A 57,671-nucleotide genomic window follows, 5' to 3' on the forward strand; every position below is an offset into this window, starting at 1 on the left:
GCACACGGATCCAGGTACAGATCGACGGCCCGGCCGGCGGCACCTGGACCGCCAACGCCACCGAGGAACGCTGGTCCCTGACCGGGACCACGGCCGCGGACCCTGCCGCGACCATTTGCCTGGATGCGGAAACCGCTTGGCAGCTGTGCACCCGCGGCATCCAGCCGGACACCGCACTGGCCCGCGCTCGTATCGACGGTGACCGTGACCTGGCCGAAGCCGCCTGCCAGATCGTGTCAATCGTCTACTGACGCCGATGAATTTACGTGCCGAAGTGGACACGCCGACCAGCCCAGCGGCAGTCACACGCGGCGACATCGGCGGCCAGTTGTCTCCCCAGTAACTGGCCGCCATTGGGGAATCTGAACTGGTCATTAACAGTCCTCCCCCTGCGCCCGCACAGCCACAACGCCAGCATGGACGTTCCGGGAACGGCAATCGACCATGTGCCAGGGGAGGCGGACAGGGCATCCAAGATCATTGTGTGACGAACGAGAGCTTGGACGCCTTGTTGACGGCGCTGTATGTGAAGATCGATGACACGTTGGAAGTGGATCGATGGATGGGCAGACCGCCGCGGTTGACCGACTCCGAACTGGTCTGTCTGGCGGTCGCACAGGCCCTTCTCGGCTTCGGCTCGGAGGCGCGCTGGCTGCGGTACGCGAACGCGAACCTGGCCTCGATGTTCCCGTACCTGCCCCAGCAGTCCGGGTACAACAAGCGACTGCGGGCCGCATTGCCGCTGGTCAAGAAGGCCATACGGATGCTCGCAGTCGACACGGACTTCTGGTTCGACAACCACTGGATCGTCGACTCGACGCCGGTGCCGTGCGGGACGTCGCGGCCGACGGTGAAACGCTCGGAGATGGCCGGCTGGGCCGGATACGGGTACTGCGCCTCCCACTCCCGCTTCTTCTGGGGCCTGCGTCTGTACCTGGTGTGCACTCCGACCGGCATGCCGATCCTGTGGACGCTCGCAAACCCGAAGATGGACGAACGCCAGGTCCTGCAGGCCATGCTCGACGTCGAGGCGGGACTGGTGGCCGAGCGGCCCGGCCTACTTCTGATCGCCGACAAGGGCTTCGCCTCCAAGGAGTTCGAGAACAATCTGGCCTTACAGGGAATCGAGCTGTTGCGCCCCTCGTTCAAGCGGGAGAAGAAACGCAAGGACGAGGGCCTGCTCAAGCCTGTGCGGCAGCTGATCGAGTCCGTCAACGGCACCCTCAAGGGCCAGTTGGACCTCGAACAGCACGGCGGTCGCACCCATGAGGGCGTCGCCGTCCACGTCGCCCAGCGTGTCCTCGCCATGGCCGCGGCCACCTGGCGCAACCACAAAACCGGAGCGCCCACCATGCGCTCCCTCATCGCATTCGATCACTGAACACATCAGACTCATTCGTCTAGAGGATCAGTGCAGGGCAGCCGGCAAGTACGCCGCAAGGCCGACCACGCTGTCGTCTGTCAGTCCCCACACCATCGCACGCGTCCGCGTCAGCTCCGACTTCACCGCGCCAGGGTCTGTAACCACCTCGCCGCTGCACCCGGCCGGGGTCGGCGTCAGCGTGCACCCCACGCGGATTACAGCAAGCATGGGAGTGGTGCGCGACGGACCGGCGCTGCTGGCCGGGGTGATCGCGCACTGCTACGGTTTCAGCCGCCAGGGGCTCTGTTCGAGCCAGTTGTGCAGAATCGTGGCTCCTGGACTGCCCGCCGGGACCATTCTGTTGGTGCCGCCCCGAGTGGCAGCCCGGCCATGGGAGATGACGCGCCAGGTCGAGATGCTGCTTGGAGGGTTCGCGCAGGCGGAGGGGGCAGCTATGCGGCGGGGAGCTCATGAGCTCGTGCTGAGGCGCCAGCGGGAGCTGGCGCGGCACGGCAGGGAATCCGGGTGCCGCGTGGGCGACTGGAGAGAGAGCCGGCCGACGATCCACCAGGACGCAGACTCGAAGTCCTGACGGTATCCGGCCCGACGAGTACGGATCCGGCGGCCACCTCCAGCCTCTGATGCCTTGCGCCTGCGCCGGCTCCGGTGAGCCGCGACGACTGGCGAACGAGCCATACCGACTCGCAGGCGACGTATGTCTGCCCCTGAGCCGGCTTCCCGCCTGAACCTGTCACCGCACCGACCCGGCACCCGCCAACCCTGAGCCCCCATTGCGCGTCTTCTGCCCGCATCGTGTGAAACGCCGAGGTAGGGAGTCCTCACCGTGCCGTCTCTGCTGAACTACGCCGTCATCACAGATCCGACCTCGCTTCAGGCATCGCAGCCCGGAGCACCGTCCGTAGGAACGGTGTACGTGATCGTCTCCAACACTCACCAGTCCAACGTGAGGTGGGAGTTCATCGATGTGGAGATACCGGTCGGCAGCGGCCCCAATGATCTGACGGGGAACCCCACGGCGATCAGCGCGCGCATCGACATGAACTACACGGTGGTAGGGCAAAATCCAGTCTTCGGCTGGGACAGTACTCTCGGCCGCTTCAGGGCGCATGACCCCTCAGGGGGCAGGCTGACCCTGCCTGCCGAGGAGTCGTTGGTCCTGGTACTGGAAGACATACCCGTTTCCAGTGCAGAGGGGTTGGTCTGCCTGCAGATACGCGAGAGGTCCGGCGGCGGCGACAGTAACATACCCATTCGGAAGGCTGATTTCATCACTACCCTTGGGTTGGTGAAGCAAGCTCCGAAAGTCCCGTGCAACTTCCGTCCGGAAAAGAATTCATTGGTGGACGTGGACGCGGGCGGGAACGTCGTTCTGAGGTGGGAGGGGCCCGACAATCTCGACTACTGGATACGTGATCCGGAGGGGAACGAGGTGCTTGCCCAGTCGGCGGCTCAGGGGCCTCGGGTAGTTCGGCAGTCCTATACCTGGTCTCCCGCCTCCGCCCCGAAGCGAGGTGCCACTTACACCCTTATTGCGGGGACGGTCGGCGCCGGGCAACAGCAGCAGGGATACTTCCTCACCACCACGGTCCACGCACGCGTTCCCGAGTTCGACAGCGGGACGCGCACTCCGTGGGTCGAGGGGACGCCGAACAAGAGCCGTGTCACCTTCACCGCGGCAGGGGTGGAGATCCGCAACGGGACCGGCGGATGGGGGACCGTAGCAGCCGACGCGGTCGATGTGGACCGTGTGAACACCGGGTCGGTGCATGGCCGCAATTCCGACGACGGATGGATCGACTTCCCGAAGGCCGGGGTGCAGGTCCGAGACGGACAGAACGACTTGGGCATCCTCACGGCTGGAAAAGCTGACGTGGACGACCTGCTCGCCGGCCAGGGGCAGGTGAAGGGCCACCTTGTCGTTGACGGAGGGATGAAGGTCAGCGACGGAGGTGAGCGAACACTGGAAGCCAGTGACAATGGGGTACTGGTTCACAATGGGCTATCGGTTTCCGGGGGTGGCGACATCAAGGGCGTGCTGGAGCTCCACAATGGCATTTACGTCCATATCGATGAACTGAACTACGTCTCGGCGGGCACAGGTATGGGCGGGATGGCAATCAAGGGCAATCTCGCCGTTACAGGAACAATCCTGGCAGAGACTGACACGGAGGGAAGGAAAGTCTAAGGCCTGTCCGGCGGGTCATGTGACGGACTTTCGTTCGGGTCGTTCTGGTCGGTGTGGGACGGGGTGATCTCTCTGACGAGGAGTGGGCACGACTGGAACCGCATCTGCCCAAAAGCACAGGCCGGGGCGGGCGTTGGAAGAACCATCGCATAGTGATCAATGGAATCTTGTTCCGATTGCGCACGGGCATCCCGTGGCGGGATCTTCCCGGGTGGTTCGGGAAGTGGAAGACGGTTCACGACAGGCACCGCCGATGGTCAGCGGACGGTACGTGGGAGAAGATCCTTCGGGCCGTCCAGGCCGGCGCGGATCTGGAAGGCCGGATCGACTGGAGCATGGCCAGTGTGGACTCGACGGTGTGCCGGGCGCCTGACTGTTTCTGAGCTGCGTGAACTCGAACCGCACACTCGTGGCGCCCTGGAGAAACGCGGGCGACTGGACTACGACGGTCTCCACTGCGTCACCCTCACCAGCCAACGATCCGTGTCAGCCGGCCCCCCGCTCACCCCAGCAGGTGACCTCTACGCGGCACTCCTCACATGCACACGCCGAGTGGCCGCGGTAGTCACTCCTGAAGCAGCCCGAAGCGTCAGCGCCTGGCTCCCCTCACCACTCGCCGCCCAGACAGCCGATGCGCTCACCAGCGGAACCGTAGTCCGCCAGGAAGCGCTACTACTGCTCACCGCACTGCGGGAATTCCTCACGCCAGCCCATGGGGCCTTGCGGCAACAGCTCACGGCTGTACCTGCCAACGCCGACCCTGCACAGACGACCTGCTCGCGACACGGCATGCGCGTCTGCAACAGACACCGCGCCTAGACCATAGGGCTCATTTACCACGAGAACCCCGGTTAACGAAACCGGGGATCCGCGACACCATGGGAAATCCACCGCCAGTCCCTGACCGCCACGTCGAGAGGCAGTATCAAGGCCGAGCCCACAACTCCATACGCCGCCGGTGCACCTCGCCTGGGCGTCTTATGCCTACGCTGCGGCATAGCTGCTGCGGAACGGATCCTGGGCACGCTCCAGGTCTCGGTCCGTGCGCAGCTGTACCTCCATGTTGCCGGTTCCATGGTGGCCGAGCCCTGTCACGTCCCGGGTGAATCCGGGGACAAGGTCGACCTCATTGGGGCTGGCCTTGAGGTAGACGAGCAGTTTGTTCTTCTGCGGCGGGCAGACGCAGGCGAAGTTCCGCAACCGCTGGTACGCACGGTAGGTCTTGCGCTGGACCCTTGTGATGTCGTCACCGAGACTGAGCAGGACCTGATCGACCCCCGCGTACAGCTACTCCATCGCCCCCACGGCCTCACGAGCACCGGGCGCTCTGGTCTCACTCACGCAGCGAGCGCGCGGGACCAGCGTCTGGGCGGCGACGGATGCGACGGATTCCAGGCCGAAGTGGTCCTCGCCGAAGAAGCGATAGCGGACCAGGTCGATGCTGCGCCGGTGCTCGCGGATGGCGTGCACGTCGTAGCGGGTGAAGTTTCCGGCAACGCAGATCAGCCTGGGCGCGCTCCAGAGCACCTGGGCCGCGGCCGAAGCCCCGAGCCGGTCGCGGACCAAGTGTCCGAACTCCGCCTTGTGGTCCACGAGCCACGACAGATAGAAGAGCCCCTGGTTGATCACGCCGGCATCCGTCGCGCGCTTGAACTCGATGACCACCGGGGCGCCGTTCTCGTCGATCCCCAGGGTGTCGATCCGGCCGCCGTGCACGGGCCCCGTGCTGTACTCGCTCGCCAGGAACCGCACACCGAGCATCGCCTCGAGATTGGCCTCGACCAGGCCCTGCACATCCGCCTCGACCTCGGCAAGGCGCGACGCGACCTCCGTCGCACAGCCCTTCGTGCGGGGCAGCTATTTCGAGGTGCCGCCAAACGTACGCCCCGCCCTGTCGTCGTCCCGCCTGGCAACAAGCACAGCTTCACGACGCCACAGCTGACCTGCCAACCGACTCGCGACGTTGGCCACCCTCCATCGAACACGCGGCAGCAGCCCGAGGAGCCGGACGAACGGGACCAAGATCCGGACCATTTCCGGAGCAGCCCCCTCCCAGAGGCCGCGCACACCAGCATTTCCCCTGGTCAGCGCAGTGCGACTCCTGTACCACCAGCAGACGAAGAATCTGCTGGGCGACCTCGCATACGGCTGACCGAGACCCTATGGGGCCAGGAAGTCTTCGCCGTCTTTGCCTCATCGAGCCAGCTACCGGGGCACTTGACCAATGATGCAGCACGGCTGACTGTCCTGTCTCAACGAACTCAGTCGGCGAAACCGTGCTGACCTGCATGAACTGGATTGGATGAGACGAGTGTCCGCAGCATCTTCGTCCCGGACGCCGGGCACGGCATCCCGGTGTCCGTGTTGAACAGTGAGGTGCCCGCGCTCGTCCGCACGGCGAAGGTGGAAGGCAGGCTGTGGCGTCGGCGCAGGTGCCGGGTTGGCCCGGAATCAATGAGAGAGGTTTTCTAAAAACAGTCTCCACAACGAGCGTTCAGCCGACCCATACTCAGCCCACGAAGCGGTCCCGGGTCCGACCGGACGTCCGGGTCTTCCCTTGCCTCCGGCATGCGTCGACACGAGGCGGCTCACAGATTCACGCCCAGGCCGATGAGCAGTCCGTACCCGTAGAGGAGACCCAGTGGCAAGGAACATACGCAGACGGAGACTGGCGGCCGCGGTCGGTGCGGTGTTCGCGGCGGTGCTGGTGCCGGCGGCCCCGGCGCAGGCCCGGCCGGCCGCCGACGGCCACGCGGCCACACAGTCCGCGCTGAACGCCTTCCAGGTGGAAACCGGCCTCGGCGCAGGGGTCTACGCCGGGGGCGGCACCGGTTCGTGGAACCTCACCACCGGCACGGGCCTGGCCAACGCCAACCGGCCCGTCCAGCCCACCGACCACTTCCGCGCCGGCAGTCAGACCAAGACCTTCACCGCGGCCGTGGTCATGCAGCTCGTCGACGAGGGGAAGGTCTCCCTCGACGCCCCGATCGAGCGGTACCTGCCCGGTGTGGTCGGCGGCAACGGCTACGACGGCAACGTCATCACCGTGCGACACCTCCTGCAGCACACCAGCGGCATCCCGGAAAGTCTGGTCAACGTGCCCCAGCAGTCCACGTACACGCTCGCCGAGCTGGTACGCCAGGGGCTGGCCCACCCCCCGGCCGCCGCGCCGGGAACCACCGTCATCTACTCCAACGCGAACTACCAGATCCTCGGCATGCTCATCGAGCGCATCACGAGGGTCCAGGTCGGCGAGGCGATCACGATCCGGATCATCGGGCCGCTCGGCCTGAACCGGACCTACTTCCCCGTGGCGGGAGCCCGCGCCCTCCCCGACCCGTACGTGCACGGCTACAGGGTCCTCCGCCTCGGCCCGACCGTCTTCTGGACTGACGTCACGTCGGATTTCGAACCGTCCCTCTTGAGTAGTGCGGGGGCGGTGGTCTCGACCGAGCAGGACCTCACCACGTTCTATCAGGCGCTCGTCGGCGGGAAGGTCGTGTCGCAGGCGAGCCTGGCCGAAATGAGCAAGATGTGGGAGGTCGGCCAGGGACCGGGCACCGGCGTGGGCCTCGGCCTGCAAGCCGGCCCCCTGCCCTGCGGCGGCCTGGCCCTGGGGCACAACGGCATAGTCAACGGCTACATGTCACTGACCGTGGTGACCGCCGACGGCCGCCACGCGTCGGTCATGACCAACTCAGGGGCCTTCAACTCGCAAGCCTCCGCCATCAAGAAGATGTACAAGGTGGCCGACGCGGCGCTGTGCGAGACCTCGTAGGGCGGAGAGCGGGCGGGCAAGGGCCGGCCGCGGCGGGTACAGGCCCCGGCGAAGGGGCGTACGGGCGGTTCCGCGCGTTCACCGGCGGCTCGCTTCCGGGTGCACCCACGCGGGCCGCCGAACGACTGGGTGCGCTGAGAATCGCCTCGATTGGATGAGAGCGGTCACTGACGCCCCATTAAATCGAGCGTCGAAGTGAGCGTCATGAGCGTTATCTCAGTATCGAGGTATCACTCGTAAGACCAGCCCATACCGCACATAACGCGCACGAGCGAATGCACAGCCAGAGGGGCAGGCTGATCCGACAGTCGGGCGTGTCGAGGAACGCATCCGGGGGCGCACTCGAGTGGGAGCGACAGCCTGGCGGCGACCCCAACCGGCTGGGTCGCCAACTCAAGAATCACCGTCCTCAGCCCACGGCTCCGATACCTGCAGCGCCGTACTGGCGCTGGCCTCGGGCAACCGCGACCCCATGCGGTTCTCCGATCCCGACAGGTTCGACCCCACTCGTCCGGACAACCAGCACCTCGGCTTCGGCAGCGGCATCCACCTGTGCTACGGCGCCCCCCTCGTCCGCATCGAGGCCCAGGCCGCACTCGGCACGCTGATCCCCCACCTCGGCACGGCCCGCCTGGTCCAGGACCCGCCCCCCCTACCGGCAGAACGCCATGCTCCGCGGCCCCCGCCACCTGCCCGTCCAACTGTGAGGCCACGACAACCACCACGGCGGCGACGACTGACACTCGGCGGGCACCCCCGGAACCCCGCTGTCCACCGCCCAGGTCGCCGCGCTGGACGCCTTCGACGAGGTCCTGGCGGATCCGCGGATGGCCCTGCGCGTGCGGCTCCGCCGCGGTGACCTCCTGCTGGTCGACAACATGACCATCCTGCACGGCAGGACGGCGTTCGCCGACCCGCCCCCACCGCACGCCGGTCGCTGCCTGGCGCGGGTGTGGGCCGACCGATCTGTTTCTGCTTGCCTCTACGAGCCGCCCGGCCCCTGGTGGCCCTCGAAGCCCCTGGCCCCCGGGACGGGCTCGGGTGCGCCCTCGGGCGGCAGCAAGTGGTCGAGGCCCTGCGCGGTGCGTGCGGCCAGGTCCGCCGCGCGCGGCAGCATGACCTCCTCGTACGCCCGGACCGCCGCGTCGAGGTGCGGGTGGGCGACGAGCGCCAGGGCGAGTTCGGCGCCGTCGAGGAGGGCGAGGTTGGCGCCGACGCCGAGCGGAGGCATCAGGTGGGCAGCGTCGCCGACCAGCGTCAGGCCGGGCACGTGGTCCCAGGCCGGGGGTACCGGCAGGGCGTACAGGGGCCGGTTGACGAATTCCCTGTCGCCGGCCCGCAGCAGGTACAGCAGGTCGTCGTGCCAGCCGTCGTACTTGGCCAGCAGGTGGGAGCGTACGGCGGCGGTGTCGGCGAAGTCGAGCCCGGCGGTGACGTGCCAGTCCTCCTGGGCGCGGAACATGGCGACGGCGTCGAGGTACCCGCCGCTGTTGCGCTGGGCCGTCAGCGCCCTGCTGCCGGAGCGGGCCGACATGGTGCCGTCGCCGACCAGCCGGGCGAACGCCGGATGACGGGTGTCGGAGTCGTCGAACCCGGTTCCGGCGAAGGTGACGCCCGTGTAGTGGGGCACGGCGTCGGTCAGTGCCGGGCGGACGCGCGACCAGGCGCCGTCGGCGCCGACGACCAGGTCGAAGTCCTGCGACGTGCCGTCCTCGAACAGCAGCCGGTGCGTACCGTCGCCGAGCGGGAGGACACGGCTGACCGGGCACCCCCAGCGGACGGTGCCGGGGGCGAGGGAGTCGAGCAGCAGGCCGCGCAGCTGCCCGCGGTCGATCTCCGGCCGGCCGGCCTGACCGTCGGCGGGCTTGTCGACCACCAGGACCTCGGCCGTGAACGGGTCGATCTGGCGCCACACCTCCCCCTCGGGCCGTGCCAGCTCGTGGAACTTCTCCAGCAAGCCGGCTTCGCGCAGCGCCTGTTGGCCGGTGGTGGCATGGATGTCGAGCGTGCCGCCCTGCGTCCGCGCGGAAGGGGACGCCTCGCGCTCGAAGACGGTGACGGACCAGCCGTGCACCTGCAGGATGCGGGCGCATATCAGCCCGCCGGGGCCGGCACCGACGACGGCGATACAGGCGGAATGGGCGTTCACCAATGGCTCCTTCGACGATGGGGGGTGCGGAATGCGTGCCGGATGCGGCACTCCCACAAAAGCACACCCACTACGTAAGTGCAATGACTTAACTTTTTGCTTCACTCAACCGCGGGGCCGCCCCCGGGGTATGGTGGGCCGGTGAACGCACCGACCGGACGCCGCGAGCGCAAGAAGGCCCAGACCCGCAAGGCCCTGGCCGACGCCGCCCTGGAGCTCTTCCTCGACCGCGGCTACGACCAGGTCGGCGTGAAGGAGGTGGCGGACGCCGCCGATGTGTCGGTGACCACGCTTTTCAAGCACTTCCCCTGCAAGGAGGCCCTGGTCTTCGACCTCGACCAGGACATCGAGGCGGCCCTCGTCGCCGCCGTGCGCGACCGCGCGCCCGGCGTCTCCGTCCCGCAGGCCCTGCGCGAGCACCTGGTCACGGCCGTGGGCCCCCACAGCCTGATCCCCCAGCCGCCGGGCGGGTATGCCGCAGGGCCGCAGCCGGCGGAGTTCGCCCGCATGGTGGAGGAGACCCCGGCCCTGCGCGAGTACGCCCACCGGATGTGGATGCGCCACGAAACGGCCCTGGCCCGCGCCATCGCCGAGGAGACGGGTGCTCCCGAGGACGACGCCGCCTGCGCCGCCCTGGCCCGGTTCGCCCTGGACGCCCCCCTCGTCGCCCACCGCCACCCCGACCCGCAGCGCGCCGCGGACGAGATCTTCGCCCTGCTGGAGCGGGGCTGGGGCGGGGGGAGTGGCCGCTAAAAGTGGTTGCCGGCGTCCTGCTCCCCCACGGCACGACGACGCTGTTTCTGGTCTGTGGCGGCGCCGTCCTCACGTGCGCCGGCCTGGTCGCCGCGAGCCCGGCGATCCGCTCCCTGCGCTGACCGTGCCGATCGCCGGTCATCCGCCGACTACCGGGCCCGGCAAAGGACCGGACGATCCGTAAACATCCCCTTCGCCCTGAATTCACGGCCTTTTTGTCGTACCTCGCCGGGGCCGTGCCCTAGGCCCGGTACGCCGCGGAGATCTGGCCGACCAGGACGGCGAACGGCATGTCGAGGACGGCGTAGAGGGCGCCGGCCTCGGGAGCGGCGTTGTCGGCCAGGGCCTCCACCATGAGGGTGGCGTAGTCGCTGACGATGACGCCCGCCTGCTGCATGCGCAGCAGTCCGGCCTCCCGTTTGGTCTGACTGAAGGTGCCGGAGGCGTCCACGGCGACGTACGCGTCGAACCCGGCGGCCGTCGCGGAGAGCGCGGGCAGTGCGGCGCACACCTCGAGCGACGCCCCTGCGAAGATCACCTTCTGCCGTCCGGTGGTCTCGATGGCCTCGCGGACCCGGTCGTCGTGCCAGGCGTTGACCGTGCCGCGGTCGATGACCTTCTGTCCGGCCGGCAACGCCTCGACCAGCTCGGGGGTGGTCGGCCCCCACATGCTGTCGGCCGCGGTGGTGGTGACGACCAGCGGGATGCCGAGGACAGTCGCCGCCCGCGCCAGCGCCACTACGTTGTGCTTGAGTTCTCCGACGGGGATGTCCGGGACACCGGACAGAAGGCCCACTTGATGGTCGACCAGCACCACAGCGGCGTTCTCTCACCAAGCCCGGCACGATGCCGGAGGCGGGACGGATTGATGCGGAGCAGCGCGACCAGCCCACGCCGGTCCTCGTCCATGACCTTCTTCGCCCTCACCCTGGAACGCCTCGGACCAGCCGTCAGGTCCCGCACGCACGGCGGGTCCTGACGGCCGGCCGAACCGGTCAGCCGAAGAAGACAGAGGAGACGTCGTTGTCGAAGCCGATGGTCGCGAGGTCGGCCACGTCACCGTTGACAATCTTGGATTTTCCCGTGCAGTTTCGCTCGGACCAGATCTTCAGACTGCCCTGGGCCTGGAGGGAGGAGGCGACGTTGTCGCGGGCCACGTTCTGGCAGCCCTTGCCGGCCAGGCCCTGGGAGGGGTCGCCGAAGTTCCGGTCGTCGAAGAGGACAACGCTGGTGGCAGGCTTGGGCCGCGGGCTGCCACTGCCGGTGTCGCCGTCGGCACCGCCCGCCTTCTTGCCGTCGGGGGTGACACCGAACCAGGTGCCCCCGACTCCCTGGCCCTTGGTCTCGCCGGGCTTGGTGTCCTTGCTGAAGCGGTAGACGGGCCAGCCCCCGACCGTGACCTGGAGGCTGCCGTCGTCCCGCTTGACGGTGCCGACCTTCGACCTGTCGACGCCGTCGAGGAAGATCTTGCCGTCCGGTGCGACGACGACCGGTGGCCAAGTGGACGCGCAGTCGCCGTCGCAGGTGGACTTCGACGGGTTCGCGGTGTCCTTGTCGAACCTGTAGAGGGTGAAGCCCGCGCCGTTGACCACTACCGGGTTCAGCGCCCCGGCCTTCGAGGCGGACAGCTGCACCCATCGCCGCGCCTCCGGCTTCATCACCGGCTTCCCGGGCTCAACCGCCCAGTCACCCGTCCTGGGCGGGGCGTTGTTCATCTTCGCGGTGCCGCCGAGGAAGCTCGGGCCCTGCCCGGCCGAGAGGCTGGACCCGGCTGCCTTGCCCTGACCCGCCGCGGGAGCGGAGGCCGAAGAGGTGCCTGCGGAGCTGTCCTTGTCCTCCGCGCCACAGGCGGAGAGCAGAAGCACTCCGCTCGTGGCGACGGAGACGATCACTGCGGTGCGCTTACGGATCACGGTTACTCCCCCATGGTCAAACGCTCCGGTCTGCCCGAAGCCGTCAGCAGCACGTACGGGCCGGGCTCCGGGGCAGCCTCACCCGGTTACCTGCCCGATACACCTCCGATACGAAGTAACAACCCCGGGTGGGGGCTACGAGCCGCCGTTCGCGCGGCGCACGCCGGGGAGAGGGTGAGGCGTCGACGCGCCACCCAGCTGCACATGGTCATCTGCTGCATCGGCCCCAACAACCACCAGCCGCACCCCAACCGCTCTTCCGACGGCGGCAGCAACCAGTCGGGCTGGGCCCACAGTTACGGCGGCCCCTCCCCCTGCGGCGCCGCGGCCGAGATCCACGGCCTCCCCGGCCGCGAGTTCGGAACCGGGCACCTTCCGTTACCCGTGCCGCGACTTCGCCACCACCCCTCACCGGCGCCACAGCACCCGCAAGGGACCATGCGCGTGTAGGGACGGGACTGGCAATAGCTGGGGTTGCAGCCCTGGCCTGGGGCGAGTGGTTGAACTGGCGCTGGTCTCGAGCGCTCATGGGGAGTAGCGGGGGCGCCTCCGCGGCCGTGGTGGTGTTGGGGTACCGGAATCCCCAAGTGACGGCGAACTTGATCAACCGATGGCGAGTGCGTGCTGGAATCCGCTCCATCGCCGCTGACCGTGCGCATGGGGCCTGCGTGATCTTCAGCGGCGGTGCGACCAGCAACGGCCCCACGGAGGCCCAGTTGATGGCTGACTATGCGAAGTCGGTGCTTGAATTCGGCGGCACGGTGATCCTCGAAGACCAAAGCGCGACAACGTGAGAGAACATTACGAACGTGATCCCACTACTTGAAGACGTGGATCGCATCAAGATCGCCTCCCAGCCGGCTCATGCGCTCAAGGCCCGTGCGTACTTGCGGCGGCAGCGCCCCGATCTTGCAGAGAGGCTGGTGCGCGCGGGTGACTACCGCTCTGGCGAATGGATGGTAGTCAAACCGTTGTTAGCTCTGTACGGACTTTGGACACTCCGCGGCCTCAAGGCTGACGAGCGGAAGGCCTCGCTGTGGACAGCCCCCTGTCGCTTGGCCTTGATGGCGATACTTGAATCTTCCTCACCCTGTGCTGAGCAGGGCCTCGGAGTTGCTCACCTCGATTCCTCAGGTGTGCACGTACTGATCCCGAAATGGAGGGCTGGCCAGGTGGCTGGGTACGGCGGTCTGGAACGGCGGTCCGGAACGAACGGGCTTCTTGCATGAGGCGCAACGGGTGGCGCCGGCAGGGTCTCAGGGTTCGATGACGAGGCGTTCGATGAGGCCGTCGCGGAGTGTGAACCGGTAACGCAGATCGATGGTCCCGCCGGGGAAGTCGCCCTCGAGGTGGTGGGTGGCGATGTAGTGGGTTGCGTCGGTCTGCTGGGCGCCGGTGAGGTGGATGGTGTAGGTGAATTCGGTGGCCGATCGGTTGAGCCACCCCCTGATCGCCTCGGTGCCCTCGTAGGTGTTGCCGTCGTCGATCACTGTGGCTTCGCGGGTGAACGCCGTGATTGCGCTGGCGGTGTCGTGGGCGCGGTGCGCTGTCAGGTAGCGGGTGATCACCTCGGGCAGGGTGTTCGGGGTGCTCGTTCGGGGCTGCTTGTCGTGCATGACGCTCCTTGGGGTGGTGGCGGGTTCAGACGGTGGGGGTGGTGCCGCCGTCGATGACGTGTTCGGCGCCGACGATGGCCGAGGCGCGGTCGGAGACGAGGAAGGCGACGAGCTCGGCGACTTCCTCGGGCCGGTTGGGACGGCCCAGCGGGATGCCGCCCAGGGAGTCCATGAGCCGGCCCAGCGCCGCTTCCCGCGTGATGTCTGCCTCGTGGGCGATCCGGGCGACGAGGTTGTTGGCGGCCGAAGTCTGCACGAAACCGGGCGAGACGGTGTTGACGCGGACGCCGTGCGGAGCGACCTCGTTGGCCAGACCCTTGCTGTAGGTGGTCAGGGCGGCCTTGGCGGCGGCGTAGGCCAGGGTTCCGTTCCACAGCGGCATGCGGCGCTGGATCGAGGTGACATGCACAATCGCACCCTTACCTGTGGCGATCATGTGCGGCAGGAGTGCGCGGTCCAGGCGGACGGCGGCCAGTAGGTTCGTGTTCAGTTCCCTGGCCCAGTCGTCCTCGCCGAGCGCGGCAAACCCTCCGGCCGGCGCCTCGGACCCACCGAGGGTGTTGACCAGAATATCGACGCCTCCCACGCGGGCGTCCACCTCGGCGGCCACGTGAGAGGCGCCCTGGGCGCTGGACAGGTCGGCGGCGATGAACGCGTTCTCCTCGACGTCGTCAGGGCGGCTGCGGGCCGTGACCAGCACGGTCGCGCCGGCCTGGGCGAGACGTCGGGCGATGGCGGCTCCGGTGCCCTTGGTGCCGCCGGTGACCAGAGCGCGGCGGCCTTCGAGGGATTCGCTGATGGATGTGGTCACGGTGTGCTCCGCTCCCGGGTGCGGGCGCAGAAGGCACCGCTCCCACCCTTACTGCTAAAGTAGAAGTCACTAACTTCGACTTTAGCAGCAGTGGAGGGGGCGGCCCCTGTGGCAAGCCGGATCAGGCTGGAGGACCGGGAGTGCCCACTGTCCACGACGGTGGAACACGTAGGCGAGTGGTGGACGCTGCTGATCCTCCACGACGCTTTCGACGGCTACACGCGCTTCGACCAGTTCCAGGAGAGCCTGGGAATCTCCTCCAGCATGCTCTCCACCCGGCTGAAAACCCTCGTCGCCGACGGACTGCTGGAGCGCCGGCCCTACCAGGCCAACCCCGTACGCCACGAGTACGTCCTCACCGAACTCGGGCACTCCCTCCGACCGGTGATCGTCGCCCTGGCCGCGTGGGGTAACTCCCGCCTCACGCCGGCCGAACGCAGCATGATCCTCATCGACGCGCACAGCGGCGAGGAAGTCGAACCCGTCGTCGTCGACGCCAAGACCGGCCGCCGGCTCGACGACAGCGACACCTACGTCTTCACCGCAGGTCCCGCAGCCAGCGACGCCATGCGCCACCGATACGCGACACGACCGACACCCCCCGCAGAGGCGTAAGGCTGCCCCGAACCAGCACCGAACAGCCCTCCCTGGTCGGTTGCGAATTGATCACTCCTATCGCGGCAACGCCGCCTGGCGGGCGTTCCAGGCGTTGACCGCCGTGCGCCCCATGGCCGATCGAGGGCCTCGCCCCATCTCATGGTCAGCAACGTCAACGAATGAGTAGATCCCACCGGGGCGGTAGGCCGTCTTGTCTACCCCGGCGCCGTACGATCGGAGGGTGATCCGGCTGTCGGGCTTGTCGAGGAACGCATCCGGGGGCACACCCGAGTGGGCGCGAAAGCCCGGCGGCGACCCACCCGGCTGGGGCGCCAACTCAAGAATCACCGTTTCTCAGCCACACGGCGCCGGTCCACCCGCAGCGTCACGGCCAGACCAGGTCCTCCATTACCCTCCGTCACTCATGCCGCGACATCACCGCCACCCTTCACTGACGCCACGTCGCCCGCCAGGTACCGCGCCGCACATCTGACTAGGTGTCAGCAAAGTCAGCATTAAGTCAGCATCGGACCCGGCGGAACCCGCCGTGGACCGCCCCCAAGCGCCGCCATCGCGCAACCGCCAGGCGGTCCCTCCGCCCGGCCCAGCCGACGCCGAAGCCCGGATAGATGGACCACACGCCTCGCTTCGTCTTTGTTCAGGTCACACAAAAGGTCCACAGGCACGGAGGCTCGCGCAGGCGAGCGAGGTGACTGGCCCATGACCGTCTCCAGCGCGCGCCCAGTCACCCTCGAGCGCCCCGTGCGATGGTGGCCGGGCTGTTGCCCGGTCACCCGCACGGCCGATCCCGGGAAGATCTCCGGGCCCTGCCGTGTTGACGCCCGCACCAGCCTTCGACTGCACAGCGACAGGAGTGGACCACCGCAATGCCCAGCACCCTCGCCACCACGGCAACCGCACAGATCGGCGTCACCGGGCTCGCCGTCATGGGCAGCAACCTCGCCCGCAACTTCGCACGCCACGGCCACACCGTCGCCGTCCACAACCGCACCTATGCCAAGACCGAGGCACTGGTCAAGGAGCACGGTCACGAGGGTGACTTCGTTCCCTCCGAGACCGCCGAGGAATTCGTCGCCTCCCTCGTCAAGCCCCGCCGCATCATCATCATGGTCAAGGCAGGCGAGGCCACCGACGCCGTCATCGACGAGTTCGCGCCCCTCCTCGACGAGGGCGACGTCATCATCGACGGCGGCAACGCCCACTTCGCCGACACCCGCCGCCGCGAGAAGGACCTCCGCGACAAGGGCATCCACTTCGTCGGCGCCGGCATCTCCGGCGGCGAGGAAGGCGCCCTCAACGGCCCCTCCATCATGCCCGGCGGCTCGGCGGAATCCTACAAATCGCTCGGTCCCCTCCTGGAGTCCATCGCCGCCAAGGCCGAGGACGGCACCCCCTGCGCCGTGCACGTCGGCCCCGACGGCGCCGGCCACTTCGTCAAGATGGTGCACAACGGCATCGAGTACGCCGACATGCAGCTGATCGCCGAGGCGTACGACCTGCTGCGCTCGGTCGGCGGGTTCGCGCCGGAGCGGATCGCGGAGATCTTCCGGAACTGGAACGCCGGGCGGCTGGACTCGTACCTCATCGAGATCACCGCCGAGGTGCTCGCCCACAAGGACGCCGCCACCGGCCGCCCGTTCGTGGACGTCGTGGCGGACGAGGCCGAGCAGAAGGGCACCGGCCGGTGGACGGTGCAGACGGCGCTGGACCTCGGGGTGCCGGTGTCCGGGATCGCCGAGGCCGTGTTCGCGCGTTCCGTCTCCGGGCACAAGGAGCTGCGCGAGGCGGCGAACGGTCTGCCCGGTCCGTCGGCCGAGCCCCTCTCCGCCACCGAGGCCGAGGAGTTCGCCGCGCGCGTGGAGGAGGCGCTCTACGCGTCGAAGGTCGTGTCCTACGCCCAGGGCTGGAACATGATCGCCAAGGCGAGCGAGGAGTACGGCTGGGACATCGACCTGGGCGCGATGGCCGCCATCTGGCGCGGCGGCTGCATCATCCGGGCGGCCTTCCTCGACCGCATCCGCGCCGCGTTCGCGACCGACCCCCAGCTGCCCACCCTGCTGGCGGACCGTCAGTTCGCCGAGGAGGTCGGCCGGGCCCAGGACGCGTGGCGCGAGGTCGTCGCCACCGCCGTGCGCCGCGGGGTGCCGACGCCGGGCTTCTCCGCCGCCCTGGCCTACTACGACGCGCTGCGCGCCGAGCGGCTGCCGGCCGCCCTCACCCAGGGGCAGCGGGACTTCTTCGGCGCCCACACCTACCGGCGCACCGACCGCGAGGGCTCCTTCCACACCCTCTGGAGCGGTGACCGCAGCGAGGAGCAGACCGCCTGACGGATCCCGTGGGCGATGGTGCCCCGCGGCGTTCCGGCGCCGCGGGGCACCGCTATGGTCGGGCCATGCCGGACGTGCCGCAGCACCCCAATGTCGAGACGGCCCTGCGCTATCACGAGGCCGTCGCCCGCTTTGCCACGGGCGAGGAACTCGCCCGGTTCTTCCACGAGGACGCCGTCCACCACGAGCTGCCCAACGCCCTCTTCCCCGAGGGCGTCGTGCGCGATCTGCCCGCGATCCTGGCCGCGGCGGAGCGGGGCCGTGGCCTCCTCGCCGAGCAGCGCTTCGAGGTGACGGGCGCGGTCGCGGCCGGGGACCGGGTGGCCCTGGAGGTCGTCTGGTCGGGCACGCTGGGCGTGCCCCTGGGGGAGCTGCCCACCGGGCATGTGCTGCGCGCGCACATCGCGACGTTCCTGGAATTCCGGGACGGGAGGATCGTCTCGCAGCGCAACTACGACTGCTACGAGAGGCCTTGAGACTCGGTCGGCTCGGTCGGCTTATTCGGGGACTGTGCGGCGCGCGTGACAGCGCACATCATGAGCGGCGTCGTTCGACGCGGGAGATTTCCGCGTACGGAATCCGGGAGGTCCGATGCAGCACCCCTCACCGTCCCGCCGCACCGCCCTCAGATCCGCCCTCGGCACGGCCCTCGCCCTGGGCTGCAGCTGCACCGGCCTCGGCACGGGCGCCGCAGCCGCCGTCACAGCAGGACGGTCCGCCGGAGGGGGCGGCGGGGTCTTCCGGGACGTACGCGCCTTCCACGGCACCTGGGAAGGGGTGTACGACGGCCGGCGGGCGCGGCTGAGGATCGTCGTCGTGCGGCAGTCCCCCGGCACCCGGCACACCCTCTATCTCACCCTCACCGACCTCGACCGGGACGAGACCTTCACCGGCAGCCTTGAAGACGTCCCGGCGACCTCGCATCTGGCCGGTGGCATCGCGCTGCGCGGGTCCGCCGCCCTCGCCCTGCGCGCCCTGATGCTCCACACCCAGGACACCGACCGGCTCTCGGGGACGGGCGTGCGGGACGGCCGCGGCTTCCCCCTGTCCTTCCGCCGCTCCGGCACGGGCCCCGGCTACGTACAGAACCGGCCGTTCCGCGACTACCGCGACTGGTACGCCGGGGACGGCGGCTACGCCGGCGACCTCGACGGCCGTCCCGCCGAGCTGACCGTACGCCGCGAGGTCACCCTGGAAGGGGCCTTCATCGGCTTCCGGCTGGCGGATCTCGACCGGGGCATGTCCTGGGGCACCGCCCTGCGCGAGTCCGAGGTCCGGCGATGGTCCTACGACCGGCAGCGCGACCCGCTCGGGGGCGTGGCGCTGACGCCCGCGCGGTTCCTGGACGAGCCCCTCCAGGTCGACTCCCTGTACTGGCACGGCGCGAACACCGCCTATGTCTCGGGCGCGAGCGCCGGGCCGGGCGGCCTGTACGGGATGTCGTTCGTCCGGCGGGCCGCCCCGCCCGCGTAAGGCCCCGCGCAGGGACCCGCGCAGGGCTGTCCGTCAGTCGTCGACGGCGCCGCCCGTCGCCGTGCCCTCCTTGATGTCGGAGATCGCCTTGGTGGCGAGGTCCGACTGCACACTGAGGTAGGTGTACGTCGGCTTCTTCTCGTCGCCCCAGGTCAGCCGGACCTTCGTCCAGGTGTGCCCGGCACCGCTGTTGTCGTAGGTGACCTGCCAGGCGCGCGGGGTGTTCTGCGCGCGGAGCACGCCGTCCGTGGCGTTCTTCCGCTCCCAGGTCTCCAGGCGGGCGCGGAACTCCTTGGTGAGGTAGTGCGCGCGCAGGGCGCTGGACAGGGTGGCGTCGGGCGTGCCCGTACGGGCGTCGACGTAGGCGCCGTAGAAGGACGCCACCCGGTCGACGACCGAGGACGTGCCGCCCTCGAGCGTCTGCGGGGCGTCGTCCGCCGCCGTGGCGGCGGGCTTGGTGAAGGCCCCGGCGGAGGCCGCGAAGGCGACGGCCGGGACGGTGAGCGCGGCCAGCAGGGCGAATGCCACCCCGGAGCGCCGGGTGGATCGGGTCGTACGCATGGCTCCCCCTCGGTCGCCGGGTGGCCCTTTACGGCACCCGGTCATCGGATTCACCTTGTACAGCGGGCGAGTTGACGGAACAGTTCCCTCCCGGAACCGATGCCCCGTCAGGGGCCCGGAACAGAAAGGTATCCGCGCGTGCGCGTCCCGCGAAGACCCCTCATGGCCCTCCTCCTGTCCCTCTCGGCCCCTGTCCTCCCGCTCGTCGTGGCACCGCCCCGGGCCGCCGCCGGCCACGCCCCGCCGGATCCGGTGATCTTCGTGCACGGCCGGAACGCGGGGCCGGGCGTCTGGGGCGGGATGCGCGCGGACTTCTCCCGGAACGGCTACCCCGAGGACCGGCTTTATGCGTGGTCGTACGACACGGGTCAGTCGTCGAACGAGATACGGCCGGCCGGTTCGCGGCCTATGTCGACGAGGTGCCGGCCCGGACCGGGGCCGCGCGCGTGGACGTCGTGGCGCACAGCCTGGGCAGTCTGCCGACCCGCTGGTACCTCGCCTTCGGCGGCGGGGCGGCGGCCGGCCGGGTCGGTCACTGGACGTCACCGGCCGGGCCCAACCACGGGACGTCCCTGGCCTGGGCGTGCGCGTCTGTGGGACCAGGGGTGCCGCGACATGACGCCCGGCTCGTACGTGCTACGGAACCTCAACTCCGTTGACGAGACGCCCGGTTCCGTCCGGTACGCCACCTGGTGGTCGTCGTGCGACGAGCAGATCGCCCCGGTGGAGAGCACGGCGCTGGCCGGCGCCGTCAACACCCGTACGGCCAACTGCCTGAAGCACAACGACCTGCTGTCCGACGGTGAGGTGGCGCGGCAGGTCCGCGCGTTCCTCGCCGACGGTGTGAAGTGACGGTCATCCTGTCGGGACCGGGGCGGCCGGCAGGGAGACGACCATCGTCAGCCCGCCCCCCGGGGTGTCCTCGGGGGTGAGCGTGCCGCCCATGGCCTCGGTCAGGCCCCGGGACAGCGCGAGGCCCAGGCCGAGCCCGGTGGTGTTGTCGGTGTCCCCGAGCCGCTGGAAGGGCGCGAAGGCGCGCTCGCGGTCGGCGGGCCGGAGGCCGGGGCCCCGGTCGACGACCCGCAGCTCCACCCGGGAGGCGAGCACGCTGGCCGCGACGGTGACCGGGCGGCCCGGCGGGGAGTGCCGGGCGGCGTTGGCCACCAGGTTGGCCAGGACGCGCTCCAGCAGGGGCGGGTCGGCGAGGACGTCGGGAACCCGCTCCAGGTCCTGGGCGGCCACCCGGCACTCCGGCGCCTCCGGCAGGCTGTCCAGGGCCAGGGGCAGGACCTCGACGAGCGCGGTGGGGCGCAGGCTCAGGGTCAGGGCGCCCGCCTGGAGGCGGCTCATGTCGAGGAGGTTGTCGACGAGCCGGTTGAGCTTGGCCATCGACTCGTCGGCGGTGGCCAGCAGTTCCTCGCGGTCCTCGGGCGAGAAGTCGACCTCCCGGCTGCGCAGGGAGCTGACGGCGGCCCAGCCGCTGGCGAGCGGGGTGCGCAGGTCGTGGCTGACGGCGGCCAGGAGGGCGGTGCGCATCCGGTCGGCGGCCCGCACCGGCTCGATCTCGGCAGCCGCCTCGGCCAGCCGGGCGCGCTCCACGGCGGCCGTCAGATGGGCGGCGAAGGCGGCGAGCACCCGGCGATCGGAGGCGGGCAGCGCCCGGCCGCGCAGGACGAGTTCGGCGTCCTCCCCTATCGGCGTCCTGATCTCCTCGGCCGAGGCGCGCCCTGAGCCGTCGCGGGCCGCGGCGGGGGCGGCCTCGCGGTCGCGGGCCCGGGGGCGCAGCTCGGCCGACTCCATGCCGAAGGTCCGGCGGGTGCGCTCCAGCAGGTCGGGTACCTCCTGTTCGCCCCGGAGGATGCCGCCGGCCAGCGAGGACAGGGTCTCGGCCGCGGCGGTGGCGCTCGCGGCGCGCCGGCTCAGGCGCAGCGAGCGGTCCACGACGGCGGCGACGGTGGCGGCGACGAGGGCGAAGACGACGAGCGCGAGGATGTTGTTGGCGCCGTGGATGGTGAAGCGGCCCGCCGGGGGGATGAAGTAGTAGTTGAGCAGGAGCGAGGCCGTCAGGGAGGCCAGCAGCGCGGAGACCACCCCGCCGATGCAGGCCACTCCGACGACGGCGACGAGGAAGAGCAGGGCCTCGCTGGTCAGGTTGAGGCCGAGGGCCTCGGCGGCCGCGCCCGCGCGCAGGCCCGCGGTCAGCAGGAAGGGCAGGAGCAGCCCGGCCACGGGCCCGCAGATCCGGCGGACGCGGGAGAGGCCGCTGCCCGGGACGGGCGGGCCGGACCCCCGGCCGGCGCGCTCGTGGGTGACGATGTGGACGTCGATGTCGCCGGACATCTCGACGACGCTGTCGCCCACGCCGCGCGCGGCCAGAACGCGCGCCGGCCGGCCGCGGCGGCTGACGCCGACGACGAGCTGGGTGGCGTTCTCGGCGCGGGCGAAGTCCATGAGCGCGGTGGGCACTTGGTCGCCGACGACCGTGTGGTAGGTGCCGCCGAGGCTCTCGACGAGCCGGCGCTGCCCGGCCAGCGCGGCGGGCGAGGCGCCGGCGAGCCCGTCGCTGCGGGTGACGTGCACGGCCAGCAGGTCGCCGCCGGAGGAGCGGGCGGCGATCCGGGCGGCCCGGCGGATGAGGGTGTCGCCCTCGGGGCCGCCGGTGAGCGCGACGACGACGCGTTCCCGGGTCTCCCAGACGCCGCCGATGCCGTGCTCGGCGCGGTAGCGCTGAAGGGTCTCGTCGACGCGTTCGGCGAGCCACAGCAGGGCCAGCTCGCGGAGGGCGGTGAGGTTGCCGACGCGGAAGTAGTGCGAGAGCGCCGCGTCGATCTTCTCGGGGGCGTAGATGTTGCCGTGGGCCATGCGGCGGCGCAGTGCCTCGGGGGCCATGTCGACGAGCTCGATCTGGTGGGCGCGGCGGACGACGTCGTCCGGCACGGTCTCCCGCTGCGGCACCCCGGTGATCTTCTCGACGACGTCGCTGAGGGATTCCAGGTGCTGGATGTTGACGGTGGTCATCACGTCGATTCCCGCGGCGAGCAGTTCCTCGACGTCCTGCCAGCGCTTGGTGTTGCCGGTGCCGGGCACGTTGGTGTGGGCGAGTTCGTCGATGAGGACCACGGCGGGACGGCGGGCGAGCACGGCGGCGAGGTCGAGTTCGGTGAACTCCATGCCCCGGTGGTCGCGGTGGAGACGCGGCAGCACCTCCAGTCCCGCGAGCATCTCCTCGGTGTGCGGGCGGTGGTGGCACTCGGCGTAGGCCACCACGACATCGGTGCCGCGCAGGGCGCGGCGCCATCCTTCGTCCAGCATGCGGTACGTCTTGCCGACTCCGGGGGCAGCGCCGAGAAAGACCTTCAGTCTGCCGGGGCGAGGGCCCGGAGTTTCAGGCGGAGCGCCGGCCTGGGCCATGGGTGTTCCTTCTGTCGGGGGCGGGTCGAAATCGCCCGGTGCGGAGGGGTACATGGCCATCGTCGGCCGATCCGGGCCGTGGGCGGAGGTGCGGGGACGGACGTTGACGCGTTCCTGACTTCGGCAGGTCACAAGCGGGGTGAGGGCGGGGCGGGGGGCGGGCGCAAGCCGGTGGATTTCTTCCGGGAGTGCCGGGAAGCCTGGTCGGCGGCAGTGCGGCGCGAGCCGCTCCACCGTGTCGACGGGAAACCTCACGTGACCGCTCTGACCGCTGTTCTCCTCCTTGTCTCCTTCGCCACGCTCATCGCCACGGGCGCCCGGCACTGGCGGGTTCCCGCGCCGTCGCTGCTGGTCGTGGGCGGGGTGCTGATCGGGGCGTTGCCCTGGGTGCCCGCGATCCGGGTCGCCCCGGAGACGATCAGCGTCGTGGTGCTGCCGCCTCTGTTGTTCGCCTCGGCCGAGGAAATATCGTGGCGCGAACTGCGGCCGGTGTGGCGGCCGGTGACCGTGCTGGCCTTCGGGCTGGTGCTGGCCACCGCGGCGGCCGTGGGCGTGGTCGCCGCCGCCGTCACCCCGCTCCGCGGCACCACGGCGTTCGTTCTCGGCGCGGTGCTGGCCAGTACGGACCCGGTGGCGGTCACGGCGCTGGGGCGCCGGCTGTCGCTGCCGCCGCGCGTGCAGGTGCTGGTGCAGGCGGAGAGCCTGTTCAACGACGCCACGTCGCTGGTGCTGTTCAAAGTCGCCGTCGCCACGGCCGTGACGGCGGGCGCGGTCTCCCCGGCGGCGTCGGGCGGCGCGTTCCTGTTCCTGGGCGGTGGCGGGGTGCTGATCGGCGGCGCGGTGGCGGGGGTCGCGGCGCTGATCCGGCGGCGCACGGCCGATCCCGTGCTGGAGACGGTCGTCGCGCTGGTGACGCCTTACGCGGCGTATGTTCTCGCCGAGGACCTGGGGGCGTCCGGGGTCACCGCGGTGGTGGTGGCGGGCGTGGTGCTGGGAAGCACGGGCCACCGGCTGACGAACGCGGCCCTCCGGCTCCAGGTGCACGCCGTCTACGGCACGGTGGTCTTCCTGCTGGAGAGTGTGGTCTTCGCCGTCATAGGGCTGGAGCTGCCGGCGCTCGTCCACGAACTCGGCTCCGCCGGGGACGACTGGCCGCTGGGGGTGCTGGCGATGGCCGGCACGGTCCTGACGACACGGCTGCTCGGGGTCCTGCCGCTGTCCCTGCTGACGCAGCGTCGGCGGGGCGACGGGCGGGTGTCCTGGCGCGTCCCGGCGGTGGTGTCGTGGGCGGGGACGCGGGGGGTGATGCCGCTGGCCGCCGCGCTGTCGATCCCGCTCACGGTCGAGGGGGGCGGGCCGCTGCCGCACCGTCCGCTGCTCCTGGTGCTCACGGCGGGCGTCGTCGTCCTCACGCTCGTCCTCCAGGGTTTCACCCTGGCCCCGGTGGTCCGCTGGTCCGGCATCGCGCTCGAGCCCGAGCACACCGCCCACGAGGAGGCCCGCTGCCGGGCGGCGCTCGCCAAGGCGGGGCTGGACTGCCTGGACGAGCTGGAGTCCTTGGAGGCGGCCTCCACGACCGTCGTCGACCAGCTGCGGCGGGGGTTGCTGGCGCAGCTGGATCAGGCGGACGCGGATCGTGGTGACGACGGATTCTCGGCGACCGATTACCGCGAGCTGCGGCGGGCGGTGATAGCGGCGGAGAGCGCGGAGCTGCGGCGGTTGTACGAGGGGAATCGCATCAGCGATATGACACGGAGGAGGGTGCAGCGGTCGTTGGACCTGGAAGAGGCGGGATTGGGCGAGTGAGGGGGGTGTTGCCCCTGTCCCACCCTTTCACCGTTTCCGAGGGGGCTCCGCCCCCTCGCACCCCCGGGTGGGGGTTCGGGGGCGAAGCCCCTGAAAGAAACGGGAAGGGGCGGGACAGGGGTGAGCGCCGCAGGCCCCTCGCCTACTGTCGGCGGTCGACCACCGACCGGAGCTTCCCGGTCGTCGCCGTGCGGGCGAAGTCCGCGGTCGCGACCGTCTCGATCTCGACGTCGAGCAGCCGCTCCTCCACCGCCGAGCGGAGCTCCGGGTAGCCGGCCAGCAAGGCCGTGCGCAGGGCGGCCGGGTCGGCCGAGTGCTCCACCCGTACCGTGAGGCGCTCGCGGGCCGTGCCGTTCTCGACGAGCACCTGGAGTTCCCCGGCGTAGCCGAGGTCCTCCTCGGCGATGGTCACGAACCGCCGGTGGTTGAGGAAGTACGTCGCGACGCGCATCACGTCACCGAGCCTGCCGAGCAGTTCGAAGCGCGGGGCGTGGTTGCCGCAGGGGCAGCGGCCGGGGACGGCGCGGCCGAGGTCGCCGATGACGTAGCGGTCGAGGCGCTGGCCGCGCCGGGCGTGGGTGGTGAAGACGAGGCGGCCGGTCTCCCCCGGTGCCACGGGCCGGTCGGCGTCGACGTCGAGGATTTCGAGCGTGTGGAGGTCGGCGTGGAGGTGGTGGACTCCGCCCGCGCTTTCCACGCACTGGTAGCCGAGCGGGCCGAGGTCCGTGCTGCCGTAGGTGATGGAGCGGATGGTCTCGATGCCGAAGTTCTCGGCGAGGACGCGGCGCTGCTCGGCCGTGAAGTGCTCCCCGCCGTAGAAGATCTTGCGGATGCCGCCGTAGGAGCGCAGCAGGTCGCTCTGGTCGTGCAGGAGCTGCCAGAGGTAGGAGGGCATGCCGAAGAGGGTGTCCGCCTCGTGGGCGACCAGGGCCTCGGCGGTGGCGCGGTGGTCGGGGCCGGCCGCGATGGGCATCTGGGTGCCGCCCAGCCGCTCCAGGATGGAGAAGAAGCTGATGAAGCCGCCGTACATGCCGCCGCAGTAGAAGAGGTTGGCGGTGCGGTCGTGCTTGGGGTCGTACCCGGCGGCGAGCAGGCCGCGGGCGGCGGCGCTCATCTGGGTGTCGTAGTCGTCGTAGGTGAACAGGGACAGGGCGGGGGTGCCGGTGCTGCCGCCGCTGCGGAAGTACAGCTCGGCGTCGCGCCGGTCGACGGAGCGGTTGAGCTCCTGGACGGCGGCCTTGTCGAGCAGCGGCCCGCTCGGCTCGGGGAGGGCGGCCGGGCGGACCAGGTCGTCGAGGCAGGCGACGGTGGCGAAGCGCTCGTCGGCCTGGACGGCGACGCGGCGGCTGTAGCGCTGGAGCGCGTAGACGCCGTCGTGGGGCTCGCCCGCGTAGCTGGCCAGCATCCCGCCGACGGGCGTGACGCGGGTGGCGCCGGCGGCCAGGGCGAGGCGGGAGAGCTCCGCGACGTCGGTGCGGGTGCCGGCGATGCCGACGGTCTGGAGGTAGCGGCGCATGGGGCGCAGCGTGGCGAGCATCCGCTGCCGGGGCAGGGGCTTGACCCAGACGCTGCGGTGCAGCGGGGAGGCGGTGAGCGCGGGGCGGGTGTCGGCCATGACGCGCCAGGAGCCGTCGGGGGCCACATGGACGCGGGTGAGGCCGAGATGCTCCTCAAGGCGGGCCATGAGCTCGGTGGTGGTGAGCTCGGCCTGTTCGGCGGTGCCCAGTTCGTCGGTGGACGGGCCGGGGGGCATGGTGGCGAGGGCGCCTGCGAGGCGTTCGGCGAAGGCGAGGACCTCCTTGTCGTCGTCGGTGTCGAGGTAGACGACCTGGGGGCTGGAGCAGGCCTGCTGTTCCAGCAGGCAGACGTCGGCGGCGAGGGCGGCCAGGGTCGCCTCGTCCTGCCAGGCGTCGCGGGCGAGGTAGGCGAAGGAGATCTTGTGGCCCCACTCCACCAGGCGGCAGCCGGGCGGCACATGGGCGGCCACGCCCTCGACGGCGGCCTCGCCGCCCCAGACGGCGACGGCGTCGGCGGGCGCGCACATCAGGCGCAGCCACTCCTGCCGGGAGGAGGGGAAGCGCAGCACGATGACGCGCCGGGCGATGGCTCCGCTCTCGTCCAGCGCGGCCAGTTCGGCGAGGAGGTGCTGGGCGAGGAGGGTGTCGGCGCCGGAGGTCTTGAGGATGTTGACGTTGCCGGCCAGCAGTCCTTCGACGAGGCTCAGGGGCGCGACGGAGGCGGCGTTGCCGGGGGCGATGTGGGCGACGAGGCCGATGGGCGCCCAGGCCTCGTAGACGGTGTCCTTGGCGTCGGGGCGGTTGAGCCGCTGGGGTGCGGCGCCGCCGAGTTCGCTGCGGAGCTTGCGGGTGAGTTCCGGTCGGCCGAGGAACGCGCCGAGTTCGGCGAGGAGGGTGCCGTCCTCGCCCTCGGGCAGGTGGGCGGCGAGCCGGGCGTACGTGGGGTGGGCGGGGTCGAGGAGCGCGGTGGACAGTGCGTCGCAGGCGGCGAGGACGGTCTCGGTGTCCAGGGGCTCGGCGAGGGTGTCCTCGACGGCGGTGGGCAGCGTGGCGAGGCGCCGGCCGGCTTCCTCGTCGTCGATGAAGGCGCCCTGCCAGTAGTGCGGATTGGTCTCGGTTGTCACGACATGCCCTTCATCAGTTCGGCGGCGGCCACGGCGCAGCTCTTGTTGCGGCTCACTCCGGCGCGGCCGTGGATGGTGAACCAGTCGGTGTCCAGGTCGCAGCCGCAGTCGCTGCCGGGGTGGAGGGAGGCGAGGTCGCCCATGACGACGCTCTGCGCGGGGACGGAGGTGATGTAGGGGGAGACCAGGTGGAGGTAGCCCCGCTCGCCGTATCCGAGCGGCTCCAGCGTGCGGGTGGAGCGGATGAACACACGGGACCAGACGGGCGCGTGGAGGTTGTGGTGCGAGCACTCGATGTAGGGAATGCAGTGCTCGACGGAGCCGAAGGTGTCGCGGATCCGCTCGGAGGGGACGCCGAGCTGTTCGGTGACGCGGGCGTACAGCTCGTGCTTGCCGATCTGCTGGTCGGTGTGGCCCTTCCAGCCGCCGCCGAGGACGATCAGGGAGCCCTCGGGGAGGTTCAGGGGCGGCAGGCCCATGGCCCGCATCCGCTCCAGGGTGAACCAGAGGAAGGCGGGGAAGCCCAGGATGCGGACGGGTACGTCCTCCTCGGCGTAGCGGAGCAGCGCGGCGACGTAGCCGAAGGGGTCGAACTCGTGGCCGCCGCCGGTGTGGCGGAGGGCGTACTCGACCCGGCGGGCGGGGGCGAAGTCGCAGAGGTAGTTGTCGGTGAAGGAGGTGCCGAGCTTGAGGTCGGGGGCGGGCTCGTAGCTGTAGAGGAGGTAGTTGACGGGCTGGTCGGGGGTGATCCAGCCGTTGCGCTCGAAGATCCGGGCGACCATGCGCTGGGCGGAGCGGATGGTCCACTCGTCGAAGAACATCTGCGACTTCTGCCCGGTGGTGCCGGACGAGGTGAGGTGGAGGTGGACGTCGTCGCGCGGGATCGACAGGACCTCGTGCCGCTTGAAGAAGTTCGCGTGCACCAGGGGCGCGCGGTAGGGCTCCTCGGGGGCGGTCCCCTGGTACAGCGAGCCGAAGAACGGGGAGCGTTCGGTGTGCCAGGCGTGGATCTCCGCCATGGCGGCGGCGAAGAGCTCCTCCTCGGCGGGGCCGGAGGTGTAGGGGTCGGTCAGGTCGCACAGGCGCTGGACGTGCGGCAGCAGCGCGGGGTCGGGGACGTCGACGGGTGCGAGATGGGGATTGACGGATGTCATGAGGCAACCTCGAGGGTGGGCAGGTAGGTCGACGCCCAGGCCGCCGCGTAGGCGTCCAGGAACGGCTGGAGGGGAGCGTCGACGACCACTTCGCGGAAGTCGATCTGTTCGGCGGTGCGGGACATCACGACGTAGTCGTGGAAGCCGTCGCCGTCGGGCTCGGGGCGCATGGCCGGGTAGAGGGCGCTGGGGATGAAGCCCTGGGCGAGGAAGGCCGAGAGCGCTCCGTGCTCGGAGAGCGGCACCAGGGCCTCCACATAACCGGCGCCCGCGCGGGTGAGGGTCCGGGTGATGGGCTCCAGGTAGTCGGCGGCCGCGGCCGGGTCGGGCGCGGCGGCGATCAGGGAGCAGTAGCGCCCGGTGCGGTTGAGGTAGGCGTAGACCTCGAAGCTGTCGTCGTCGGACGCCAGCAGCGCGTTGGGGGTGTGCAGCGGGTAGAACCAGCGCTCGTTGTCGGGGAAGCGCTCGTGGAAGCGGCGGCGGACGAACGAGGGTGCCTCGATCATCTCCAGCCGCGCCGCCCTCGTGGTGCGGGCGGGCGCTGTCTTCGGGGCGGTGAAGCGGGTGTGCCCGTAGTCGGTGCCGAGGCTCGCGCCGACGGTGCGCAGGAGGGGCGCGAGCGGGGTGGGGACCTCGGCGACGGGGAGGCGACGGTCCAGCACCCCCGGCGAGTGACGCGCGTAGAGTGCGAGGCTTTCGCGGCTGTTGAGGTCCACGGCGTTGGGCAGGACGCCCATGGGGCGGAAGCCGTTGCGGGACACGACGCGCTGGGGGCCGACGCTGACGGTGCGGACCGTGGCGTAGACGGAGTCCAGGCTCCCGGTGTCCAGCGTCCTCCGGCACAGCTCGTCGGTCAGGGCGTGGGCGAGGCCGCCGGAGCGGCGCTCGGGGTGGACGGCGAGCCCTTCCAGCCGGCCGACACGGCTGCCGGCCTCGCCGTGGATGGCAGCCGACGCGGCGAGCCCGCCGGAGCCGGGGTGCCGGGCGACCAGCCAGAGGGTGTGGGGGTCGGCAATGAGCCGGGACATCTCGGCGGGGTCGGTGCCCAGAGCGGTGGGGTAGTGCGGGCCGTAGACGGCGTAGTAGAGCTGGCGCAGTTCGGCGATGTCGGCGGGCGTGGCCCGGTCGATCGTGAAGGTCATCGCTGTCCTCCGGTGGCCACGGGCTCGGTCGGGTGGGACGTACGGGCCTGCGGGGCCTCGTCGGCGTCGGCCCCGGCGTCGGTGTCCGGGTCCCGCAGCAGGGCCAGCGCGCAGGCCGCGGGGAGGAGTCCGGCCGCCTGGATCAGGCACAGGGTCTGCGGGGAGAGCCGGTCGCCCAGCAGGCCGAACAGCAGCGAGGCCAGGGGGAAGGTCGCCCCGAGCACGGCCTGCATCACGGCGAAGAAGCCGGGCTTGTCGGCGGTGGGGACGAGCCGCTGGAACAGCGCCACGAACCGCACTCCGATGACACCGACGCACCAGCCCGCGACGACCAGGCAGCCCGCGATGACGAACCGGCTCGCGAACAGGCCGGGCGCGGCCAGGGCCAGGGCCATCAGGGTCAGCAGCCACGCGCCGAGGGTGGTGGGCCGGCCGGGGACGCGGGCGCCGGTGAACGAGCCGATCAGCGTGCCCACGCCCAGCGACGCCTCCAGCAGGGCGACGGTGGAACCGCCGTCCGCCAGGACGGACTTGGTGTACAGCGGGATGACGACGAAGACGGCGGTGGTGAAGAGGTTGGCCGCGGTGAAGCAGAGCAGGATCCGGCGGACGAACGGCAGCCCGGCCAGGATCCCCCGCAGCGACCGCGGGCCGTCGTCCGCGCCCGGCTCCGTGCCGACGTCCGTGCCGTCGTCCGCGCCGGGCGCGGCCGGGGTGCGGAACCGTACGGTCGTGAGCAGCACGGCCGCGACGAGGTAGGCGCTCGCGCAGCCGACGGCGAGGCCCGCCACTCCGGCGCCGTCGACGATCAGGGCGCCCATGAGCGCTCCGCCGAGGCTCGCCAGCGACTGGGTGGACAGTTCGAAGCCGGTGGCGGCCTCGATGTCCTCGTCGTCGACGAGTTCGGGCACGGAGGTGGTCAGGCAGGGGTCGAAGAAGGCCTGGCAGGCGGCGAGGGCCAGGGTCGCGGCGTAGGCGGCGGCGAGCGGCAGCCCGCCGGCGTACGCCCAGCAGGCGAGGGCCGCGGCGGCGACGCCCGCTCCCCCGGCGGCCGTGCGCAGCACGGAGCGGTGCGCGAAGCGGGCGACGGCCCGGGCGACGACGGGCGCGAGCGCCACGGCGGGCAGGGTGCTGACGGCCATGAAAAGCCCGGAGGCGAGGCCGCGTCCGCCGGCGACGGCGTAGGCGACCAGCCACCAGGAGACGCCGACCTGGAACATCCGCACGGCGGCCTGGGTGAGTACCTGGGCCAGCCAGACCGTGCCGAAGGCGCGGTTGCGCAGGACGAGGGGCGGGCGGCGGCCCTCGTCGGTGGTCACGGCGGTCATGCGGTGGGCCTCTCGTCGATGACCCGGACGAGCTTGCCCGAGCGGGAGTTGACGACGAGGTCGCTGTGGCGGGCCCACTCCACGGTCAGGGGGTGGACGAAGCCGGCGGCCACGCTGTCGGGGTAGAGCGGGCGGACGGTGTTCAGCCGCTCGACAACGGTCTTGGCGAGGGGTTCCAGACCCGTGGGGTCGTCGTCGCCGGGGGCGGTGGCCAGGCGCAGCACCAGGCCGTCGCGGCCGTCGCGGCGGCGCACCACGAGCTGAGTGCCCGTCACGCGGCCGTCGGTGTCCGCCTCGGCGACGGCGTCGAGCGCGTCCTGCGAGTAGAGGGAGACGGGGCCGACGCGGACGCCCTCCTCGGCGCGGCCGAGGATGCGGAAGTGCCCGGCCCCGGTGTCCGTCCATTCGGCGCGGTCGCCGGCGGGGAAGCGGATGACGGGCATGAGGCGGCGGAAGAGCTGGGTCACCACGACGCGGCCGGGGCGGCCGGGCTCGTGGATGGGCTCCCCGGTGGTCTCGTCGAGGATCTCGACGATCGTGTGCGGGGTGAAGGCGCGGTGCACCCGGGGGTCGGGGCCGGGTACGGGGCGGCCGAGGAGGCCGGCGTCGACGCTGGCGTAGCCGAGGGAGCGCGGTTCGGCGTTGGGGAAGGCGGCGGCGAGCAGGCGCCGCTGGTCGGAGAAGAGCGCCTCGCCGCCGAAGAACAGCAGCTCCACGGCGGGGAGCTGACGGCCCGTGGCGATCAGGTGCTCGGCCAGCCGGCACAGGGTGGTCGGGGTGCCCGCCACCACCTGGGCGCCGAGGTCCTCAAGGGTGGGGACGGTGGTCTCGAGGGGGGCGCCGCCGCCGATGGGCAGCCGGACGTTGTCGACGGGCGCGTGGGCGAGCGAGTCCAGGACGAACAGGAAGCTGGCGTAGAGCTCGCCCGCGTAGAAGAGGTCGGCGACCCGGTGGCCGGGGCGCAGCCCCGCCTCGACGAGTCCCCCGCCGAAGGCGGTGACGAAGTCGCGCCACTCCTCGCGGGTGAAGCAGGAGAACTTGGGGGCGCCGGTCGTGCCGCCGGTCTTGTAGACGACGGCTTCGCTCAGGGGCGCGGTCAGCACCTGGTTGTCGTCGAGGGTGTTGGCCGCCCAGAAGGCGCTCTGGTCCACGACGGGCAGGTCGGTCAGGTGCCGGACCTCCGGGGGGAGGCCGGCGTAGAGCTCCGCGTAGAAGGGGGAGTTCCGGCGGGTGAAACGTATGAGGTCCGATAGCGGGTGAACGGACATGCGGCCTTTGCCTAGGTGATACGGACAGGGGTGGTGTCCCGGGCATGGCGAAGCCGCGGCGAGGAGTGCGATGCGCTCGCCACGTGCCGGTGCCGGTCTGTTCCGCGAGAGGCGTGCCTTACCGCTCTCGACGTCGCTCCGGCGTCGGTGTCTGACGCTCGGTCACGAGGGAACGCCATAGAAGATATCGCAGAATTACCCCTGCGCTCACCACATGTCAGGTGAATGTGGCGCGAAACCTCTGTTTCTTTTGTTGAAAGCCGTTCTTGCCGGAGTTCTTATGGCGGGCGGCGTCCTATGCCCCCAGGTCCGCGTCCCGGGCCAGCAGGGCGGCCTGTACCCGGTTCTCGCAGCCAAGTTTGGCGAGGATCCGGCTGACGTACGTCTTCACGGTGGCCTCGCTCATATGGATCCTGCGCCCGGCGTCGGCGTTGGACAGCCCCTCGCCGAGCAGGGCCAGCACCTCGCGCTCCCGTTCGCTGAGCTCCGCCACGCGCCGCCGCGCCTCCTCGCCCCGGGCGGCGACGGGGCCGGCGGCCAGCGAGTCGGCCACGTGCCGGGTGGCGGCGGGGGAGAGATAGGCGGCACCCGCCGCTGCCGCCCGGACGGCCCCGATCAGCTCGCCCGGCGCGGAGTCCTTCAGCAGGAAGCCGGCCCCGCCCTGGCGCAGCGCACGCAGGACGTTGTCGGGCTCGCCGAAGGTGGTGAGGATCAGCGCCCGGACGCCGGGGGCGTGGCGGCCCAGTTCGCCGAGGGCCGTCAGGCCGTCGAGGACCGGCATCTGGATGTCGAGCAGCGCGACGTCCACCCGGTGCCGCCGGGCCAGTTCGACGGCCTCCCGTCCGTTCACCGCCTCCGCCACGACCTCGATGTCGTCGGCGGACGTGAGGATCATCCTGATGCCGGCCCTGATGAGCGGCTCGTCATCGGCGATGAGGACGCGGATCACCGGTGTCTTCTCCTGGGATGGTGTGCTGTTCGCTAGCTCTTGACGTGGAACTCGCGCTTGTCGGACAGTTTGCCGTCCTTGAAGCAGAAGCGGTAAACCGTGTCGACGGACAGCCCCCGGGAGTCGTCGGTGGACAGCAGGGTCAGACAGCTGGTCCCGGCGGGGGCGGCCGGTATCTTGTCCTTGGCGTCGGAGGTGAAGAAGGACTTGCCGGACGGCAGCTTCTCCCGGACGTCCTGCTCGGGGTCGCCGACCCTGACGGACTGATAGACGCTCGGGTCGATCATGCCCTTGTCGGCCTCGTCGATGACCTTGCCCATGGTGAAGACGGCCGCCACCACCAGGGCCACCAGGAGCAGCAGCGCGATTCCGCAGCCGAGCAGGCAGCCGTTGCTCTTCTTCGTACCCATGATGTCCTTGAACTCCTCGCGAGGGTCGAGCCGGTCGATGACCGCTCCACCCTCGCCCGGGGTCCCCGCCCAGGACTGCCGCCGGAAGTCGTCCGCGCCGCCGACGAAGGTCGTGTCGTCCGCGCTCCCCCGGGCCTCCCTCGACTCCGCCGCGTCGTAGGGCAGCACGGCCGCGAGCCGGAAGCCCGCGCCGTCCGCCCCGGGGCCGGTGAACACCATGCCGCCGACCAGCCGGGCCCGTTCCCGCAGCCCGGTCAGCCCCTCTCCCCCGCTGACCGTGTCCGGCCGGGGTTCCGTCGCGACGCTCAGGGCCACCGGGCCGTTGGCCACCTCCACCACCAGCGCGTCCGGCTCGTAGCGCACGCCGACGGCGATGGCGGCGCCCGGGGCGTGCTTGGCGGCGTTGGTCAGGCCCTCCTGGACGACGCGGTATCCGGCGTGGTCGGTGGCGGGCGCCAGCGGGCGGGGGTCGCCCGAGCGCTCCAGGGTCACCTTCATGCCCGCCGCCACGGCGGACTCGACCAGGCCCTCGATGCCCGCCACCACCCGGGAGCCCGGCTGCTCCTCCTCCGGGACGCCGTCCTTGAGGATGCCCACGACCTCGCGCAGCTCCCGCATGGCGGCCACCGACGCCTCGCGCAGCACACCGACCGCCTCGCGCTGACGGCCGGTCAGCTCGCGGTCCACCTCCAGCGCGCCGGTCTGCACCGCGATGAGGGCGAGCTGATGCCCCAGGCTGTCGTGCATGTCCTGGGCGATGCGCTGCCGCTCCCTCATCCGCGCCTGCCCGGCGATCATCTCGCGCTCGCGCAGCAGCTGGGCGTTGCGCAGCCGCAGGGTGTCCAGCAGGGTGCGCCGCTGCGTCCAGTAGCGGCCCGCGAGGCCGGGGAAGACCGCTGTCACCACGAAGAAGACCGTGGCGAGCGTGACCGTCCCGGCCGGCGAGAACTCCGCCCGCCACAGGCTCAGGCCCAGAGAGACCGCGAAGGAGGCGCCGAAGGCCACCGACGCCCGCAGCACCCCCGCGATCCGGTGCCCGGCGGACCAGCCCACGGCCATCAGCAGCAGGCTCGCGCCGCCCTCGGTGCCCCCGGACAGGGCCGACGTCGCGATCAGCGCGGTGATCGGCAGGGCCCGGCGCACCAGCGACAGCACCACGGCCGCCAGGGCGACGGCGGCCATCCGCGGCCAGCCGTGACCGGCCTCGGCCAGCCCCGCGAGCAGCGCGAAGGCGACGGCGAGCAGGCACTCCCCCACCAGCCTGCGCCGGGTCCACAGCCCCGGGTCGGTCAGCCGCCCCCACAGTTCACGGGCCCACGATGTCGCGTTCACCCCCGCACTCTAGGCACTCCGCCCGCCCCGGCACACGCGCCGAAGGTCGCTCGGGTGTACGACGAAAGTCGACGCCGCCCCGGCCGAAGGGCCCGGCGCCCGTCAGGCGGGGCGGGCTGTGCCCGACGGCTGGTCCGTGCCGCAGTGCCGGCACTTCGCGGCGGCCGCCGGAAGGTCCTCCGAGAGGCACGCCGGGCAGGTCTTCAGCAATCCGGGCTCGTCGAAGACGACGACCCCGCGCCGCGCCTGGACGTGCTTGTAGGGCACGACGATGAAGAAGTAGACGACGGCCATGAAGATGACGAAGTAGATCAGGGCCGAGATGAAGGACCCGAGGTCGAGGTAGGTGGCTCGGTTGCCCGCGCGGCCGAGCTGCCAGCCCAGCCCCATGCCGTGGCCGCCCTGGAGCCGGGCGATGACCGGGTTGACCACGAAATCGGTGAACGCCTTGATCAGCGTGGAGAACGCCAGCGCGATGATCAGGCCGACGGCCACGGTGACGATGTCACCGCGCATGACGAAGTTCTTGAATCCCTTGAGCACAGGGAAAAGCTACTCTTTGTCCCACTTTTCCCAGGTGTACGGCGCGGGAGCGGGACTGGGATTCACCCCGGAGCAAGCCCCGGGGTGGGGTTCACATCGCCGGGTGCGCCGTGATGTGGGTGACCTCTTCGATGTCGTGCCCGGCCTTGTCGAGCAGCTCCCGGGACAGCTTGTTCAGAGCCCGCGCCGCCGCGACCTCCTCGCCGACCCGTTGCTGCTCGGGGTCGTCGGGATGCCTGACGGCCTTGCCCTTGGCCCGGATCTCGGTGCCGTCCGGGAGTCTGAGCAGCGCGGCCGCCCGGGTTCGTTTGTCGACCTCGTCGAATTCGACGTCGACGTGCATGCCGGCTACCTGAGTCATGGCGTCCACCTCCTGGCCCGCCCCTTGTCCGCTACCTCTCCAGCGTGCACCAGGCGGCCCGATTGCGACACCGGACACGGGATCCCCTCAGGCCGCGGCGGCGCCGAACTCGCGCATCGCGTCGTCGACGATCGCCTCCAGCCGCGTGTGGTGCGCGCCGCGCCAGTAGACCCGGCCGCAGGTCACGCACTGCGCGAAGACGTCGTAGGTGTGGCGCGTCCCGTGTTCCAGGTGCTCGCGGACGGCGTCCTTGTCGGCGTCCTGGAGCGGGCCGTTGCAGGCGGTGCAGCGCGTCCAGGGGGCCAGCCGGGGCGCGAACCGGCCCAGGACGTCCCTCAGCTGCTCGTCCGGCCGGTCGCTGTAGACGTACGCGCCGGCCCAGATCTCCCGGCGGCGCAGCAGCCCCCGGTCCCGGGAGAGCAGCACCCGGCGCTCGGCGGCGGAGAGCGCGGCCAGCGCGGGGTCGCCGATGTCCTCGCTCTCGTACGCCGCGTCGACGCCCAGCAGCCGCAGCCGGCGGGCGAGCGTCCCCAGGTGTACGTCCAGCAGGAACCGCAGCGGCGCCCCCGGCACCTCCTGCGGCCGGGACACCGCCCGGACCTCCACGCGCTCCCCCTCGGCCGGCACGTGCGAGACCGGCACCGGGCGCCCGTCGACGAGCAGCCGGCCCACCTCGGTGAGCGGGACGCCGAGGGACTCCACCACATGCCCGAGGGTGGAGACGCCGTCGGTGACCACCGGCGCGGCCGCCGCCCGGCGCTCGACGGATACGAAAAGCCGCAGTTCAGGGGCGACGCTGACAAAGATCACGGGACCGTTCACGCCCCACAGCATGCCATCGCGCGGGGCCGGGGCGCCCCGGGTTTTCCGGCCCTCCGCGGGCCCGCCGCAAGGCCGCCGCGGGGCCGCCCCCACGTCGCCCGTCCGGTCGGCAGGACGGGTGACTCGCCCCTGGGCCGCGCGCGTGTCGCCGGTGGCCGGGCCCGTCGCCGGTGGGACGCTGCTGCGCACCAATCAACCGGAAAAGAGGCCTATGGCATCAGACGAACGATATGTCTGCTGCCCGGTGTCCGGAGCCCGGTCCCGATGTCCGGTCCCGATCGAGGAGAACGATCGATGGAAACCGCGTACGACCTGATGACCCGTCTGCTCACCGACCACTTCGGCGTCCCCGGGGAGCAGATCGCCCCGGACGCGACCTTCGAGGAGCTCGGCATCGACTCGCTTGCCAAGATCGAGCTGGTGACACTGCTCGAGGACCACCTCGAGCGGCCCCTGGACCAGGCGCCCGCCGACGACACGCTCGGCGGGACGGCCGCCTGGGTCGAGCGGCTGCTGCGGGCGGGCATCGGCGCCCAGCCGCAGGGCGGGGCCCCGTCCGCCGCGCCGGCCCGGCCGGGACGGTGAGCGAACGGGAGGTCGCGGTCACCGGGATCGGCATGGTGACCCCGGCCGGCATCGGCCGCGAGGCGACCTGGGACGGCTTGTGCGCGGGCGTGGGCCTCGGCGCGTACGACGACGAGCTGGCCGGGCTGCCGGTCGACTTCTCCTGCCGGGTGCCCGGCTTCGACGGCGGGGAGCTGCTGGGCCGGCGGATCACCTGGCGCAGCGACCGCTTCATCCACCTGGCGCTCGTCGCCGCGCGCGAGGCGGTCGCCGACGCCGCGCTGGACCCCGCGTCCTGGGACGGCGCCCGGGTGGCGGTCGTCATCGGCGCGGGGAGCAACAGCGGCGACTGCTGGCCCCAGGAGTACAAGCACCTGGCCGAGGGCCGGATCGAGGCCATCTCCCCCACCGCCCTGCCGCGGTCCATGCCCAATATGGCCGCCGGCGAGGTCTCCACGGACCTCCAGGCACTCGGGCCGTGCCTGACCACGTCGACCGCCTGCGCCTCGGGGGCGACGGCCATCGGCGTGGCCCGCGACCTGCTGCGCTCGGGCGCCTGCGACATCGCGCTCGCCGGGGGCACCGAGTGCGCCCGGGTGCCCATGGCCTCGGCCGCCTTCCACCGGATGCGGGCGCTCTCGCAGCGCCGGCACGACCCGGCCGGGGCGTCCCGGCCGTTCGACGCCGACCGTGACGGCTTCGTCCTGGGCGAGGGCGCGGCGATGCTCGTCCTCGAACGGCCGCGGGACGCCCGCGCCCGGGGCGCCCGGGCGCGCGGCCTGCTGTCCGGCTACGGGGCGTCCAGCGACGGCTATCACGCCACCCGCCCCAACCCCGACGGGGCGGGCGCCCGGCGCGCGCTGGAGTCCGCCCTCGCGGACGCCCGCGCCGACGTCTCGGAGGTGCACCACGTCAACGCGCACGGCACCTCGACGCCCCTCAACGACCAGGTGGAGGCGACCCTGTTGCGCACGGTGTTCGGCACCCCGCCGCCGGTGACCTCGCTCAAGGGCGTCCTCGGGCACTCGCTCGGCGCCGCCGGGGCGATCGACGCCGCCTGCACGGTACTGGCCCTGGAGCGGCAGATCGTCCCGCCCACCGCCAACCTCGACCGCCTCGACGACGGGATGGACCTGGACGTGGTGACGAAGGCGCCCCGGCGGCACCGCATGGAAGGCGCGCTCAGCAACGCGTTCGGTTTCGGCGGCCAGAACGCCGTCCTGTTCTTCCGGGCCGTATGACGCCCCCCGGGGACCTCGACGCGGCGGCCCTGGCACCGGCTTCCCTCGGTGGCGGGGCCCCTCCGCGTTCTCGCGGGCCCGCGGCGGACCGGCTGCGGCGGGCGCGCCCGTGGCTGGTCCCGGCGGCGGCCGCCGTGCTCACACTGCTGCTGGCGGCGGTGGGCGCGGGCGCCTCCGGGCGGCTGGCCAACGGCGGCTACTTCGCCTCGGGGACGGAGTCGGCGCGCGCCGACCGGCTGCTGGCCGACCGCTTCGGCGCCGGCGCGCCCGACCTCGTCCTGCTCGTCCGGGCCGAGGGCGGCGTGGACGCGGAGCGGGCGCGGGAGGAGGGGCTGCGGCTGACGCGGCGGCTCGCCGACTCCGCCGGGGTGGCGAGCGTCCGGTCGTACTGGGCGGGCGAGGACGCGGGACTGCGGGCCGAGGACGGTACGGCGGCGCTGGTCACGGCCGATCTGGCGGGGGCCGACCGGGACGCGGCCCGCACCGCCGAGGCGCTCGTGCCGGGCCTCACGGGCAGCCACGGCGCGCTGACCGTCTCCGCGACCGGGCCCGCGTGGGTGAGCGTGGAGGCGAAGCGCTCCAGCGGGGCGGACCTGGTCCGGGCCGAGCTGGTGGCGGCCCCCCTGACCCTGCTGCTGCTCGTACTCGCGCTGCGGTCGCTGGTGGCCGCGCTGGTGCCGCTGCTGATCGGCGCCGTCTCGGTCGTCGGCACGATCGCCGTGCTGCGGCTGCTCACCTACGCGATGCCGGTGTCGGTGTTCGCGGTGAACCTCACCAGCGCCCTCGGCTTCGGGCTGGCCGTGGACTACGGGCTGTTCCTCGTCACCCGCTACCGGGAGGAGCTACGGGCCGGGCACCCCGTCGAGGACGCGGTGCGGCGCACCGCGCGCCGGGCGGGGCGCACGGTCCTGGTGTCCGCCTGCGCGGTGGCGCTGTCGATGTCGGCCCTGCTGGTGCTGCCGCTGCCGTTCCTGCGCTCGATGGCCTGCGCGGGGATGGCCGTCGCGCTGTTCTCGGCGGCCGCGGCGACGCTGCTGGTGCCGCCCGTGCTCGCGCTCCTCGGCACCCGGATCGACCGCTGGGATCCGCTGCGCGCCCTGCGCCGGGGCCGGGCGGCGGGGCCGCCGCGTCCGGACAGCCCGTTCTGGCGGCGGGTCGCGCGCACGGTGACGGGGCGGCCGCTGTGGTTCGGCGGGGTCTGCGCGGCGGTCCTGCTGCTGATGGCCTCGCCGTTCGCCCATGTGCGCTTCGGTCTGTCGGACGACCGGGTGCTGCCCGCCGGTTCCGAGGCGCACCGCACCGCCGACGCGATCCGCGCGGGCTTCGCCGCCCCCGCCGACCACACCCTCGCGATCGTGCTGCCGGACGTGGACCCCGCGCGGGACGCGGCGGCCCTGTGGGCTTACGAGCGCGACGTGTCGGACCAGCGGTCGGTGCGCTCGGTGGGCTGGGCCCGGACCGAGGCGACCGCCGGGTCCGGCACGGGGGCGGTGCTGCTGGTGGCCGGGGCACGGGAGCCGCAGACGAAGGCCGCGCAGGACCTGGTGCGGACGCTGCGCGCCCTGCCGGGCCCACCGGGCGAGCACCTGGTCACCGGGCGGGCGGCGCTGCTGGCCGACACCAAGGACGCGGTGCTGGCCCGGCTGCCGCTGGCGGCGGGCATCGCGGCGGCCACGATGTGGGCGATGCTGTTCCTGCTCACCGGCAGCGTGGTGCTTCCGCTCAAGGCGCTACTCATCGGCGCGCTGAGCCTGGGCACGAGCTTCGGGGCGCTGGTGTTCGGCTTCCAGGACGGCCATCTGCGGCCCGTGGTGGGTGACTTCACGGCCACCGGGACGGTGGACATGACGATGCCGCTGCTGCTGTTCGCCATCGCGTTCGGGCTGGCGATCGACTACGAGATCTTCCTGCTCTCCCGGGTCAGGGAGCACTATCTGCTGACCGGTGACAACCGGGGGGCGGTGGTGGAGGGCGTCGCGCGAACCGGGCGGCTGGTGACCACGGGCGCGCTCGCGGTGGCCGTGGTCACGGGCGCGCTGGTCACCTCCGAGGGTTCCCAGCTCAAGCTGCTGGGGACGGGGCTGGCCACGGCGGTGCTGGTCGACGCGGTGCTGGTGCGGGGCGTTCTCGTACCGGCGTATCTGACCGTGGCCGGGCGGCTGAACTGGTGGGCGCCGGGGTGGCTGGGGCGGCTCCACGCGCGGGCCGGCGCGTGGGCGGGCCGGGGGCGCGGGCGCTGAGGCCGGCGCCCCCGGGCCGGCGTCAGATCGTCGCCGCGTCGATGACGAAGCGGTACCGGACGTCGCTGGCGAGCACCCGCTCGTACGCCTCGTTGATCTGCTCCGCGCGGATCAGCTCGATGTCGGCGGCGATGCCGTGCCTCGCGCAGAAGTCGAGCATCTCCTGGGTCTCCCGGATGCCGCCGATCATCGATCCGGCGAGGGTGCGGCGCTGCCGGAACAGGGAGCCGGAGACGACCGGCAGCGGGTTCTCGGGGGCGCCGAGCTGGACCATGGCGCCGTCGGTGCGCAGCAGGCCCAGGAAGGCATTGAGGTCCAGGTCGGCCGAGACGGTGTTGAGGATCAGGTCGAAGCTGTTCGCCAGGGCCTCGAACGTGGCCGGGTCGGACGTGGCGTGGTAGTGGTCGGCGCCCAGGCGCAGGCCGTCGTCCTTCTTGCGGAGGGACTGGCTGAGGACGGTCACCTCGGCGCCCATGGCATGGGCGATCTTCACGCCCATGTGGCCCAGGCCGCCCAGGCCGATGACGGCGACCTTCTTCCCCGGGCCGGCCTTCCAGTGGGCGAGGGGCGAGTAGAGGGTGATGCCCGCGCAGAGCAGGGGCGCCGCGGCGTCCAGGGGGATGCCGCCGGGTACGCGCAGGACGTAGTTCTCGTCGACGACGATGTGCGTGGAGTAGCCGCCCTGGGTGAACTCGCCGTCGCGGCCGGTGGCGGCGTAGGTGCCGACCGGGCCGCTCGCGCCGGTGCAGTACTGCTCGAGTCCGGCCCGGCAGTTGTCGCACTCGCGGCAGGAGTCGACGAAGCAGCCGACGCCGACCCGGTCGCCGGGCGTGTGGCGGGTGACCCCGGCGCCGACCTCGGCGACGATGCCCGCGATCTCGTGGCCGGGCACGATCGGGAAGGTCTCGTGCCCCCACTCGCCGCGGACGGTGTGGATGTCGGAGTGGCAGATGCCGGAGTACTTGATCTCGATCAGGATGTCGTGCTCGCCCAGCGCGCGGCGGGCGATGGTGGTGCGCTCCAGGGGGGCCTTGGAAGCGGGTGCCGCGTACGCGTGGACAGTGGTGTGGGTCATGCGGTCGATCATCGGGTGGGTTCTTCCGGGTAACCAGGACTCGGCTGAAAGTACGCTTGCGGTTCCTACCACTGGCAGGGACACCCTCCGCTCCGGGCGCCGCCCGCATACTGGTGGGTATGGATCAGCGCACCGAGCTCAGCGAGTTCCTCCGCTCCCGCCGCGCCCGGCTGCGGCCCGAGGACGTCGGGCTGACGCCGTACGGCGGCCGGCGCCGGGTGCCGGGGCTGCGGCGTGAGGAGCTGGCGCAGCTGGCCGGGGTGAGCGTCGCGTACTACACACGGCTTGAGCAGGGGCACGGGCAGAACGTGTCCACGGCGGTGCTGGAGGCGATAGCGGACGCCCTGCGGCTCTCCCGGACGGAGCGGGAGCACCTCGGCCATCTGGTCCGGCCTGTCCCGAGCCGCCCGCGCGTCGCGCGCCCGCAGCGCGTCCGGCCCACCGTGCAGCATCTGCTGGACACCATGGAGGGTGTGCCGGCGTATGTGCTGGGGCGGCGGACGGACGTCATCGGCTGGAACCGGCTGGCGTGCGCGCTGCTCGACGACTTCCCCTCCGTGCCGCCTCAGCAGCGCAATATGGTCCGGCAGCTCTTCCTCGACCCCGCCGCGCGCGAGCTGTACGTGGAGTGGGAGGCCAAGGCGGCCGACCTCGTCGCCTGTCTGCGGCTGGAGGCCGGGCGGCATCCGGACGATCCCAAGCTGGCGGCCCTGGTGGGCGAACTGTCCGTCAAGAGCGAGGAGTTCCGCCGCCTGTGGGCGGCCCATAACGTGCGGGACAAGGGCCATGGCGTGAAGCGGCTGCTGCACCCCGTGGTGGGTGAGCTGACGCTGGCGTGCGAGACGTTCGTCCTGCCCGCCGATCAGGACCAGGTGATGGTGACGTACCACGCCGAGCCCGGATCGCCGTCCGCCGAGTCGCTGCGCCTGCTGGCCAGTTGGACGATGGAGACGGCTCCGGGCGGTACGGAGTCCTCGCTCCCCGTGCCGCGCCCCGGCGCGTAGCGGTCGCACGCCGGGGCCGTTCCATGGGGTACGGGGTCGGGGTCAGGGCAGCTGGGCCCCGGTCGCCTGGAGGGCGGCGGGTACCGGCTGGAAGAACGTCTCGCCACCGGACGTGCAGTCGCCGCTGCCGCCGGAGGTGAGGCCGAGCGCGGTGTCGCCGTCGAAGAGCGCGCCGCCGCTGTCGCCGGGCTCGGCGCAGACGTTGGTGCCGATCAGGCCGTCGACCTGGCCTTCCTGGTAGTTGACGGTGACGTTGAGGGCCGTGACCTCGCCCTCGTGGACCTGGGTGGTGCTGCCGCTGCGCCGGACGTGCTCGCCGACGCGCGCCTCGCCGGCCTTGGCGATGCTCTGCTGGCCACCGCCGTAGAGGTCCACGGCGCTGGGGTGGTCCGCGTCGGCGGTGTAGCGCACGAGCGCGTAGTCGTGGCCGGGGAACTCGGCGGTCTCGGTGGAGCCGATCGACCCGCCGCCCTGCGAGTCGGACCAGTCGCCCGACGCCTTGCCGCAGTGCCCGGCGGTGAGGAAGTACGGCTGGCCGCCCTTGGTGACGTTGAACCCCAGCGAGCAGCGCACTCCGCTGCCCCAGATGGCGTCGCCGCCGGCGACGAGCGGGCGGAGGACGCCCGCCGTCCGCTTGATGGCCGCCTTGTCGCCGAGGTCGGCGACGGCCTTGCGCACCTGGTCCAGGCGGGCGCCCTTGACGGTGCTGTCGACGGTCACGACGACCTTGTGGAGCTTGGGATCGACCGCCCAGGCGGTGCCGGGGACGGCGGCGTGGGCGTTCAGTTCCGCTCTGGCGGAGGCCAGTTCGGCGACGGAGGGTACGGGCGCCGCCTGGGCGCTCTGGAGGGTGAGGGAGGCCGTGGTCAGGACCACGGCTCCGGCGACGGCCAGGGCGGCACGGCGCCCGGGTATGCGTGAGTGGTTCAACTCGTCGACCTCCTGCGAGTGGGGGTGTGCCCGTCGCGCGCACCGCGCGTCCGGGCCCGGAGGATTCGTATGGCACAGCAGCGACCGCACGTCGCGTGCATGCCAAGAGTTGCCGGATGAGTGTCCCGTCCGGACAAGCCGACGCACAAGAAGACATCCGGTCGCGCACGACCACGCAGAAACGCGCATCCGCCCCGGCTCCGCCGATGGGCCGCCGATGGGCCGCCGGACGAGCGCCAGAGGTCATGCGCACGATCGCGCATGACGGGCCCCTCGCCCGCACCCTGTGCGCATAACGGACGGTGAAGGCCGCGACTGTCCGGTAATCGCCGCTCCCCCGATTCGATACCTGTGGTACCCGCCTCTGGGGGCGGAGCCCAGGGCGCCGCGCGGGTCGCTCAGGAGCAGCTACTGCCGCAGCTGGAGCTGGAGCAGCTGCTGGACGAGCAGCTGTGACCGCTCGAACAGCTGTGACCACCCGAGTGCCCGGAGTGCCCCGAGTGGCCGGAATCGCTCGATCCGCTGTCGCCGCCGGTGTCGAGGACGGTTCCTCCGCAGGAGTACGAGGACGTCGCGATGGTCGTGGACGTCCAGGAGGAGGACGACGACGTGGATGAGAACCTGCCGGCGCGGCGGCCCGTGGAGGCGGTCCGGCGGCGGCTCGTCGGTATCCTGGCCGCCTCCGACAGCTGGGCCCTGAGCTTCTTGTCCGGCGCGCGGAGCCGGCCGTGCACGGCGACGACGCCCGCCGCCCCGCCGGGGTGCTTCGCGGCGGAGGTCCGGCTCCAGGAGTCGTCGACGGTGACCGACCGGCTGAGGTCCCTGCCGAAGTCGGTGTGGGGATCGAGCGACTTGTGGGGGCCGCATGCCACCCGGACCACGACCCCGGCCAGGGCGAGCACCGGCGGGACGAGCCCCATGACCCGGTGGCCGGCGGAGAAGAGCAGCACGACGCCGGCGACGGCCCCGATGATCAGGCACGCCGTCTGCGCGCCGGCCACCCGCCGCCACCGGCGGGCGAAGCCCGGCGGCAGCAGCGCGTCCAGTTTCACCAGGGAGTGGCGGATCGCGTCGACGGCGGGATCACCCTGGATCTCCCGGCGCACGGTCCGCAGGGATTTGCTCCAGTCGGCGCCGCACCGCTTGAGCAGGGCGCGTTCCACGGCGTCGCGCGCGGTGGGTTCCACCACCCCCAGCTTGCCGTCGCGCACGGTGACGCGATGGTCGGCGTGCATGGCGGTGATGACGGTGTCGGCGACGCGTTCGGGGCCGCCGAGCAGGTAGGCCACGCCCAGGAGGTCCGGGAAGTCCACGGCCTGCGGCCGGATGACGTTCCGGCCGCGGGCCTGCCGCCGGACGCGCCACAGCGCGACGGAGGGCGCGACGATCAGCGCCGCGCAGCACAGCGTCACCAGAATGGCGTAGATCATGAGGTGGTTGCCTTTCGGTCAGCGCGCGGGGCGCAGACGGCACAGGACGGCGGCCACCCGGCGGCGTACGCGCCCCGGGGGCGGTGCGGCGGGGCCGGTCCGTTCGGCCGGCCACGCGGTGAGCCGACGGACCCGGTCCGGGTCGGTCACGGCGTCCGTGCGCAGCAGGTGGCGGGTGAAGTCCAGGGTGTCCCGGCGGTATCCGTCGGTCATGGGGCGGCCCCGGGCGTAGCCGAGGAAGAGGTCGCGGAAGTCGTCAGCGAGGATCTCCGCCAGCTCCGGGGCGATCTTGCGGACGACGCCGAGGCGCTTGGCGAGCAGCGCGCGGCGCTGGGCATCCAGGCGCTCCGGGTCGAAGCCGGGCGGGGGCGGGGCGTCCGCGACGAGCGCGGAGAGCAGGGCGAGCTGGGCCTCGGCGAGCCGCTGCCGGGCGGCGTCGGTGTCCCGGCCGGGGGCCCGCTCGCCGGGTGCCGCTCCGCCGGTGGCCGGGTCAGCCATGGCAGCGGGCCCCCGCGGCGACGGCGCGTATCGCGTCGAGCTCGGCGGCCAGCTCGCCGGCCTCGGGGAAGTCGTCGTCGCGCTCCAGCAGGACGCCGGGCGGGGTGACGCGGTCGCAGAGCTCGGCGAGCACGTCCAGCACGGGCCGGGTGACGGGGTGGGCGTGGCTGTCGTGCCATAGCCCGTCGCGTTCGACGCCGCCCGCCACATGCACGTACGCGAGGGCGTCGAGGGGGAGCTCGTCGAGGGCCGTGGCGGGGTCCTCGCCGCGGTTGACGTGGTTGGTGTGGAGGTTGGCGACGTCCACGAGGAGCCGTACGCCGGTGCGCTCGACCAGCTCGGCGAGGAACCGTCCCTCACTGAGCTCCTCGCCGGGCCAGGCGAGGAGGGCCGCGATGTTCTCCAGCGCGAGCGGTACGGGCAGCACCGACTGGGCGATGCGGACGTTCTCGCAGAGCACGTCCAGCGCGTCACGGGTGCGGGGCACGGGCAGCAGGTGCCCGGCCTCGATCCGGGGGGCGCCGCCCGGCCCGGCCGGGGCGCCTCCGGCGCGGACGAAGGCGATGTGCTCGCTGACCAGCGGGGCGTCGAGGGCCTCGGCCAGCTCGGCGAGCGCGACGAGCCGGGCCAGGTCGGGCCGGTCGGCGCCGCCCAGGCCCAGGGAGACGCCGTGCGGGACGACGGTCGTCCCCCGGGCACGCAGCCGCTGGAGCGCGGCGGGGAGGTGGCCGGGGCAGACGTTCTCCGCCACGACCTCCACCCAGTCGATCCCCGGCAGCCGCTCGATGTCCCCGGCGATCTCCGGCCGCCAGCCGACGCCGGTGCCCAGCACCGTACTCATCCCCTACCCCCCGTGGCTCCCCCGCGGCGCGCTGCGCCCACTGCGGGGCTGATTCCCCGTCCCGACTTGATCAATCCTTGATCAAGGAGAGGGTAATCCTCGAAGTGATCCGGGGGGGTTCCTCCGGGGTCAGGCGACGGGGGTCCCGGCGTCCTCCAGCAGGCCGGGGTGGTACTTGCGGGCCACGCCCGGGTGGGCGCGCAGCCAGCCCTTGATCTCGTTGCGGCCGTACTCGGCGAAGAGCGGGTTGCCCGCGTCCTGGGTGACGCCGGGCGCCCGGTCCGCGTGGGGGAAGGGCACGGGCTCGATGCGGGCGTCCAGCCGCGGGTTGTAGAAGAACGGGACGGAGAAGCGCTCGCGGTTCCCGGGCGGGCTGACCACGCGGTGGTTGGTGGCCTTGAGGTAGCCGTCGGTGGCGACCTCCAGCAGCTCGCCGAGGTTGATCACGAAGGCGCCCGGCAGCGGCGGCACGTCGATGAACTCCCCGTCGGGGCCCTCCACCTGGAGGCCGCCGACCTCGTCCTGGAGGAGCAGGGTCAGGAAGCCGTAGTCCTTGTGGGCGCCCACGCCCTGGCCGGCGCCGTCGGGGGCGCTGCCGGGGTAGCGGACGAGCTTGAGGTGGAGGTGGGGGCGGTCGGCGAAGGCCTCGTCGTAGAAGTCCTCGGGGGCGCCGATGGCGGCCAGCAGCTCGTGCAGCAGCCGCTCGGCGACCGAGCTCAGCCGCTCGACCCAGCCCAGGGCGGCGGTGCGCAGCTCCGGCAGGCCTGCGGGCCACTGGTTGGGGCCCTCCAGCCACCAGTAGCCGGGGTCCTCCGGGCCGGGGACGCGGGCGGCGCGCTCGGCGCCTATGTCCAGCTGGTCGCGCCAGTCCTGGCTGCCGCCGGTGCGTTCGTCGCCCGTGCGGGTGTAGCCGCGGAAATGGGGGGAGTTGAGGTTGCTGATGGCGAGCCGGTCGGCCTCGGGGAGGGCGAAGAAGGCGCGCATCGCGCGCATCAGGCCGGCGGTCTCCTCCGCGGTGACGCCGTGGCCGGTCAGGTGGAAGAAGCCGACGTCACGGGCGGCGGCGTGGAGGGCCTCGTGGAGGCGGGCGCGCGCCTCGGGTCCGGCGGAGGCGGCGGAGAGGTCGATGACCGGAAGCTCGTTGTTCATAAGAAGTCCACAGCGTGAGGGCCCGGCGGGCGTCCAGGGATGGCCGGACGACCCGTGCGGCCGGCGCAGGGTGTGCGGCGGCGACGGGACCGGGGAGCGGCTAGGAATAAGGGAAAAGCGAAGAAAGCAAAGAAAACGAGGAACGCGGAGAAGTCGCGTGGGGCGGCCGCCCTGGAAGCGGGCGCCGCGAGGGTGTGAAGGTCAGCCGGACCGGCGACAGGACATGCTCGTGACACGGACGAAGTCCACGTGGCGGCGTTTGACGAGCGGGTTCACATCCCGAAGGGTATACGCCCCCGGGGGTGATCACGCCGTTGCACGGGGGTGGCGCGCGTCACATGCCGTTAACAATCGGCGCCCGCCGCTCCGGGTGGGGCGGGTGCCGGTTCAGCCGCGGCGCTTGTCGACGACCAGGGTCCGCTCGTAGTGCCGCATCTCCTCGATGTCCCCGGTGTAGGGCCGGACCGCGTCGAGGAAGGGCGGGAAGTGCGGGCCGCGCCGGAACCCCTCCTCGTGGTCCTCCACCGAGGTCCACTCGATCCGCAGGACGTAGCGCTCCGGGTCCTCCACGCAGCGCGACAGCTCGTACGCGAGGCACTGGGGCGCGGCGTAGAGGTGCTCGGCGGCCGCGGCGTACGCCTTCTCGAAGGCGCCGCGGCGGTCGGGCTCGGTGATGCGGTAGCGGACGTATTCGACGGTCATACGGACCTCCTCCCTCGGCGCCGGCGGAATCGCCCCGGCGACCGGCAAGCCCGCCCGGACGCGGGCGTGTGGGGGCGCTGTCCGAGCGGGCCGACGGCCGGAGTTCCCGCCGCGCCGCGCACGCTACCAGCCGGAACGGCGCGACCTCCGGAAGCCGTGACGCGGCCGGGCGCACTTCCCCTCAAGTCCCGCCCAAAAGGAGTTGGATACCCCGGAAGGTAAATGACTCGCTGGGGCGAATGAGTGAAACTCCGGAACTTCCCCATTCACTTGCAGTTACTCAGTTCGCTTCCCGGTGGGAAACATCGATCGATCGAAAGGCATTGACGTGCTCAAGAAGGTTCTCGCCACGGCGGCCTTGACCGCCTCGGCGGTCGGCGCCATCGCCACCCCCGCGATGGCCATCGGCAACGACCAGGACGTCGCGAACGCCAACGGTGCGAAGACCAGCTACGGCGACACCGCGACCGGGGGCGTGGAAAGCCCGCAGATGAGCCTGATCCAGGGCTCGCTCAACAAGCTCTGCCTGGGCATCGGGAAGGTCGGCATCCAGTCCCTCATCGGGGCGCTCAACGTCGGCGTCCAGGACGTGCCGATCCTCACCTCGCAGCAGCAGCAGCAGTGCACGGACAACTCCACGATCAACGACGGCGACGACCCGCTGTCGCACCTCGTCGACGAGATCCCGATCATCTCGGGCAACGGCTCCGGCAACAGCGACGAAGGCCACTGACGATCTCGCGATTGCCGGGAATTCCCTCCGCTCCGGGTGTACGGGCCCCGGGGCGGGGGGATTCTTGTATGTCCGGATGTACGGAGAAGCGAACTGCCCGGTGTGATCCGGGATTCGAGGAATACGGCACCGCAGGCGGGCCGGCCGCCCGGCCGGCCCTCGATCATGGGAGGGTCCGCACACGTGACCGCAATATCCCCGGCGCTCCTGCCCGGCGCACCCGGCTTCGACGGTTCCGGCATCGACGGCGGTCTCTATACGGCGATCACCCGGGACGCGCGGCACGCGCCGTGGCTGCTGAACGATACGGTCTCCACGTGGTCGGCCTTCGGGCTGGCGCTGTTCGCCGCGCTGATGCTGACCGCCTGGTGGCTCGCCCGGCGCTCGGACTCCCCGATGATGGCCCGGGCGCTGGCCACTCCCCTGGTGGTGGCGATGGTGTACGGAGTGGACATGGTCGTAAGGGTCGCGGTGCGGGAGGACCGGCCCTGCCGTTCGATACCGCGGAGTTTCACCCTGGAGTCGTGCCCGGCCCGGGGGGACTGGTCCTTCCCCAGCGGCCACGCGGTGATCGCCTTCGCGACGGCCGCCGCGCTGTGGCTGGTCGAGCGCCGGCTCGGGGCGGTCGCGGTGCTGGCCGCGGCGGCCATGGGCGCCTCGCAGGTGTGGATCGGCGCCCACTACCCGCACGACGTGGCCGCCGGCGCGCTGACGGGCGTGGTGCTCGCGGCGCCCCTGACCGTCCTGGCGACCCGGGGGGCGCCCTGGGTGGAGCGGGCCCGCAAGGGCCGGCTGCGGCGGCTGCTGGTGACGGCCGCGTGAGCCGCCGTCCGGCGGCGCCGGTGGTCGCGGCCCTGGCCCTGGCCTCGCTGGCCGTCCTGACGACCCTGGTGACGGCCGTGGGCGGCGCGCCGTTCGCGGTGGACACGGCGGTGCGGGACGCGGCCCTGGAGCATCGCGCGGGCCTGGGCCCGGCGGCGAAGGCCCTGACGACGACGGGTACGGGCGCGGTCCCTTATCTGCTGGCCGCCGCGGCGGGCTGGCTCGCGTCCGCGCGGGCGGTGGGCCGGACGCTGGACCGGGCGCTGGGCGTCGTGGCGGCGGAGGCGGTGCTGGGCGCGGGCCAGTTGGCAAGGATCGGGCTGCGCGTCGCCGTGGACCGGCCCCGCCCGCCGGCCGACGGCTGGCTGAGCGCGGCCCACGCCGCGTCCTTCCCCTCGGGCCACGCCACGACGAGCGCGCTGGCGGGCGGGCTGCTCGCCTGGGCGCTGCTGCGCCGGTACCCGGGCGGGCCCGGCCGGGCGGCGGCGGGCTGCGCGCTGCTGTGGGCGGTGGGCGTCGCGCTCACCCGGGTCGTGCTGGGCGTCCACTGGGCCTCCGACCTCGTGGGCGGCTGGCTGCTGGCCACGGGCTGGCTGGCACTGACACTGCCGGCGCTGGCCCGCGTCCTGGAACGGCCGGCGCTGCCGCTCCGGCCGTGGCGGCGCAACCCCCGGATCGGGTGACCCGCCACGGCGGAGTGAATCACCGGCGGGACCGCCGCTTCCCGACCGCCGATTGACGCATCCTCGAACTTCCGGACGAGAAAGCGCCCTTGGGGGGCCGTGACGCCCCTCTCCCGGGCGTCGTTTTCCGAGCACTCGTCCGGTCCGGCGTCAACGAGGAGGCTCTGTGCGTCATAGCCCGCCCCGCCGGCCCCGTCCCCAAGAGGCCTCGCCGTCCGAGCGGTTGCTGTTCGGCGGCCCGCTCCGGCACGACCAGGGCTGGAACAAGCACGAGAACGCCCAACTGGAGATGTCCCTGTGGGCGATGGCGCTGCGGCTGCCGCGCCTCGTCGGCGCCACGGTCCGGCTGGCCCGGCGGGCGGACCCCGGCGCGCTGCGCACGGTGGCGGTGGCGGAGCTCGGCCAGGGGGCCGGCCAGGCCGTCGGCCTGATCGCGGTCAACCACGTCCTGGCCGCCGTGCTGTCCGCCGGCCCGACCGGGCAGCGGCTGACCGCGGCCCTGCCCGCCCTGCTGGTCGTCGCGGTCACAGGCGTGGTGGGCGCGCTGGCGACGGCGGCGTCCACCTCGGGTACGGGCCGGCTGGAGCCCAAGGTCGAGCGCGTCGCCACGGAGATGTACCTGGAGCGGGTCATCCACGTCGAGCTGGCGGCGCTCGAGGACGAGGAGTTCCACCGCCTGCTGGACTCGGCCCAGTACGGGGCGTCGTCGGCCCGCCGCATGATCAAGTACTGCTCGGGGGTCGTCGGGGCGCTGATCGCGTTCGTCGCGGCCGCCGGGGTGCTGACCGTGCTCCACCCGGTGCTGCTGCCGCTGCTGGCCCTGACGACCGTGCCCCGCGCATGGGCCTCGCTGCGCATCGCCCGGGCCCGCTACGCCTCGTTCCACCACTGGGTGCAGCACGCTCGGGCGGGGCGGCTGCTGAGCGGGCTGCTGATCCAGACGGAGCCCGCGCCGGAGGTGCGGGTGCACGACGTCGGCCCGTTCCTCCTGCGGCACTTCCGCAATATGTCGGAGAGTTCGGAGGCCGAGCAGACCCGGCTCTCGCGTGACGCCGGGCGCGTCCGGCTGATCGCCTCGGCGCTGACAGGGGCGGCCGTCCTCGCCACCTATGCCGCGCTGGGCGGGCTGCTGATGACCGGGGTGATGCAGCTGTCCGTCGCGGGCACCGCCGTACTGGCCACGCGCAGCGGGTCGGCGAGCCTGGCCTCCTTGATCCTCCAGGTCAACAGCCTCTACGAGGAGGCCTGTTATGTGCAGGACCTGGAGCGGCTGTGCCGGGAGGCGGCCGAGCGGGCCATCCCGGAGGGCGGGGAGCCCGTGCCGGACGATCCCAAGGAGATCCGCTTCGAGAACGTCTCGTTCGGCTATCCGGGCACCGCCGCGCGGCGGCCCGCGCTGGAGGACGTCAGCCTCACGATCCCCCAGGGGAAGATCGTGGCGCTGGTCGGGGAGAACGGATCGGGCAAGAGCACCCTGGTGAAGCTGCTGGCCGGGCTCTACCGCCCGGACTCGGGGCGGATCCTCTGGGACGGCCGGGACATGGCGGGCCTCGACCGGGCCGGGGTGTTCGCGCGCTTCGCGATGGTCAGCCAGGACTTCCACCGGTGGCCGTTCACCTGCCGGATGAACGTCGCGATCGGCCGCACCGACCACCCCGTGTCCCAGGAGCGGCTGGAGACGGCGGCCCGGTACGCGGGCGCCGACGACGTGGTCGCGCAGTTGCCGCGCGGCTGGGACACCCTGCTCGCGCGGGGCTACGAGGGCGGGCACCAGCTCTCCGGCGGGCAGTGGCAGCGGCTGGGGATCGCCCGGGCCCGCTACCGGGAGGGGCGGATCCTCATCGTCGACGAGCCCACCTCGGCCCTGGACGCCCGGGCGGAGATCCAGGTCTTCGAGCAGATCCGGCGGCTCGCGGACGGCGGGCAGACGGTGCTGCTGATCACCCACCGGCTGGCCTCGGTCCGGCACGCCGACGTCATCCACGTCCTGGAGCGCGGCCGGCTCCGGGAGAGCGGCACCTTCGAGGAGCTGATGAGCCCGTCCTCGGCGGGCGTCTTCCGTGATCTGTACGAGCTCCAGCGCGGGCAGTTCGCCGGGGACGGCCCTGCGGTGCCCGGCTCCCGGGACCCGGACGGCACCGCGCGGCCGGCCCGGCACTGAACCGTGGGCGGGAGGGGCACCCGGCGAGGCGCCCCTCCCGCCCGCACCCCTACCCGGGGAGCACTCCCCAGTTACTGCTACAGTCGGCGACCATAAACGGGGAACACACCCCACTTGCTTTCCGGTCGTCTCCGGACGCAGAAGGGACCAGCCATGTCCACACCCGTTCTCATGGATTACTCCGACCCCGGCGCGGACCTCTCCGCCGACCGCGGCGTCCGCTACGCGCGGCTGCGCGAGCTGGGCCCCGTCCACCGGATGCGCACCCCCGACGGCAAGGAGTCCTGGCTGATCGTCGGGTACGACGAGGCCCGGGCCGCCCTGGCCGATCCGCGGATGAGCAACGATCTGCGCAACTCCCCCGACTGGACGGGCGACGGCGGCGTCCCCATCGGGACGAACATGCTCCAGACCGACCCGCCGGACCACACCCGGCTGCGCAAACTGGTCGCCAGGGAGTTCACCGCCCACCGCATCGAGGCCCTGCGGCCGCGGATCCAGGAGATCGTCGACGGGCTGCTCGACGCCCTGCCCGCCACCGGCCGCGCGGACCTCGTCGAGTCCTTCGCGCTGCCGCTGCCCCTGACCGTCATCTGCGAACTGCTCGGCGTCCCGGCGGCCGACCGCGCGGACTTCCGCGCCTGGTCCAACGAGATGGTCATGCTCACGGACATGGCGGCCGCGGCCGCCGCGGCGCAGGCCATGACGGAGTACCTCCACGGCCTCATCGAACGCAAGCGCCACTCCCCCGAGGACGATCTGCTCAGCGCCCTGGCGGCGACCGCCGACGACGGCGACCGCCTCTCCCCCGCCGAACTGCTGGGCATGGCCTTCGTCCTGCTGGTCGCGGGGCACGAGACCACCGTCAACCTCATATCGAGCGCCGTCTACAGCCTGCTGAACCACCCGGGGCAGCTCGCCGAGCTGCGGGCCGACTGGTCGCTGCTGGAGGGCGCGATCGAGGAGACGCTGCGTCACCGGTCGCCCGTGGAGCGGGCCGCTTACCGCTTCACCACCGAGCCCGTGGAGATCGGCGGCATCACCCTCCCCGCCCGGGAGCCCGTCATCGTGATCCTCTCCTCGGCCGGCCGGGACGGGAGCCGTTTCCCCGACCCCGACCGCTTCGACATCCACCGCGACGCGCGCGGCCACATGGCCTTCGGCCACGGTCTCCACCACTGCCTGGGCGCCCCGCTCGCCCGGCTGGAGGCGGCCGTCGCCCTCCGGAGCCTCCTGGAGCGCCACCCTCGCCTGGCCTTCGACACCGACCGCCCGGAGACGCTGCTCTGGCGGCCGAGCCTGGCTCTGCGCGGTCTGGCCGCGCTGCCCGTGCGCTACTGAGCCCGGGAGCCCGTCAGCAGTCCAGGGGGTAGGGGACCTTCTCGGTGACGGGGCCGTTGTTGCGGCAGATCTGATAGCCCTGGGCCTGGAGATCGCTCACGATGTCGGGCAGGGCGTCGGGGAAGTTGCTGAACAGGTGGCCGAGGATGACGCCGTTGCGCTTCTCGTCCGGTGTGGCGTCGCGGATGCTCGCGCGGATGTCGTCCACGCTCCGCGCGTGGCCCTGGGTCTTCTCCCAGTCGTGGGTGTCGATGGTCCAGTTGCAGATCCGGAAGCCGAGCTCGGCCGCCATCTCCCGCTCGCGCTCGCTCGCGTCGCCGTACGGCGGCCGCAGCAGATTGCCGCCCACGCCGTTGTGGATCTCGTCGTGCAGTTCGTCGTCGTCCAGGCTGGGCAGATGGCGGTGGGTGTAGGAGTGGTTGCCCACCCAGTGGCCCTGCTGCCGCAGCTGCTGGGTGATCTGCGGGTACTGCGCGGCGAACTTGCCGATCAGGAAGAACGCCGCGCGGATGCCCTGCGCCTTCAGCTGGGCGCCGATGCGCACCGACCGCTCCGGGTCGTTGTAGGGCCAGTCGTCCAGCGTCAGCAGGATCCGCCCGGAGGTGTTGCCGCAGCGCTCGCGGTCGTAGACGCCCTCGGGGGCGGGCGGGGCGGCGGGCCGGTCCCGGTGGCCGCTGTCGCCGTCGCGGGCCACGCCGTCACCGGTGTCGCCGGGGCCGCCCTTGCCCGCCGGGGCGCCCGCCGCGTGGTGGCCGTGGCACCAGGCCGGCAGGTCGCGGCGGCCGCCCTTGGCGCCCGCCGGCAGCGGTACGCAGTCCTCCTGGTCGTCGTCCACGGCGTGCACCGCGAAGGCCGAGCACGTCACCAGCGCGGAGACCGCGGCGGCCGTCTTCAGCGGAGCCCGCCGGCGCCGCCGGTGGCGCCCTCGACCACGCCGGAACACCTGACCGTATCCGGACATGCTGACTCCTCACGGATGACGGCCCGCCGGCACGCACGACCCGTCATCTACCCCGGTATCGACACCGGTTCGATGATCTTGACACCAACCCTCGGGCCGGACGGGCACTCCCGCAACCGCGGCGGCCGGGACGGTTGGGCCGCCCGGGTGGTGGCCCGGGCGGCCGCGCCGAGCACGGGCGTCAGCCCCGGGCGGCGGTGATATAGGCCAGACCATGGGCCCCGGCCTCGCCCGCACGGCCCACCTCAAGGGTGGTGAGCACCTTCGGGGCGGTCAGATCGACCACGGTCACGGTGCTGGACATGACACCGGAGACATAGCCCGTCCTGCCGTCCGGCGAAGAGGTGACGGTCAGCGGGAACACCCCGGTCTCCACCTGCCCCACGATCTCCAGCGACCCGGGCGCGAAGACGGTCAGCACACCGTTGGTCTGCGCGCCGAGCAGGCCTCCCTCGCCCTGGGCCATCCGCAGCTCGCCGGCGAGCACGGCTCCGGTGGCCGTCGTGTGCACCGGGAAGACCACACCTTCGGTGGGCAGGGTCCGTACGATCGCGCCCGTGGCGGTCTCGATCACGCGGACGCCCGGGCGGGCGGCGGGCCCGTCCTTGAAGTCGCCCTTGGGGGCGGCCACATAGACGTACGCGCCGTCGGGCGAGACGGCCAGGCCCTCGCTGCCGGGCACCTCGATCCGCCCGGCGAACTCGCCGCGCTCCAGGTCGAGCACGGAGACGAAGGGCGCCTCCTTGTTGGTCGTGTAGCCGCGGCGGCCGTCCGGGGTGATCTCGACCCAGTGGGGGCCGCCGGCCATCACCGGGATCCTGCCGCGCCGCTCGCGGGTCGCCGTGTCGTAGACGACGACCCCGCCCGGTTCGGTGCCGTTGGCCTCGACGCTGACGTAGAGCAGCCCGCGCGCCCGGTCGAGGGCCAGGCCGTGGGGCGCGTGGTCCGGGGTGGTGTCGAGGACGTCGACGACGGCGTGGGTGTCGACGTCGATGACGGTGACCTGCCGGGCCCGGCCCTCGTGCATGCCGTAGTAGCCGCCGGTGTAGGAGGTCGCGCAGTACAGCACCCGGTGGTCCGGGTCGAAGCACAGCTCGTGCGGTTCGGCGGGCACCTCGACGACGTCCAGCCGCTCATGGGTGACGGCGTCGAAGAAGGTGACGGTGGGTCCGGTCTGGCTGACGACGGCCAGCTGGTCACGGAAGGCGAAGGAGATGCCGGAAGCGGTGTCTCGCTGAGGGGAGTTCATGCCTCGATCCTCGCCCCGGACCGGCCTGTGACTCCAGTGCAAGCTTGTCAACCGAGACTTGCGTCGGACGCAATCGAAGTCCCCGGGCTCACAGCGCCGCCAGCCACCGGGCGTCCAGGACGCCCTCCGCCGCGACGCCCGCCGGGCCGGTGAGGAGCGTGGCGGACGACGCGTCGAGCGCCACCGTCAGCGCTCCCATGACGTTCTCGACGACCGTCGTCTCCCGGCGGCCCGCGGCATGCTGGAAGGCCGCGGCCGCCGCGCACGCGGCGGCGCCGCCCGGGCGGATCTCCCCGGCCCCGGGCCGGTAGGCGCGCACACGCAGGCTGCCGCGCGGCAGCACGTTGACGAAGACCATGTCGGCGGCCGGCACAAGCACGCCGACGGCCTTCGGGAAGGCCGCGGTGTCCGGCTGCGGCTCCTTGGTGAAGTCCAGGTAGGACACGGGGTGGTCCATGACGCAGACCAGGTGCAGAGCGCCCAGCGACACGAGCGTGCCGGGGAAGGACTCCCCGTCCGCCGTCACGCCCGCCGTGCCGAGGACGCGCGGGGTGGGCATCTCCACGGTCGTACGGCCCTTGGCGTCGACGGTGACGCGCTGGTCGCCCAGCCGGGTGCCGATCCACAGCGCCCCGGGCCCGGCGAGCCCGGCCACCGTCAGATAGCGGGCGGCGAACCCGGCGCCGGGGCCGCAGACCATGGAATGCGAGGCGTCGGCGTCCCGGCAGTCCACGAACCACTCGCCACGCGTACGGGCAGGTCCTTTGCCGGGCCCGGCGGCCGTCAGGCGCAGCAGGCCGTCCCCGCCGAGCCCCGTGCGCGGGTGGCACAGCCCCCGGACCGCGCCCTCGGACAGCGCGACCTGGTTGCCGGGGTCGAGGAGGAGCAGGAAGCCGTCGCCGCCGCAGTGGCCCTTCACATAGCGGGGCCCGGGCTCGACGACGGGCCGGTGCGCAGCCATCGACCACCTTCCGGGGGAGGTTCGGGCCCACCGGACCCTGACTGCGGCATCGTGCGGCAGCGGCGGGGCCGCCCGCAACGCCTTCGCGGGGCTTCTCCGGCGGACTGCCGGGCGACTGCCGGTGGACCGCCGCCGGACCGCGCGGGACGGATGGGGGGCCGTGCGCCGACGGCCGGGCCCATAGCGGACGTCGGCGAGCGAAGGGGGCATCTTGACCGCTGAGTTGAGCGTCCTACGCTGGGGTGGTCCGGTGACGAGGAGGCCCACAGGCCGGTCGCGGCCGGCCGTGCGCCAGTGGGGAAGGGGCCCGAGGGGGAATGACGTTGACGGACGGTGCCCAGGGGCTCGCGT

Annotated in this window: 46 protein-coding genes and 6 pseudogenes (2 of these 52 running past the window's edge); 25 read left to right on the plus strand and 27 right to left on the minus strand. The window is 72.0% G+C overall.

Going from position 1 to position 57,671, the window contains the following annotated elements; all coding sequences use genetic code 11:
* The 4 genes and pseudogenes from RM609_RS05710 to RM609_RS05725 all read left to right on the plus strand — a co-directional run.
* Nucleotides 1-251: the 3' portion of a maleylpyruvate isomerase family mycothiol-dependent enzyme gene (locus tag RM609_RS05710; RefSeq protein ID WP_311608422.1), read on the plus strand. 607 nt of this gene lie to the left of the window's left edge; only the last 251 of its 858 coding nucleotides appear in the window; the start codon falls outside the window, past its left edge; its stop codon occupies nucleotides 249-251.
* A 233-nt stretch (nucleotides 252-484) separates the two neighbouring features.
* On the plus strand, nucleotides 485-1,381 hold the full coding sequence (locus RM609_RS05715) for an IS982 family transposase (protein ID WP_311608423.1): 897 nt from the start codon (nucleotides 485-487) through the stop codon (nucleotides 1,379-1,381).
* Nucleotides 1,382-2,207: 826 nt separating this feature from the next.
* Nucleotides 2,208-3,569 carry a hypothetical protein gene (locus RM609_RS05720; protein ID WP_311608425.1) on the plus strand — a complete coding sequence of 454 codons (1,362 nt, stop codon included), beginning with the start codon at nucleotides 2,208-2,210 and terminating at the stop codon, nucleotides 3,567-3,569.
* 53 nt (nucleotides 3,570-3,622) lie between these two features.
* A pseudogene (locus tag RM609_RS05725) lies at nucleotides 3,623-3,937 on the plus strand (IS5 family transposase); the annotation flags it as partial.
* A 616-nt stretch (nucleotides 3,938-4,553) separates the two neighbouring features.
* Here the strand turns inward: RM609_RS05725 and RM609_RS05730 are convergent.
* Nucleotides 4,554-5,285 (minus strand): annotated as a pseudogene (locus RM609_RS05730) (DUF5655 domain-containing protein).
* Nucleotides 5,286-6,210: 925 nt separating this feature from the next.
* Between RM609_RS05730 and RM609_RS05735 the strand changes: the two are divergent.
* The 3 genes and pseudogenes from RM609_RS05735 to RM609_RS34450 form a co-directional block, all read left to right on the plus strand.
* Entirely contained in the window at nucleotides 6,211-7,347 is a 1,137-nt protein-coding gene (locus RM609_RS05735) for a serine hydrolase domain-containing protein (RefSeq protein WP_311608426.1), read from the plus strand.
* Between the two features lie 439 nt (nucleotides 7,348-7,786).
* Nucleotides 7,787-8,054: pseudogene (locus RM609_RS05740) on the plus strand (cytochrome P450); the annotation flags it as partial.
* Nucleotides 8,055-8,114: 60 nt separating this feature from the next.
* Nucleotides 8,115-8,291, plus strand: a pseudogene (locus RM609_RS34450) (TauD/TfdA family dioxygenase); the annotation flags it as partial.
* A gap of 38 nt (nucleotides 8,292-8,329) precedes the next feature.
* On the opposite strand, the gene RM609_RS05745 reads toward RM609_RS34450, so the two are convergent.
* Complete coding sequence (locus RM609_RS05745; protein WP_438828382.1) at nucleotides 8,330-9,499, minus strand: FAD-dependent oxidoreductase; 1,170 nt, start codon at nucleotides 9,497-9,499, stop codon at nucleotides 8,330-8,332.
* Nucleotides 9,500-9,637: 138 nt separating this feature from the next.
* Between RM609_RS05745 and RM609_RS05750 the strand changes: the two genes are divergently transcribed.
* On the plus strand, nucleotides 9,638-10,249 hold the full coding sequence (locus tag RM609_RS05750; protein ID WP_311608429.1) for a TetR/AcrR family transcriptional regulator: 612 nt from the start codon (nucleotides 9,638-9,640) through the stop codon (nucleotides 10,247-10,249).
* 241 nt (nucleotides 10,250-10,490) lie between these two features.
* Here RM609_RS05750 and RM609_RS05755 read toward each other — a convergent pair whose 3' ends face one another.
* Together RM609_RS05755 and RM609_RS05760 are read right to left on the minus strand one after the other, a co-directional pair.
* On the minus strand, nucleotides 10,491-11,066 hold the full coding sequence (locus tag RM609_RS05755) for an isochorismatase family protein (RefSeq protein ID WP_311608430.1): 576 nt from the start codon (nucleotides 11,064-11,066) through the stop codon (nucleotides 10,491-10,493).
* 178 nt (nucleotides 11,067-11,244) lie between these two features.
* Nucleotides 11,245-12,162 carry a hypothetical protein gene (locus RM609_RS05760; RefSeq protein WP_311608431.1) on the minus strand — a complete coding sequence of 306 codons (918 nt, stop codon included), beginning with the start codon at nucleotides 12,160-12,162 and terminating at the stop codon, nucleotides 11,245-11,247.
* A 557-nt stretch (nucleotides 12,163-12,719) separates the two neighbouring features.
* Between RM609_RS05760 and RM609_RS05765 the strand changes: the two are divergent.
* Nucleotides 12,720-13,196: pseudogene (locus RM609_RS05765) on the plus strand (YdcF family protein); the annotation flags it as partial.
* 222 nt (nucleotides 13,197-13,418) lie between these two features.
* Here RM609_RS05765 and RM609_RS05770 read toward each other — a convergent pair.
* Both RM609_RS05770 and RM609_RS05775 read right to left on the minus strand, forming a co-directional pair.
* Nucleotides 13,419-13,778 carry a nuclear transport factor 2 family protein gene (locus tag RM609_RS05770; RefSeq protein WP_311608432.1) on the minus strand — a complete coding sequence of 120 codons (360 nt, stop codon included), beginning with the start codon at nucleotides 13,776-13,778 and terminating at the stop codon, nucleotides 13,419-13,421.
* Nucleotides 13,779-13,803: 25 nt separating this feature from the next.
* Nucleotides 13,804-14,589, minus strand: a complete 786-nt coding sequence (locus RM609_RS05775) for an SDR family oxidoreductase (protein WP_311608433.1) — start codon at nucleotides 14,587-14,589, stop codon at nucleotides 13,804-13,806.
* A gap of 108 nt (nucleotides 14,590-14,697) precedes the next feature.
* On the opposite strand from RM609_RS05775, the gene RM609_RS05780 reads away from it, so the two are divergent.
* The 4 genes from RM609_RS05780 to RM609_RS05795 all read left to right on the plus strand — a co-directional run bounded on the left by RM609_RS05780 (nucleotide 14,698) and on the right by RM609_RS05795 (nucleotide 19,007).
* Nucleotides 14,698-15,204, plus strand: a complete 507-nt coding sequence (locus RM609_RS05780) for a winged helix-turn-helix transcriptional regulator (RefSeq protein WP_311608434.1) — start codon at nucleotides 14,698-14,700, stop codon at nucleotides 15,202-15,204.
* 869 nt (nucleotides 15,205-16,073) lie between these two features.
* The gene (gene gnd / locus RM609_RS05785) at nucleotides 16,074-17,534 is read left to right on the plus strand and encodes an NADP-dependent phosphogluconate dehydrogenase (protein ID WP_311608435.1); all 1,461 of its coding nucleotides are present in this window, start codon (nucleotides 16,074-16,076) and stop codon (nucleotides 17,532-17,534) included.
* A gap of 65 nt (nucleotides 17,535-17,599) precedes the next feature.
* On the plus strand, nucleotides 17,600-18,010 hold the full coding sequence (locus RM609_RS05790) for a nuclear transport factor 2 family protein (RefSeq protein WP_311608436.1): 411 nt from the start codon (nucleotides 17,600-17,602) through the stop codon (nucleotides 18,008-18,010).
* Between the two features lie 115 nt (nucleotides 18,011-18,125).
* A complete protein-coding gene (locus tag RM609_RS05795) occupies nucleotides 18,126-19,007 on the plus strand; it encodes a hypothetical protein (protein WP_311608438.1) in 882 nt (293 codons plus the stop codon).
* 33 nt (nucleotides 19,008-19,040) lie between these two features.
* Here RM609_RS05795 and RM609_RS05800 read toward each other — a convergent pair whose 3' ends face one another.
* Complete coding sequence (locus RM609_RS05800; protein ID WP_311608440.1) at nucleotides 19,041-19,568, minus strand: hypothetical protein; 528 nt, start codon at nucleotides 19,566-19,568, stop codon at nucleotides 19,041-19,043.
* Nucleotides 19,569-20,183: 615 nt separating this feature from the next.
* Here RM609_RS05800 and RM609_RS05810 point away from each other — a divergent pair.
* The gene (locus RM609_RS05810) at nucleotides 20,184-20,420 is read left to right on the plus strand and encodes a hypothetical protein (protein ID WP_311608536.1); all 237 of its coding nucleotides are present in this window, start codon (nucleotides 20,184-20,186) and stop codon (nucleotides 20,418-20,420) included.
* Between the two features lie 3 nt (nucleotides 20,421-20,423).
* Here RM609_RS05810 and RM609_RS05815 read toward each other — a convergent pair whose 3' ends face one another.
* On the minus strand, nucleotides 20,424-22,979 hold the full coding sequence (locus RM609_RS05815) for a sensor histidine kinase (RefSeq protein ID WP_311608442.1): 2,556 nt from the start codon (nucleotides 22,977-22,979) through the stop codon (nucleotides 20,424-20,426).
* Between the two features lie 255 nt (nucleotides 22,980-23,234).
* Here RM609_RS05815 and RM609_RS05820 point away from each other — a divergent pair, with 255 nt between their 5' ends.
* The gene (locus RM609_RS05820) at nucleotides 23,235-24,785 is read left to right on the plus strand and encodes a Na+/H+ antiporter (RefSeq protein WP_311608443.1); all 1,551 of its coding nucleotides are present in this window, start codon (nucleotides 23,235-23,237) and stop codon (nucleotides 24,783-24,785) included.
* A gap of 142 nt (nucleotides 24,786-24,927) precedes the next feature.
* Here the strand turns inward: RM609_RS05820 and RM609_RS05825 are convergent, their stop codons facing one another.
* From RM609_RS05825 to RM609_RS05870, 10 genes are all read right to left on the minus strand, one after another.
* Nucleotides 24,928-27,426: an acyl-CoA reductase gene (locus RM609_RS05825; RefSeq protein ID WP_311608445.1), complete on the minus strand. Its 2,499-nt coding sequence runs from the start codon at nucleotides 27,424-27,426 to the stop codon at nucleotides 24,928-24,930.
* On the minus strand, nucleotides 27,423-28,580 hold the full coding sequence (locus RM609_RS05830; protein ID WP_311608446.1) for a LuxE/PaaK family acyltransferase: 1,158 nt from the start codon (nucleotides 28,578-28,580) through the stop codon (nucleotides 27,423-27,425). The genes RM609_RS05825 and RM609_RS05830 overlap by 4 nt, the downstream gene beginning before the upstream one ends.
* Nucleotides 28,577-29,722, minus strand: coding sequence for a GNAT family N-acetyltransferase (locus RM609_RS05835; RefSeq protein ID WP_311608447.1), 1,146 nt, complete (start codon nucleotides 29,720-29,722; stop codon nucleotides 28,577-28,579). Before RM609_RS05835 ends, RM609_RS05830 begins: the two co-directional genes overlap by 4 nt.
* On the minus strand, nucleotides 29,719-31,050 hold the full coding sequence (locus tag RM609_RS05840; protein ID WP_311608449.1) for an MFS transporter: 1,332 nt from the start codon (nucleotides 31,048-31,050) through the stop codon (nucleotides 29,719-29,721). Before RM609_RS05840 ends, RM609_RS05835 begins: the two co-directional genes overlap by 4 nt.
* Entirely contained in the window at nucleotides 31,047-32,318 is a 1,272-nt protein-coding gene (locus tag RM609_RS05845; RefSeq protein ID WP_311608451.1) for a phenylacetate--CoA ligase family protein, read from the minus strand. The genes RM609_RS05840 and RM609_RS05845 overlap by 4 nt, the downstream gene beginning before the upstream one ends.
* A gap of 295 nt (nucleotides 32,319-32,613) precedes the next feature.
* Complete coding sequence (locus RM609_RS05850) at nucleotides 32,614-33,267, minus strand: response regulator transcription factor (RefSeq protein WP_311608452.1); 654 nt, start codon at nucleotides 33,265-33,267, stop codon at nucleotides 32,614-32,616.
* 32 nt (nucleotides 33,268-33,299) lie between these two features.
* Entirely contained in the window at nucleotides 33,300-35,009 is a 1,710-nt protein-coding gene (locus tag RM609_RS05855) for a sensor histidine kinase (protein ID WP_311608453.1), read from the minus strand.
* A gap of 102 nt (nucleotides 35,010-35,111) precedes the next feature.
* Entirely contained in the window at nucleotides 35,112-35,552 is a 441-nt protein-coding gene (locus RM609_RS05860; RefSeq protein ID WP_311608454.1) for an MscL family protein, read from the minus strand.
* Between the two features lie 91 nt (nucleotides 35,553-35,643).
* On the minus strand, nucleotides 35,644-35,913 hold the full coding sequence (locus RM609_RS05865; RefSeq protein ID WP_311608455.1) for a DUF1876 domain-containing protein: 270 nt from the start codon (nucleotides 35,911-35,913) through the stop codon (nucleotides 35,644-35,646).
* An 87-nt stretch (nucleotides 35,914-36,000) separates the two neighbouring features.
* Complete coding sequence (locus RM609_RS05870) at nucleotides 36,001-36,735, minus strand: Mut7-C RNAse domain-containing protein (RefSeq protein ID WP_311608456.1); 735 nt, start codon at nucleotides 36,733-36,735, stop codon at nucleotides 36,001-36,003.
* 294 nt (nucleotides 36,736-37,029) lie between these two features.
* Here RM609_RS05870 and RM609_RS05875 point away from each other — a divergent pair, with 294 nt between their 5' ends.
* From RM609_RS05875 to RM609_RS05885, 3 genes are read left to right on the plus strand one after another with little or no spacing between them, the layout of a single operon-like run.
* Nucleotides 37,030-37,320: an acyl carrier protein gene (locus tag RM609_RS05875; protein WP_311608457.1), complete on the plus strand. Its 291-nt coding sequence runs from the start codon at nucleotides 37,030-37,032 to the stop codon at nucleotides 37,318-37,320.
* Complete coding sequence (locus RM609_RS05880) at nucleotides 37,317-38,540, plus strand: beta-ketoacyl-[acyl-carrier-protein] synthase family protein (protein ID WP_311608459.1); 1,224 nt, start codon at nucleotides 37,317-37,319, stop codon at nucleotides 38,538-38,540. Before RM609_RS05875 ends, RM609_RS05880 begins: the two co-directional genes overlap by 4 nt.
* Complete coding sequence (locus RM609_RS05885; protein ID WP_311608460.1) at nucleotides 38,537-40,780, plus strand: MMPL family transporter; 2,244 nt, start codon at nucleotides 38,537-38,539, stop codon at nucleotides 40,778-40,780. Before RM609_RS05880 ends, RM609_RS05885 begins: the two co-directional genes overlap by 4 nt.
* Before the next feature lie 22 nt (nucleotides 40,781-40,802).
* On the opposite strand, the gene RM609_RS05890 is transcribed toward RM609_RS05885, so the two are convergent.
* Entirely contained in the window at nucleotides 40,803-41,855 is a 1,053-nt protein-coding gene (locus RM609_RS05890; protein ID WP_311608462.1) for an NAD(P)-dependent alcohol dehydrogenase, read from the minus strand.
* A 119-nt stretch (nucleotides 41,856-41,974) separates the two neighbouring features.
* Here RM609_RS05890 and RM609_RS05895 point away from each other — a divergent pair, with 119 nt between their 5' ends.
* Complete coding sequence (locus tag RM609_RS05895; RefSeq protein ID WP_311608464.1) at nucleotides 41,975-42,859, plus strand: helix-turn-helix transcriptional regulator; 885 nt, start codon at nucleotides 41,975-41,977, stop codon at nucleotides 42,857-42,859.
* A 42-nt stretch (nucleotides 42,860-42,901) separates the two neighbouring features.
* Here the strand turns inward: RM609_RS05895 and RM609_RS05900 are convergent, their stop codons facing one another.
* The 5 genes and pseudogenes from RM609_RS05900 to RM609_RS05920 form a co-directional block, all read right to left on the minus strand.
* A complete protein-coding gene (locus tag RM609_RS05900) occupies nucleotides 42,902-43,789 on the minus strand; it encodes a S1 family peptidase (protein ID WP_311608465.1) in 888 nt (295 codons plus the stop codon).
* A 398-nt stretch (nucleotides 43,790-44,187) separates the two neighbouring features.
* The gene (locus tag RM609_RS05905) at nucleotides 44,188-45,219 is read right to left on the minus strand and encodes a TIGR04222 domain-containing membrane protein (protein WP_311608466.1); all 1,032 of its coding nucleotides are present in this window, start codon (nucleotides 45,217-45,219) and stop codon (nucleotides 44,188-44,190) included.
* Between the two features lie 18 nt (nucleotides 45,220-45,237).
* A pseudogene (locus RM609_RS05910) lies at nucleotides 45,238-46,558 on the minus strand (MbnB/TglH/ChrH family RiPP precursor modification enzyme).
* A gap of 129 nt (nucleotides 46,559-46,687) precedes the next feature.
* Nucleotides 46,688-47,707 (minus strand): isopenicillin N synthase family dioxygenase, encoded by a 1,020-nt coding sequence (locus tag RM609_RS05915; RefSeq protein WP_311608467.1) that lies wholly within the window; start codon nucleotides 47,705-47,707, stop codon nucleotides 46,688-46,690.
* A gap of 387 nt (nucleotides 47,708-48,094) precedes the next feature.
* The gene (locus tag RM609_RS05920; protein ID WP_311608469.1) at nucleotides 48,095-48,409 is read right to left on the minus strand and encodes a putative quinol monooxygenase; all 315 of its coding nucleotides are present in this window, start codon (nucleotides 48,407-48,409) and stop codon (nucleotides 48,095-48,097) included.
* A 328-nt stretch (nucleotides 48,410-48,737) separates the two neighbouring features.
* Between RM609_RS05920 and RM609_RS05925 the strand changes: the two genes are divergently transcribed.
* From RM609_RS05925 to RM609_RS05945, 5 genes are all read left to right on the plus strand, one after another.
* The gene (locus RM609_RS05925) at nucleotides 48,738-49,142 is read left to right on the plus strand and encodes a rodlin (RefSeq protein WP_311608471.1); all 405 of its coding nucleotides are present in this window, start codon (nucleotides 48,738-48,740) and stop codon (nucleotides 49,140-49,142) included.
* 183 nt (nucleotides 49,143-49,325) lie between these two features.
* Nucleotides 49,326-49,964 (plus strand): phosphatase PAP2 family protein, encoded by a 639-nt coding sequence (locus tag RM609_RS05930; RefSeq protein WP_311608472.1) that lies wholly within the window; start codon nucleotides 49,326-49,328, stop codon nucleotides 49,962-49,964.
* Nucleotides 49,961-50,647, plus strand: coding sequence for a phosphatase PAP2 family protein (locus RM609_RS05935; protein WP_311608473.1), 687 nt, complete (start codon nucleotides 49,961-49,963; stop codon nucleotides 50,645-50,647). Before RM609_RS05930 ends, RM609_RS05935 begins: the two co-directional genes overlap by 4 nt.
* Nucleotides 50,648-50,813: 166 nt before the next feature.
* The gene (locus RM609_RS05940) at nucleotides 50,814-52,808 is read left to right on the plus strand and encodes an ABC transporter ATP-binding protein (RefSeq protein WP_311608474.1); all 1,995 of its coding nucleotides are present in this window, start codon (nucleotides 50,814-50,816) and stop codon (nucleotides 52,806-52,808) included.
* Between the two features lie 153 nt (nucleotides 52,809-52,961).
* A complete protein-coding gene (locus RM609_RS05945; protein WP_311608475.1) occupies nucleotides 52,962-54,149 on the plus strand; it encodes a cytochrome P450 family protein in 1,188 nt (395 codons plus the stop codon).
* Nucleotides 54,150-54,162: 13 nt separating this feature from the next.
* Here the strand turns inward: RM609_RS05945 and RM609_RS05950 are convergent, their stop codons facing one another.
* The 3 genes from RM609_RS05950 to RM609_RS05960 form a co-directional block, all read right to left on the minus strand.
* Nucleotides 54,163-55,110, minus strand: a complete 948-nt coding sequence (locus RM609_RS05950; protein WP_311608476.1) for a polysaccharide deacetylase family protein — start codon at nucleotides 55,108-55,110, stop codon at nucleotides 54,163-54,165.
* Nucleotides 55,111-55,291: 181 nt separating this feature from the next.
* Nucleotides 55,292-56,359: a YncE family protein gene (locus RM609_RS05955; RefSeq protein WP_311608477.1), complete on the minus strand. Its 1,068-nt coding sequence runs from the start codon at nucleotides 56,357-56,359 to the stop codon at nucleotides 55,292-55,294.
* 88 nt (nucleotides 56,360-56,447) lie between these two features.
* Complete coding sequence (locus tag RM609_RS05960) at nucleotides 56,448-57,320, minus strand: diaminopimelate epimerase (RefSeq protein WP_311608478.1); 873 nt, start codon at nucleotides 57,318-57,320, stop codon at nucleotides 56,448-56,450.
* 317 nt (nucleotides 57,321-57,637) lie between these two features.
* On the opposite strand from RM609_RS05960, the gene RM609_RS05965 reads away from it, so the two are divergent.
* A protein-coding gene (locus RM609_RS05965; protein WP_311608479.1) for an AAA family ATPase crosses the window boundary here: on the plus strand, nucleotides 57,638-57,671 show its start. The gene runs 1,373 nt beyond the window's last position; only the first 34 of its 1,407 coding nucleotides appear in the window; the start codon lies at nucleotides 57,638-57,640; the stop codon falls past the right edge of the window.

The sequence above is a fragment of the Streptomyces hesseae genome (genome assembly GCF_031845785.1).
GTDB lineage: Bacteria > Actinomycetota > Actinomycetes > Streptomycetales > Streptomycetaceae > Streptomyces > Streptomyces hesseae.

Coding starts and splice junctions, on each gene's coding strand:
- RM609_RS05830 (WP_311608446.1), bottom strand. CDS start 28,580: ATGACATCCGTCAATCCCCATCTCGCACCCGTCGACGTCCCCGACCCC.
- RM609_RS05800 (WP_311608440.1), bottom strand. CDS start 19,568: ATGCGTACGACCCGATCCACCCGGCGCTCCGGGGTGGCATTCGCCCTG.
- RM609_RS05810 (WP_311608536.1), top strand. CDS start 20,184: ATGACGCCCGGCTCGTACGTGCTACGGAACCTCAACTCCGTTGACGAG.
- RM609_RS05890 (WP_311608462.1), bottom strand. CDS start 41,855: ATGACCCACACCACTGTCCACGCGTACGCGGCACCCGCTTCCAAGGCC.
- gnd (WP_311608435.1), top strand. CDS start 16,074: ATGCCCAGCACCCTCGCCACCACGGCAACCGCACAGATCGGCGTCACC.
- RM609_RS05885 (WP_311608460.1), top strand. CDS start 38,537: ATGACGCCCCCCGGGGACCTCGACGCGGCGGCCCTGGCACCGGCTTCC.
- RM609_RS05795 (WP_311608438.1), top strand. CDS start 18,126: ATGCAGCACCCCTCACCGTCCCGCCGCACCGCCCTCAGATCCGCCCTC.
- RM609_RS05950 (WP_311608476.1), bottom strand. CDS start 55,110: ATGTCCGGATACGGTCAGGTGTTCCGGCGTGGTCGAGGGCGCCACCGG.
- RM609_RS05895 (WP_311608464.1), top strand. CDS start 41,975: ATGGATCAGCGCACCGAGCTCAGCGAGTTCCTCCGCTCCCGCCGCGCC.
- RM609_RS05905 (WP_311608466.1), bottom strand. CDS start 45,219: ATGATCTACGCCATTCTGGTGACGCTGTGCTGCGCGGCGCTGATCGTC.
- RM609_RS05920 (WP_311608469.1), bottom strand. CDS start 48,409: ATGACCGTCGAATACGTCCGCTACCGCATCACCGAGCCCGACCGCCGC.
- RM609_RS05945 (WP_311608475.1), top strand. CDS start 52,962: ATGTCCACACCCGTTCTCATGGATTACTCCGACCCCGGCGCGGACCTC.
- RM609_RS05845 (WP_311608451.1), bottom strand. CDS start 32,318: ATGTCCGTTCACCCGCTATCGGACCTCATACGTTTCACCCGCCGGAAC.
- RM609_RS05865 (WP_311608455.1), bottom strand. CDS start 35,913: ATGACTCAGGTAGCCGGCATGCACGTCGACGTCGAATTCGACGAGGTC.
- RM609_RS05790 (WP_311608436.1), top strand. CDS start 17,600: ATGCCGGACGTGCCGCAGCACCCCAATGTCGAGACGGCCCTGCGCTAT.
- RM609_RS05875 (WP_311608457.1), top strand. CDS start 37,030: ATGGAAACCGCGTACGACCTGATGACCCGTCTGCTCACCGACCACTTC.
- RM609_RS05955 (WP_311608477.1), bottom strand. CDS start 56,359: ATGAACTCCCCTCAGCGAGACACCGCTTCCGGCATCTCCTTCGCCTTC.
- RM609_RS05960 (WP_311608478.1), bottom strand. CDS start 57,320: ATGGCTGCGCACCGGCCCGTCGTCGAGCCCGGGCCCCGCTATGTGAAG.
- RM609_RS05835 (WP_311608447.1), bottom strand. CDS start 29,722: ATGACCTTCACGATCGACCGGGCCACGCCCGCCGACATCGCCGAACTG.
- RM609_RS05915 (WP_311608467.1), bottom strand. CDS start 47,707: ATGAACAACGAGCTTCCGGTCATCGACCTCTCCGCCGCCTCCGCCGGA.
- RM609_RS05840 (WP_311608449.1), bottom strand. CDS start 31,050: ATGACCGCCGTGACCACCGACGAGGGCCGCCGCCCGCCCCTCGTCCTG.
- RM609_RS05770 (WP_311608432.1), bottom strand. CDS start 13,778: ATGCACGACAAGCAGCCCCGAACGAGCACCCCGAACACCCTGCCCGAG.
- RM609_RS05815 (WP_311608442.1), bottom strand. CDS start 22,979: ATGGCCCAGGCCGGCGCTCCGCCTGAAACTCCGGGCCCTCGCCCCGGC.